The following is a 57,671-nucleotide window of genomic DNA, read 5'->3' as shown; positions in this document are numbered from 1 at the left end:
GGGATAATATCTACCCTTTACCAAAATTTATCCACGATTCACATCTACCCCAGGGCAAATTATCTAATTTTTTTCTATTCAATAGACGTGAGACTGCTCAAAATAATCTTACAGTTATTAAGTAGAGTATGCATCATTACGAATTACGTTAGCGTAGCGGTAGCGAGTCTTCTCCCAAGGGGAGACGCTAAGAGCGAACGAGCGTCATTACGAATTATTTTAATTATGTCCCTAATAGAAACTTCTTGGAAACACGAATATATAACCACCAACGGTGTAAAACTACACTACGTTAACCAAGGTGAAGGTCCCTTAATGTTGATGTTGCATGGGTTTCCTGAGTTTTGGTACTCTTGGCGGCATCAAATACCAGAATTTGCCCAAGATTTTAAAGTCGTCGCTCTTGACTTGCGTGGCTACAACGACAGTGATAAACCACGGGAACAATCAGCTTATGTGATGAATGAATTTATCAAAGATGTTGAGGGGATAATTAAAGCGTTAGGATACCAAGAATGTGTATTAGTTGGACACGATTGGGGAGGTGCGATCGCTTGGGCTTTTGCATACACTTATCCCGAAATGGTAGAACGATTAATTATTCTTAACCTACCTCATCCTGCCAAGTTTGCCCAAGGATTACGCACCCTCCAACAGTTGCAGCGAAGTTACTATATCTTCCTCTTTCAACTACCCTGGATACCAGAAATATTCTTACAATCTTCAGATTATCAAGCAATTGAAACAATTTTTAAAGGTACAGCAGTTAACAAAGGTGCTTTCACTAAAGCGGATATTGATGCGTACAAAAATGCTGCGGCAAAACGCGGTGCGCTTACAGCAATGTTGAACTACTACCGCAATGTTTTTCAACAGAGAATGTTAAATCCAAATTGGGGCATTCTGGAAGTGTCAACACTGATGATTTGGGGAGAAAATGACACCGTACTTGGCAAGGAACTAACCTACGATACCGCCACTTATGTCAGGGATTTTCAAATCAAGTACATTCCTAATTGTGGTCATTGGGTGCAGCAAGAACAGCCAGAATTGGTTAATCAGTATATGCGAGAATTTCTGAAGACTTAAGCTAAACTATCAATTGATAAGTATAAATACTTGTTTAAGTTGCTGCCAGCTTTTACTTTTAAAAAGATTTAATAGTGATTTAACACTGGCAGTTTTTGGGGAATTATTGAGTAAAAATCGCCAGAGATTCGGAATTAATGGCATTTTTGGCATCACCTTTATCGTAAATTAAAGGGTTTAATAACCTGCAATCTATATGTAGCACCAATTTCAGTCGGGGTTTAAATCAAGAGTCTGAAATGTCTTTAATTTTGAATTTTGAATTTTGAATTGTTAACTGTGTTTCAGATCACAACTAACTTGTCACAAGATAGATTGTCACAAGATAGATTGACCTTACGAAATTTAGTGAGATAATAGAGTTGTGAGGGACAGAACGGACGCAACTCGATATATTAAGGGGGAAAATTATGAAACTCCAGCTATTAGCGGCCATGGCCTTAGCAACACCCCTATTTTTCGCTAGCTCGGTTAGAGCCGAGAATCCACAGGATTTACAAAAGCTGCTTTCAACTGGGGAATGTGTTAAGTGCGATCTATCAGGAGCTAACCTCAGTGGCGCTCATTTGATTGGTGCTGACTTGAGAGGCTCGAAGCTCCAAGGAGCCAACCTTGTAGGAGCTAACCTCGAAGGTGCTGACTTAACTGGTGCAAACTTGGCAGGTGCTAACCTAACATCTGCTTATGTAACCAATGTGAATTTGAAGCAAGTTAATCTCAACGGAGTAAATTTTACTCGCGCGACGATTCACGATTCTAATGTGTATCAAGCATCAATGAACGATCTAAATCTTACTGGTGCGGAAATATTTAACACTGGAATCGGGATTGGGGGAGAAGATGCTGAAATTCCCGATTGGAAATAGGCCTAACTGAGTACACAGCTTAAAATCAATTCAACATAGGTTTTGGCGGGTTTTAAATCAAATAAACTAGTTTTTTGCCAGGATTATCCTTAAAACCTGCCTCCACAAAAATATTAAAATAAATGAAACCCCTCTGCGTTGTAATCACTTTACTATGGCAAAAGCAGAGGGGGTTTCTTTTGGCGATCGCACTGATATCGACACAAAAAAGTGCAATCAAAATCTGAAAAGCTTTGTTACTTCCCATCAGAGGACTTTACTTTGTGAAAGACTCGAAACGCGGATATATTCAAGATTATCCCTAGTATGACCTTTAGTACCCGTGGTGGAACAATACCAACAAGCATTCCTCCGATTATGGCTCCAATCACCGAGCCAACTCCCATAGGCGTTACAGCGCTTCCGGCTATTATGCAATACAGTTTTTATCCTTGCCCCCTCCTAGCATAGCTTTCAGTTTTGAGGATGTACCTCATAGCTGCCGGAAGTGCTGTATAGTATTGCCCAAGACTGTACGATCTGCAAATGCACCTTGACTAGCATATTTAATAACCCCTACCAGTACAGTTGGTAAGCGCTAGGTTCAAAGGTACAGCCTGTCGCACTGAATAGTTCTCCGACTTGTGTGTACACCATAGCCTTTTTAAGGGGGATTTAGGGGTATTTAAAAAATCTAACCCCTTTTAATTACGAATTACGAATTACGTAGCTTGCTTTTTGCCTTTGGTGAGTATTACGAATTACAAATTGGTATTATTATCTCAACAATTTGCTAAACTCCAACTTCCTGGAGAGCAAATAAAAACAATTTGAGTATTGGGAATTTGGAGGGGGTTGCAGAGTGGCTAATGATGAACGCATAGTCAATACACAACAGATTTATCCAAAGGATTTTTCCTGGGGATTATGGCCTGTTGTGCCACTCTACCCCTATGGTAGGCGGCAGACAATTCGTCAAGAAGTGCTTAAAGAGACAATCTGGAATTTTGACCAAATTCAGGGCATTTTCTACGTTGTTGTACCAATTCGCATGACTGTTGTGAAGTTAGAAACTAGGGGTCTTCTTGTCTATGCGCCTGTTGCACCAACCCCAGAGTGCATCAGACTTGTGAATGAGTTGGTGGCAGAATATGGCGATATTAAGTACATTATTCTGCCAACTATCTCTGGTATAGAACACAAAGTTTTTGTTGGCCCCTTCGCCAGATACTTTCCGACTGCACAGGTGTTTGTGGCTCCCCATCAGTGGAGTTTCCCGCTAAATCTTCCCCTTAGCTGGCTTGGCTTACCTCCAAAACGCACTCAAGTACTTCCAGAAGATAGCAGCAAAACCCCCTTTGCTGACGAGTTTGATTATGCAATACTTGGCCCTATTGGTCTTGGCCTTGGTAGGTTTGCGGAAGTTGCTTTTTTCCACAAGCGATCGCATACTCTTTTAGTGACAGATTCTGTACTTTCTATCCCAGAAGATCCACCTGCGATCGTTTTATTAGATCCATATCCTTTATTATTTCATGCCAAGGATCGCGCTTCTGATATTGTTGCAGATAGTCAGGTAAATCGCCGTAAGGGTTGGCAGCGCATCTGTCTGTTTGCTTTATACTTTCGACCAAGGGCATTAGATATACCCCAATGGAGTCAGGTTTTACAAGATTCCTTGAAAGCCCCAGAACGATCCAGGAAAGCTTATTTTGGATTGTATCCTTTTAAATGGGAGTCAGATTGGCTGCGATCGTTTGATGCCCTGCGAGGTGATGGGCGTTTATTTGTGGCACCAATTTTACAGACGCTAATTCTCAACCGCGCCCCGAAGGAAACCATTGACTGGGCTGATAAAGTTGCAAGTTGGGACTTCGAGTGGGTTATTTCTTGCCACTTTGATTCACCGATTAAAGCCCAAGGGCATCAGTTTCGCCAAGCTTTCTCTTTTTTGGAAAAGCAGCCGATTGTTAGTGGTGATTTGTTGAGCAGTAGCAGCTATCCTTTACCAGAGGAAGATTTTAAAGCACTTAGGGAAATCGATGCAGGTTTAAATAAGTTTGGGATTGTGCCAGCAGCCAAGGACAAGGTATAGGAGAGCGGTATGTAACCCATGCTTTGGGCGCACAGCTAACTGTGCTACCCTACGAGTTGTTTACAAATGATTAAGTAAAGTTATATCCACCGTAAAATAATAGATAAACTAGCTCAGGTGAACCGTAGAAGCCTATGCCACAGGCAATTCTTAACCAAATCCTCAATCAGCTTGAAATTTTAGAGCCAGAAGAGTTACAGCAGTTGAATCAGGCTATACAAAGATATATTGTTGAGCAAGAACAAGTTACTCAACGGACAACATTTCACAAAGCACTGTTAACTTCTGGGTTGGTAAAACAACTCAAGCAACCAGTTTACATTCAGCAAACTGAACACCAACTTATTCAGGTACAGGGTAAAACTGTTTCTGAAACAATCATTGAGGAACGCTGCTAGATGGCAGCTTATTATTTAGATAGCAGTGCGCTGGTCAAACGCTACGTCAGTGAGATAGGTTCAGCATGGGTTTTGAGTTTATTTGACCCGCGACTAAAAAATGATGTACTAATTGCTGCTATTACTAGTGTTGAAATTGTCGCTGCCATTACACGACGATGCCTACGGCAACCCCTGGGGGGAACGCGTGGTGGAAGTATCATTACTACAGATGCGATCGCAGTATGTAATCAGTTTAAAAGCGATCTCCAGTCTGAATACCAAGTTGTCGAAATCACAGAGAGCATTATCAACTCTGCAATGGTATTAGCTGAAGCATACGGGTTACGAGGCTACGATGCAGTTCAGCTAGGGTCTGGTCGTGCGGTAAATGCCCTCTGCATAGCTAACAGTTTACCTTTGGTGACATTTGTATCTGCTGATTTCGAATTGAATGCAGCCGCAGCAAGTGAAGGTCTAATTGTTGAAAACCCCAATAACTACCCCTAAAGTTTGATTCCTTTAAACCTTTCTTGCGCCGCTTTAAATGCTTCTTGCATTACTAACTGAATTTTCTCTTGATCGGGTTTCTTACCTCCCATTAAATCACCAAAGTAAACACAAGCTGCTTCCCCTAATGCCCAGGTATAGGCGGCTGCCCAAGAAGCGGCGATCGCACTGCCAATACCTGGTATAAATTTAATTAACTCCCGGGCAATTGCCTGTGCTAAAAAACCACCTGCGATCGCACTCACAACGCCTCCTGCCTGAGATGGAGTAACTGTCTGCCCATATAATTTACCCAACAAACCCACCATTGATACTTGCAAAGCAGTGAGTACGGGCATTGTCGCAAATGGCAGAGGGACAGCCGCCAGAGTTGCAGACATAATCGCAAATGGCAAAATATAACGGCGTGCAGCATCTCGATAAAGGTTGCCAATTTGCTTCCCAACTTCTTCTCGATCTAATAACTGATAAATCGCCTGGGCTTCTGCTTGTGGGAGCAGTTCTGCTAAGGAATCTCGCAGTGCTTCTAAGCCATAAAATACCTGAGTGTAGCCATCTTCTTCTAAAGTAAAGTCAATGAGTACAGAGCGATCGCTTATTCCTGCAAAGGCTTGTTGCATTGCGGCAAATGCGCGGTTGACTTCCTGATAATCTGGCGGATAGATGGGATGATCGACGGTATCGCTAGGATAAACTTCGTGCAAGCAGGTAACTACCAGCAGACAGGGAATGTCTGGATATTTCTGGCGCAGTTGTTGAGCAATTTGTCGTAGGGTGTCAGTTGCAAAATCATTGATTTTGACAGTCAAAAGCAGGATTCTGGCGGAACGAGTTTCCTGTTGTAAATCGCCAACTAACTCCTGAATAATTGTTTGAGTATCTTGTTTGACATCACCCAGCCCCACGGTATCAGTAAAAATCAGTAACGGCAAATCATTGGAAGGATAGGCATAGCGCTGGGTGTGTTGTGTGTGTGGGCGAAATCCTTGACCAACAATTTCGGCAGAAACTCCCGTTAATCCTCGGACAATAGAACTTTTTCCGGCTTGGGGTTTACCAATTAGCAGCGCTTCTGTGGTTGGCAGTTCGGCTCGGATTTTCTCTAAAATCTCTGCAACCTGAGTATCGCTCACACTAAACCATTCCACAACTGTCTGTGCCAGTTGTTCTACGGGTAGGAGTTGCGTTAGACGTGTTGTTGCTTTGTTCCAGACACCAGCAATCTGATTTGTCCAGGAATTATCGACCGACTTGGTAATCGTTTTGTCGGTCGGTTCACTCAATTGCTGAGAATCGGTTGATGGTAAGTCAGCATCACCTTGCTCGGTCATTTTCATCCAAACTTAGAAGACCCTTGTTGTCATCTTATAGCGATTTTAAAAGGGATAACTAGTACCTTTAGTAGTGTTAGCGGTTCTCGTTTGGATATAATACACAACTTTTCGGTCTACTGACGTTGTCGCAATAGCCAAAGCAATGCAATGCCTGTAATTGCTCCTGATACAATCCCCGAACCAGTTCCCAGAGTAGCCCCGAAAGCGATTTTTGCCACGGAAGTACTTACATAATTTTCCATGAAGTTTGTAACCCCGTAGGCTACTGGGATAGCTAGACAGCTAACAACATCACTCAAGATGCGCGATAACGTCCATACCCGATACAACGATATAGTCTGGTTCAAGATTCCATCTAAGATCAGCGATTGAATTATTCTGACTCCAGCTAAGATTATGACTCCGGCTAAGATTCCGATTTTGTCTGCGGATAATATTCCAGCTAAAGCTAAGATTCCCGCTCCGGTTAAGATTCCGGCTCCAGCTAAGGCTTCGGCTTTAGCTAAGACTATATCTAAGGCTTCGGCCTTAGCTTTAGCTATATTTAAAACTTGGGCTATGGCTTTGGCTATAGGCCCGGTTATGGCTAAGACTATTACTCCGGCTATAGCTATACCTCCGGCTACAGCTACGATTAAGGCTAAATTTAAGGCTCCAACTAAGCCTAAGACTATGGCTAAGACTGCGGCTAAGACTGCGGCAAAGGCTACGGCAGTAGATCCAGCTAAGGCTACCCCTAAGGCTAAGACTACGGCTCCAGTTATAGTTAAGGCCAAGGCTACAGATCCTTCTCCAGCGAAGGTTCCGGCTTTTGCGAAAACTACAATTGCGGCAAATAATAAGCCGATACTTGAGATTGAGTTGGTCAGTATCCAGCTAGCTAATATCCAGCGACTGCTCTTAGCCACATACTCTGGTACATACAAGATCAAGATGTACAGCTGTATAACTCCCGCTATAACTCCACTAAAAGCTAATGATAGAGTCAGCATAATAATTGACTCACCCAACCACCCTACACCCCAACCTAAAGTTTGACTTAAGGTAGTGACCAAGAACCATTGAAGCCAAAACCACGATTCTGTTCTTTTGGAAGAGAGTACATTACGCGAAGCTTTTCGCATCCGAACCGCTAGCTTATTTTTTTTACCAGCCATGAATTCTTGAAAAATGTAGTCTTGCAAAAGACTATCTTCAGGTGCTTTCTTAGCTAGCAAATTAAGCAGAGGTTGAGCCAACATAAGCTTATAAAAGTTATTCTTGACACTTTCTAATTCCGGAAATCCAACAGAGCCTTCAACAGCAGTTACTAACAACGCTTCAATTGCTAAACGGATCTTTTTTTCCTCTGGACGGGGAATTTCGGAAATCAAACGTATCCGCAACCAGTCAGGCATATAACCATCCCGGAACCACGGTAAGCGAGCTAGATCAGTGATCTGAGAATCTTGGAGCAAGGTAGATTTATATTCTGTGCTGAGGTTATAACCCAAGTAGAGCGTGAGATTCCAATGCATTTGTGGGAAGATAGCACAAGCACTCAACCAGCGATAACCAGCTTTACCTAAATAGCCTTGGAGAGATTTTAAAACCTCATCAATTAGCAATGATTCCGGGGGATCTCGTTCAATCCAGCGACGCGATCGCACTCTCAATATTTCTGGAAAAGGTGCCCTAAAATTATCTGAAGGTGTATAAGGCAATTCTTCATACTTAATACTATGTACCAACTTCATTAACCCCTCAGATGTAGCAGGTAGAACAGCGAACTGCCGGGATAATTCCAATTCTTGATATCCCCAATGTTCTGAGGGTTTTGGAGTTAAAATAGCGCGATCGCTCCAATTTGTAAACAAATGATTCCAAGATTCCAGTTCACCAGTACGGGAACTAAACAACCCTTCAGCATCTGAGAATAGAATCAGGCGATACTGACTGTATTTTCTGGCCATTTCGTGCAGTGTGCGGGGAGTTCCTTTACCTGCCACCGGAAAGCAGACGCGTGGATCGCTATCAAAGTAGTATCCTATGAGAAAAACCTGATTTTGGCTTAACCTGTCAATTATTTCCTTAGCAAATCTCGCCTGGTGGTCATTGTAATTAGTGCGATCAATTAGCACCAGATATTCAGGGAGAAGCTGGCGATAACTATATACTGGAGTGAAGTAACCTCCTAACTGCACACTCTTTTCTACCGTTTTTTTAACATTGAGTTCGTAGAATGAAATTGGGATACGCCGTCTAAAACCTTGAGCGATATGTAAAAATAAAACTTTGGGAAACAATTCCTCATCCAAACCAACAATATACACTTGCTCTAATTGAGGCTGTTGATTGGTCGAATGACGCACTAGAAATCGATCCGCTTGGAAAAACCACCAAAGTCGCCAAACGAAAAATATCAAAACTGGTAGAAGTACTACTAATACTATGAGTTGCCATTGCGTAACCTGGCTTTGAGGCGTAGGTTTGCTAGTTTGAAATATTGAAGGTTTAGGCTGAAGAGGTGTAGGTTTGCTAGTTCTAAATATTGAAGGTTTAGGCTGAAGAGGTGTAGGTTTGCTAGTTTTAAATATTGAAAGTTTAGGCTGAAGAGGTGTAGGTTTGCTAGTTCTAAATATTGAAGGTTTAGCTATTATAAGTTTAGGCTGGAACGGCATTGATCTCACAGAAAGCACACCTATAAACGCAAGAAGAGCAATTATCGCAAACCACCACCATTTCCGCTTCTGGTTCTTAAGTTTCCGCAACTCCTGCCGTAGTTTCTCTGCCTTCGTGTCTATTGGTGCAGCATTGTTGACGCTAAAACCCAGGCGTTTCAGCCATTGGTCAAATCGTTGATAGAAATCTTCTTGTTCAGTAGGTGAGTGGCAAAGCAATGGACTAAGAAGAGTTTTGAATCTCTGAGGACGATCTAGATTATCTCCTTGAGCAATAAGCGCAAGCATCAGGTTTTGGACGGCAATATACTGCGATATCCCGATTTGATAGTCTGCCTCCCGCAGTTCATCCATGAACTCGATTAGCGTCTCTAAATTTAGCCGATCTAGATTTACTTCTTGGGGTTGCTTATCCATGTTTTAACTATGATCTGAGCCTTCTCTTGATCTTCTGCTCTTTTGATCAAATTACTAAGTGTTGATAGAGCTAAGTCAGGGTTTTTAAGTGGATTCTCTGGATGGTTGGGAGATATTTCTCGCAGCGCTATCATCCAACCCAAAAGTTCAGCAGTCGTTGGTTTCTTGCGTAAGCCACTTGATGAGTGTCGTAGCTTGTAAAACAGATCCAATGCTGTGGTAAGAAAATCATTGTTACTGTGAGAGTTTAAACCTAATCGATTAGTAACAATTTCTCGTAAACGCTCCTTCTCTGGAAAGGGGACGTTGTAATAGATGCAACGCCGTAAAAAGGCATCTGGAAGGTCTTTCTCAGAATTACTGGTAATGATAATAATGGGTTGTAATTCGGGATTAACTCGAATTGCGTCGTTACCTAGTTCCGGTACTCGAAAATACAGGTGTTCCAATTCGTTGAGAATATCGTTAGAGAAGTCGCGGGGTGCTTTATCTACTTCGTCAATGAGAACTATAGAGCGTCTTTTACCAGGATGCTCAAAATTTGGTGGAAGCAGTTCCGCAATGTCTGACTTTTCTTTAGTCAGCAAAATTGCTTTGCCCAAAGCATGATATGTTAAATAGTTGAGAGAGCTTCTATCTTTTATACCATTCTGTACATCTTGAAATTGTCTCAAAGTATCATAAGTGTAAAATAGATCGCGGGCAGTACTTGTAGATTTAGTTTCAAATTTGAGTGGTATTTCAAAACCAAGTTGCCAAGCAACGCTATAAGCAAATTGGGTTTTACCAGTACCTGGTTCTCCAGTCAGTAAGAGGGGTTGTCCTAGAAGCAGAGCAATATTACAAGCATCAACCAGTCCAGGATCTGCAATATAGTTTTCTGGCTGCATTATCTGGGAACGCCGTGATACAGGCAAAGTTGCCGGTACATCACTTCGCTTTTTGCCATCACTAAGATAAAAGGGAAACTTCATGTGCTTTCGCTCCTTCTAATGTATTCATCCAAAATACTTCTCAATTGAGAAGCTAAATTTTCCATAGGAATTCTTTTAGGTAAATCATTTGATTTGTACTGCTCAAAAATTTCTCGAATTTTCGGCTCAATATATTGGTTGAAATCGACTTTTTCAAAGAAATAGTTTCTGCACTGAGCTTGTACCCATTCTTCTACTTCATGTCTAGTAATTCCTTCAAGTTTTGGCAAAACTATGCCAATCAATCTCTTACAACTAGATAATTGAGTAGGTAAATGTTCTTCAATAATCATTGAAATATCATTTCTGTCGGACATGAAATTAATTAAACGCTTTTTTTTCTGATAATATTTAATAGATAAAAACACGATTAATTGCTGCTTTTCAGCAAGAGTAGGCCATCTATTCCAAAAGTCTATAAAACTATTGAGAGTCGATTTTAAACTAGATTTTGGTAAATCATTAGCTAAAAGATGTATATATAATATTACAGGCCCGGGATATTTAGCTAAACAATCATTGATTGTTTGATTGGATACATTTCGACTAACTTCACTTATGTTTTTAGCTAAACTTTGTTGAAGCATATAATCAAAATTATCTCTATCTTTAAAATTTATAGGAAAGCTTGGATAATAGCATTTAATGCTGGTTTTTTCAGAATCTTTAATTTCAAGTAATTCAGGAATAGAACTTTTTATTAAACGTTCATAAAATGGATTGTGACATTGATATTCATCACCATGAAAAATACAAAGCAGTGGTTTAGTTTTTCTCTTATCAAGATTATTTATTGCAGCACTAAGCGCGGACTCTTGTCCGCTCCGATTAAGGTAATCAGGTAGTAGATAAAGATAATCAGGTAAGGCTACTGAACTAGGCGCAACAGTTATGAGTCGTGCAAGTTCGTCACGTAGCTTTTGCAATTGTTTTTCAAATTGGCGTTTATTTTTTGTTAAACTTAATGGAATTTTTTCTTTTTCTGGGTGTTGGGATTCATTTTCATTAATTAAAAGCAAATTATCTTCAATTTCGGCTATCTGTTTCTCAATAGATTTTATTTCTTCCTGAGTCATTACTTTAGCATTATGTTTAAAGTCTCATTCCTAGTTTTTGTTCCAGTTCTGCAATCTTGCTTTCTGTAGAGCGTCGATTATTCTCTAGTTGTAGTGGAATAGTAGTGAAATCAATATACTCACTCATCCGCTCATCAATCAGTTGTAGGTTTTTACGATAATTAATTAACATTCGTTTCCAGGTAGCCACTTGAGTGGTATCCAACCCTGGTGTAATTGATGGAATATTAGCTGTCCAATTTGGTAGCGCATAAGGTCTTTTTTCACCCGCAGCATACCAAGCTAAAGCAAAATTATCTTCTAAATTCCTAACTTTAATAATGGGGTGTTGTTTGTCATCTGTCCGTTCTGGAACTTTGCGTCCTACCCACATTGCCAAATCCAATACACGGGAGTAGCCGTCTTGCTCAAATGCTCCATAGCCAGCTAGCCCTTCTAATAAAGCTGCTGTGTACTTACTATAGGGATCGCCTGTCCAAGAAACTTCATCTTTCCGTGACGAAGCTAGTATAACTCGACCACTGCTGCTTCCTAACTGCGCGATCGCTGATGGTGGTAAAGGTGATTTGATTGCTCCCTTAGCTTCAGCTTGTCCACCAGCATGGCAGCAATCAAGGAGTACCAGTAATTTCTTTGCCTGAATAGCTTGCAAACGTTCGGTGAATATTGACCCAAGAATCGCTGTATGCTGCAAATTTTCCAGATTGTATCCGTAAGGTAATAAATAATAATCTGGTGTTTCCATTCCGTGACCAGAAAAGTAAACGATAGCTGTATCATCTTTTCCAGTTACATCAGCCAGCCAACTTAAAGCAGATAAGATATTTGTAACAGTTGCTTCTTCACCAGTTAGCAAACGTACTTGCTCACTAGGATAGGCACAACGAGATGAATCGCGTAGTAGATTCGCAACGGCAGTAGCATCATCAATTGTGATAGGCAAGTCGTAACCTACTCCGATAATAACAGCATACCCTTGCCTGAAGGTTTGGGTCATATTTATATTGGCTCCGATAAAATACGTTAATGTTTGAGCTTTTGATACAAATTGAGCATACTATCTTTCGCAAGATTGCGAAAGGTGTCACTCAGTAACGCTTGCTCCCTCATCCGTAAAAAATCGCCTATTAGGGTGGTAGCCGAGATATGTGTAATTTGGGATGGAACAGGTTGTAAACAAATATTGCAGAGTACGCTTTATTGATTTACTAACTTCCCCAAAAATGATGTAGGACAAATCCGAATTTTACACTGTAAAACTAAGCTTTCACTCCTTTTCGCCCTTTACACTTGCCCATTAATTAATGACCTTTTTTGGGAATGTTCGCTTACTTTTATCAGCTTGCTTCAATCAAATCAGCGATCGCTTTCATCAATACATCTGGATCTACTGGTTTGGAAATATGCATTTGAAATCCTGCGGCTAATGCTTGCTGCTGATTCATTTCCCCTGCATAAGCTGTCAGAGCGATCGCTGGTACGTTTCCTCCTTGTTGAGGCGATCGCGATCGCACTTCACGTATCAGCATATAACCGTCTGTTTTTGGCATTCCAATATCGCTAATTAAAACATCTGGTATCGACTCAGACAGTGCTTGTAGTGCTTCTTGTGCTGATGATACGGCAGTTACTTGTACGCCGTAGTCTTGTAAAATAAAGGTGATTAAGTCGCGGATATCTGGTTCATCATCCACTATCAAAATTTGAGTGTCCGCAAGAAGCAAGGATTCTGGCTCAGAATATGAAGACTGATTTTCTTCACCCCGAATCTGTTCATTTCTGACTAAAAGCGGTAACTCGACACTGAAGGTTGCACCCAATCCTTCTCCAAGACTTTCGGTTTGAACTTTTCCCCCATGCATTTCTACAACTTTACGCACGATCGCTAATCCTAAGCCTAGTCCACCAAATGTCCGTGTAGTTGTACCATCAGCTTGGCGAAAGTAATCAAACACATAAGGCAAAAAGTCTAAGCTAATTCCCTTACCTGTATCGCTGACTTGAATTTGAGCCTGATTACCAGCTTCCATGAGTCGAATTTCTACCCGTCCTCCTGCTGGTGTAAATTTTACCGCATTAGAAAGTAAGTTCCACACGACTTGTTGCAACCGATTTTGGTCGCCCATCACTTGTCCTAAACTAGCATCAAATACGGTCTGAATTTGAATTGATTTAGCTTGTGCTGCTAGTCGTACCGTTTTTAATGCTGCTTCAACTACCATTACCAAGCTGACTGGACAGATATTCAAATTTAATTTTCCTTCAAGGATGCGAGACACATCCAACAAATCTTCAATTAGGTGAGTTTGTAACTTGGCGTTGCGTTCAATGGTTTCTAAGGCGTGGTTAGTAGTTTTTTGATCGAACTTGCGAGTTTGCAGCATTTTCGACCATCCCAAAATCGGGTTGAGTGGGGTTCGCAGTTCATGGGAGAGAACCGCCAGAAATTCATCTTTAATTTTGTTGGCGATTTCTGTTTGTTGTCGTGCTGTTCTTTCGCAGTCGAGTAGGCGATTGCATTCTTTTTCAGTCAATTTGCCTAAGCGATCGCGTAGCGTTTCTAAGAGTTGTTCTTCGTAGACATCGGTAATATCCATACAAACGCCAATCATCCGCACCGCTTGTCCTTGAGCGTCATAGATAAACTTTCCTTTGGCAGAAATCCAATGTGTACTTTGGTTTGAGCGAACTATGCGAAATTCATCATTGTAGTCAGTTTTTTCTGCCAAAGCGCTGGCGATCGCTTGCATTACAGATTGGCTATCTTCAGGATGAACGCACTTTTTAAATGTCTCGTAAGGGCTATCAAAAATACTTGGAACTAGACCAAAAAGCAATTCATAATTTTCCGACCAGATGACTTGATTGCTAACAATATTCCAATCCCACAAGACCATTTGGGATACATCTAAAGCTAGCCTCAGCCGTTCTTCACTTTCTTTGAGAATTACTTCTACCTGCTGTCGCTGTGCAATTTCTTGTTGGAGTTGCTCTAAAATTACTGCTTCATCTGTTGGCAGATTAAAATGTCCAACTTTATTATGAAGATTTTCTGCTTCTACTGGCAGCTTTCTTTTTAGTTCTGTTAATTGCTCCTCAAGCGCTGTTTGCCTTTGTTGATAAAATATCTCTGATTGCTCTAACTCAGCTACACGCTGCCGCAAAACTGCCAATTCATCAGTGAGTTCAAAGTTAATTTTATCAACATCTTGCATATTGTACACCGCTAATTTTTAATAATATCGACAATATCGACTTGAAGAGTAGGTATCACTAGTTCGATCTATGAATTTTTCAGCTATCAAATGTAATCTATCAAAAGGTACATAATTAATTCGTAATTCGTAATTTATGTTACAGATTTTAATTACTTATAGCTCAATACAGTTCAGTTAAGCAATTTTTTCCTTCTCTTTCTTCTCTCTGCGTCCTCTGCGCCTTGGCGGTTCGTTAAAAAATTGACTTGGATAACAGAGTTTTAGCCTTAACTGAACCGTATTGACTTATAGCTAACTAGTAGTCTGTCAAGAAATAATTGACGAATAAGTTTTCTGTAGAGACGGCGATTTATCGCATCTCTCCAACCGTCAAAATGGATTTGATAAACCACTAGCTAAAGAAAGGTTATTTTTTAAATTTTATGAAAGCTGCACCAATAAATAATGCCACAACCTGCCCTAAGAAGACAACACCCGATTGATTTACGCCAACAGGAGGAATATTTAAACTCCCGATACCATAAAATAGTTGTTGCACAAACCACCAAAATATATAGAAAAAGGCTGGCATTTGGATAGGGATATACAAAATTATTAGCGGTAAAATCGTGTCAATTTTAGCTTTAGGGAACTTCGTAATGTATGCTCCTAAAATCGCTGCGATCGCACCATTTGCCCCAATCAATGGAACTGTCAAACTCGGTTCAGCCAAAATTTGTATTACCCCTGCGATCGCGCCAGATGCCAGATAAAATTCTAGATAGCGTCTGTGTCCCAGAATATTTTCTACAGTCTTCCCAAAAACCCACAAAAATAGCAGATTTCCTAATATTTGACTAAAACTACCGTGCAGAAACATTCCAAAAACTAGTGAAAATGCCCGCCAAATTACAACTATCCAAGCAGCAGAATTGTTGAACAAGAATGCATTTGTAATTGCCCCACTAATCTGGGCTGGAATCACACCCCAACTATTGACAAAATAGCCCAACGTATCACTAAATTCTAGTTGGAGTTCCCATAAGAATACGGCGATATTAATACCAATTAGCCAATAATTAATAATCGGCTTATTCCAACAACGAATGTTATCACTAATAGGAATCATATTAATTCGTAATTCGTAATTCGTAATTCGTAATTTGTAATTTTTGGGTTTATTTGGGGATTGGGCATTGGGAAAGAGAAGGTAGGAGGCAGAAGTTCTTTAATTTTGAATTTTGAATTTTGAATTGATTGCTCCCTCACTCTCCCCTAACCTGTGGCAAGATTGAAATCAGATCGCATCGCACTTAACTAGGCAAACGAGATGCTAGGAAACACACTTGTAGGAAGATACCAAATTATTAGCAACTTGGGAGGTGGGGGTTTTGGTGAAACTTTTGTGGCTTGTGATACCCAATTACCTGGTTCACCTCTATGTGTCGTCAAGAAACTCAAACTCCAGGCAAGCGATCCGGTAACTTTGGAAACAGCTAGGCGTTTATTTGATACGGAAGCGCAAGTTCTGTATAAATTAGGAACTCACGATCGCATTCCCCAACTTTTAGCTTATTTTGAAGAAAATGCCGAATTCTATCTTGTACAAGAATTGATCGAAGGTCACGATTTGAGTCAAGAATTAACTTCAGGTAAAATCCTCACTCAAGAAGAAGTAATTTCACTTTTACAAGAACTTTTAGCAATCTTAGAATTTGTCCACCAACAAAATGTAATTCATCGTGATGTCAATCCCCGAAATATCCTCAGACGACAACCAGATGGCAAATTAATTTTAATTGATTTTGGTGCAGTCAAACAAATTGCTACTCAAGTTATTACTCCTCAAGGTCAAACTATCGCAACAGTCGCTATCGGTACTCCTGGATATATCCCTGGCGAACAAGCTCATGGTACGCCCAAATTGAGCAGTGATATCTATGCTGCGGGAATAATTGCTATTCAAGCTTTGACTGGATTATCACCAGAGGAAATAGTCAAAGATGCTGATACTAATGAAATTATCTGGCATGATAAAGCTACGGTAACACCAGAATTTGCTCAATTCTTAGATAGAATGGTGTGCTACGACTTTCGACAACGCTATCCTTCGGCAACTGTGGCATTACGAGCGCTGAAAGAGTTAACCCAACCACCTGTTGAAACAATAGCGTTAATTCCTCCTTCTCCACCAAAAAATATCTACAAACCTCAACCCAAAAAAGGTATATTGGGTAAAATTTTACTAACAATATTTTTCCTGGCTGTTGGCACAGTAGCATCAATATTTATTTGGAATCACATTAATTCAAAGAATGCTATAGAATTATCTAAACAAGGAAATACGCTTTTTGATTTGCAACGCTATCAAGACGCACTAGAAGTATATGAAAAAGCAGTTGATATTAGACCAGATTATGCTCAAGGCTGGAATGGTCAAGGCAAAACGCTAAATAAATTAAAAAAATACAAAGACGCATTAGCAGCCTATGACAAAGCAATTCAAATTCAGCCAGATTATTTAGATGCTTGGATTGGACGTGGTTCTGTATTGGGAAATTTACAGCGATATCAAGAAGCGATCGCCTCTTTTGACAAAGCCTTAGAATTAAATAATGACAACTCAGATGTCTGGAATGCTAAGGGTGAAGCTTTCAGTAATTTAAACCAATATGACCAAGCAATTAAATCTTATGAAAAGGCGATTGAACTCAAACCAGATAATTACGAAGCTTGGTATAAAAAAGGATTAGCTTTGCAGAATTCTAAACGATATGAAGAAGCGATCGCAGCCTATCAAAAAGTCGTTGATTTAAAACCAGATTATGAGCAAGCCTGGTATAATTTAGGGAATGCACTAGTCAATTTAAAACGCTATCAAGATGCGTTTACAGCTTATGATAAATCGGTGCAATATCAACCAACTTATTATCAAGCTTGGTTATCTAGAGGTAATATATTGCTGAATTTGCAACGTTATCCAGAAGCGATTGAATCTTTTAATCAAGTAATTAAATACAATCCCAGAAGCTATCAAGCCTGGTATAATTTGGGTTGGTCGCTGCATCAAAATAAACGCTATGAAGAAGCAATAGAATCTTATAATAAGGCGGCAACTATTAAGCAAAACGACTATCAACTCTGGTACAATTTAGGAAATTCACAATACATATTGCAGAAATACGAAGATGCGATCGCGTCTTATAATAAGGCAGTTCGTTATAAACCAGACCATTCCGAAAGCTGGTTTAGCAGAGGTAACGCTCTATTAAATTTGAAACGATATCAAGATGCGATCGCTTCTTACGATCGTGCCATAAAATACAAGCCTAATTACCAACAAGCAATAGACGCTCGCAATCAAGCCCAAATTCAACTACAAGGCCAACTGCAAGACGAAAAACCAAAGCCTATAATCGTACCAACTCTGCCATTTCCTAATTCCACCAATCCACCGCCAACCAAACCCTAAGCAACCCTGAAATTGACGCTTTAGGATTGATATCATGTCCGCCGAATTTATTATTGTAGAAACGGCGATTCATCGCGTCTCTTGTCTTAACCGAACAGTATTGAAAGTCGAACCACAGAGGCGCAGAGGACACAGAGAGTTAAGAAAAACTGTAGGTTGCGTTAGCAAAGCGCAACCCAACAAAGCCCCGGATAGTTAGGCTTTTACTTTGGTGTTCTATCTATACAACGGATTGTAAGTTAATGAAGTACAAAAATACCCCTCCCTAACCCTCCCCGTATGTATTGGGGCTACCGTATATACACAAGTCAAACTACCCCCCTTAATCCCCCCGATATATTGGGGGGAAATAATAAATCTAGTTCCCTCCCCTTTGCAAGGGGAGGGTTAGGGTGGGGTAAAACCTTGGTTAATCAGCTATTTCAGACTTGTGTATACACCGTAGATGTATTGGGGAGGGAACTAGATTGACAATTTCCCCCTTATAAAGGGGGGATTAAGGGGTGTGAAGAATGTACTTCATTTAAATGCAAAATGCTATATATTAACAACCACCGGCGACAGCTGGGACAATACTTACTTCATCGCCATCTTTAAGAGTTGTGTTAATACCATCTAAATGGCGGATATCTTCGCTATCGACGTAAAAATTTACAAACCGGCGTAGCTTACCTTGTTCATCGCACAACCGAGATTTAATACCAGGAAAGCTTTGTTCTAAGGAATCTAGTAATTCAGCAATAGTGCTACCGCTAGATTCTAAAGTAGCTTGATTATTAGTAAAACTCTGAAGAGTCGTCGGAACTAAAACTTTTACAGCCATAGAAGTAAAAAGTGAAGAGTTAGGAGTGAGAAGTTAGGAGTTAGGAGTTAGGAGTTAGGAATAAAAAAACTCGTAACTTATAACTCCTAACTCATAATTAAACGAGAACTTGTTGCCATTCCAAGCGATCGAGAGTACGCGATCGCTCTAATGCGCGTTCAAAACTATCTAGTTTAGCATCAATAGTCAAGGGTTCACCAACGTAGCCTTGGATTGCTTCTTGGGTTTTTAGACCATTGCCGGTGATGTAAATCACGGTAGTTTCATCTGGATCGATTTTGCCAGCTTCTACCAGTTTTTTCAGCACGGCCACAGTTGTACCACCAGCCGTTTCTGTGAAGATGCCTTCGGTTTCTGCCAGCAACTTGATGCCATCAATAATTTCGGCATCATTGACTGATTCAATATTACCACCAGTCTTCTGAGCTAACTCCACAGCATAAATACCGTCTGCTGGGTTGCCGATCGCTAGGGATTTAGCAATTGTATTCGGTTTGACTGGCTTAATAAAGTCGCGTCCTTCTTTAAAGGCTTGGGCGATGGGCGAACAACCTTCAGCTTGAGCGCCACTGAAACGCACGCTCTTGTTTTTTACTAAACCAACTTCGACAAATTCTTGGAAGCCTTTATAAATTTTTGTAAAGAGCGAACCAGATGCCAAAGGAGCAACTACATGATCGGGTAGTTCCCAGCCTAGTTGTTCTGCAACTTCAAAGCCTAGCGTCTTAGAACCTTCAGAGTAATAAGGGCGGAGATTAATGTTGACAAAACCCCAGCCGTATGTATTCGCAACTTCCGAACAGAGACGATTGACTTGATCGTAGTTACCCTTAACGGCCATCAGCGTGGGACTATATATCAAACTACCAAGAATTTTACCGGCTTCTAAATCTGCGGGGATAAACACACAGCAATCTAAACCGGCGTGAGCTGCGATCGCAGCTGTAGAATTTGCCAAGTTACCCGTGCTAGCGCAAGAAACAGTAGTAAAACCCAACTCCCGCGCCCTCGATAGAGCGACTGACACCACCCGATCCTTAAAGCTCAGGGTGGGCATATTAACGGCATCATTTTTTATATAAAGTTTATTTAGACCCAGGCGACGGGCAAGACGGTGAGAACGAACCAAGGGAGTCATCCCCGTTCCCACATCTATAACATTGTCAGTGGCGACGGGCAAAAAGGGACGATAGCGCCAAATTGAATTGGGGCCAGCTTGAATTGTTTCACGAGTGACAGTCAGACGTAGGGCGTTGTAGTCATACTTTACTTCTAACGGCCCAAAACATAACTCACAAACATTACTGGCCTTGAGTTCGTATTCTGCACCACATTCCTTACATTTCAAGGCTTGAAAGTAGGCAGTGCTGGTTGTAGTTTGGGTTGTGATTGCCTGAGTCATAAACTAGCTTTCCCTGTTTGTCTGTCACTGTCGCTTGATAGTAACACGAGCAAAAATACCAGTCAAACATACCCGACAAATTTTGTCGGGTATGTTTGGTAATCAAAGGAATGATTTTTATAAACCTTTTATACTCAGTAATCACCAAATTTAGTAGTTACGCTGAACTGTTTTATTTTACAAATCAAGGCAGTAGCTCGTGCTACTCAGTTTTAACACTGATATCTGTTATGACTAAATTGCATTTTATATATGACAAAATTGCATAGAATTAACTTATCATCACTTTCTAGTGATCTCAATCACTTAATTAATTTTATTTATTCGATTTAAAAGAACTGTGCTGAGTAGTCTGAATATATAGCAATAAAGAGCCAAAAGCATTGTTGTCTATAGGTTGTAGTCTTTTTTGCTTATAATTAAAGTTATTTATATTGCAAAATTAAAGTTAATTTTTCAGCTTTGATGCAATTATTGACAGCTATCGAAGTTACTTATATACACTGAAGACTATTTTTGCTATAAAAGTTACATTTATACTTGTATCAAGAAAATCAGCAGGGACACAATCAGAAGTTAAAGATACTTGCGATCGCTAGCCTGGTTCTTAAAGGTCAGCATCAAAAAAGTTGGTAAATATTTCTGCCTATTGCCTCAAGATAATTTTTAAGGAGTGTAAATAACTTAACTCCTTAAAGATGTATTTCCAAAGTGAAACGTCAAAGCTTTGGGTAGATGTAATCGGTCATTCTTAAAGGAATTGCCGAACCTTATCCTGTCTTAAAGTCCAAGATACAAGTTCAGCAAATAAACAAACTACTTCTATGGTAAACCGAAACAGATCAGTTAACAAGAAACGCCAGCGCTATCAATCTGTAGTAGCAACAGCATTATTAACTAGTAGCCTTTTCCAATTTATTGCACCTGTATTAGCTGACGGTACAGCTGCGGGTCAATCCATCAGCAACACGGCGACAGCGACCTACGAAGATCCTAACGATCCAGGGACAACCATAAATACCGCCTCAAACACTGTTGTTGTAACTGTGGCAGAAGTTGCTGGTATCACTCTCAACGCTTCTGGAGTTACAGATAGCAATGGTGGTACTGTTGCGGTTGGTGATTTACTCATCTACACCTACACTTTGACAAACGTAGGTAACGACGCAACCCAATTCCGGGTTCCTAACTTAGCTAAAACAACTGGGCCTGGAACAGTTTCCGGCACATTACCAAATGGTGGTACACCCAATAACCTCCAATACAGCACTGATGGCGGCACAACTTGGCAAAATATCACTGGCACAGAGGCAATCATACCCTCCATCGCCCCTGGTGGTAGTGTATTAGTGCGTGTACCAGTTACCGTCCAAGCTGGCGCTCAAGCCAATGACATCATTACCGTTACCCTTGGTGAAACCCCTGGGGATGCTCAAAACCAATTGCGGAGTCCAGATGGTGGTGACGTTTACACCGTAGATAACCCCGATAATACTCCTGGTGAAGTAAATGGCGTACCAGTTAACGGTACTCGTGAAGCTAGTTCTACCGAGCAAATCAAAGTTGGTACAACTGTTAAAACCTTCTCTTTAGCCACTGTTCTTAAGACTCGCAGTGCTTACAACAATGCTGGCACAACAGCGATTACAGATGACAAACTTACCTACGATTTAAGTTTGCGAGTTGAGTCTAACGATCCTACAGGACAAGGAATTACCCCAGCCGCTTTGACAGGTACAAGCATTACAGTTGATGGTAATCCTGGCAACTATATCTTAGTTTCTGATGCCATTCCTGCGGGTACTGATTTGGCAGTTGCACCAACTCCCCCTCTTGGTTGGGAAGCTGTCTATTCTGTCGATCCAGTTACAACTGATGCGAATACAGCTAGTTGGACTAGAACAGCACCAGCCTCTCTAGCCTCAGTCACTCGCGTTGGTTTTATCAATAAGCCAGGAACCGTTACTTCCGTCGCTCCTGGTACAACAGTCAATGGCTTCTCAATTCAACTAGCAATTGAATCAGGTGCAACTTCACCTTTAACCGTTGCTAACATCGCTCAATTATTTGGTCAAACACCCGGCACTAACGCCCCGGTATACGATGAATCTGGCGACCAAAATCCCAGCAACTACGACGGCGCTCCAGGTGCTATGACTCCTCCTCCTGGTACAGATACCAATGCTGATGGTGTTCCTGATACTCTGCCACTTACCAGTGTTGATGATGGCTATATTGATACGCCAGCATCTCCTGAAACTGGTGTTGACACAGCTAACAACAACACTGGCGATGGTTCAACGGGTGGTGAAGCAAACACCTTTACAATTCAAGCACCTGTAGCCTCAGCAGTACTTAACGGGCCACAGAATAAGCCAGATGCTACTGGGCCTTCAGGTCTGACTAACGATGACTTCACTAACAAATCTTCACTTGTTCCTGCTAATACCTTACCTGGTTCCAAATTAGACCCCTCAGCAGTTGCTTTCACCAACACCATTAGTAATAGTGGTACTAACCCTGGGACTATTACACTAGCTCCAACGCAACCAACAAATAAACTAGATTTACCAAATGGCACTCAGGTAACTATTACCTATGCTAGTAGTTCTGCTGTCTATACCTACGATCAAGCAACAGGAATCTTTACAACAGCTAGTACACCAATTACAATTCCTAACGTTGCTCCTGGTGCAACTGTCAACTATGGTGTAGAAGTTAATCTACCAGCTAACACGTCTCTATCAACTGATACGATCGCTGACTACGCTGGCGATACAGAATTTGGCTTCCCTGTACCCATTATTGCTTCCATTAATGTCAGCGGGGCTATTAGCACAAACACCACTATCGATCGCGTCTACACTGGTTTCTTAAAACTGGTGAAAGTGTCACGAGTTCTGCCAGGAACCGGTCCATCTGTTGGTACAGGTCAAGATGACTTTGAATCTACACCAGCTTTTAACGGTATCGATCCGAATTCAGGAGTTGCTGATGTACCCAGAAATCCTGCTCCAGGCAACATTATTGAGTACCAAATCAGATACAAAAATATTTCTGATGCTCAAGCTGGAACCGGTAACGTGATTTTGAATGCTAACAAAGTCGTGATTAGTGAAGATGGTACACAAGCCCCCAACAACTGGGCGAAAGACAACGATACCAACACTCAAATTGATACTAGCAACGTTGTTGGTTCAGCTCAAGATTCTGGTGCTTCGACTATTCAGTTCTTCAGTGGTAATCCAGCTACTAGCTCTGGCATCGACCAAACTGGAACTACCGTTACTACCGATGTCACCAAGTATGTAGATACTGCAACCGGACAAGTTGCGCCTGGTGTTCAAAGAACGTTTACCTTCCAACGCAAGGTTAACTAGATAGTTTGACTTCACCCCTCTTTGCCAATAAAGAGGGGTGTAATAAGTGCATTTGTATTTGTAGTTGGCGATTTAGCCATAAACCGCTAACTACAAACTGATTATTCCCTAGCAAAACGGGGAAAGATAAGTCAGTAATCAATATTGTGAAAGTTTTTTGAGGTTATTAATTATGAAGCGTCTTTCTATTGCAGGTTTAGGAGCGATCGCACTCATTGCTACAGTACCATTTGTTAGTCAAGTTCCCGGAGTGGCTAATATTTGGCATTCTACAAGTGCCGTTGCTCAAAATGTCCAAACTAAAGGGCAAATTCAATTGCGCTTAGAAGCAGAAAAGCAAGTGGTTGCACAGGATCAACAAGGTAAGCAAAGCAAAACATGGCAACCTTTAAAAGGTCAAGCTGTGGTACAACCCGGTGATGTGTTGCGATATACCTTAACTGGCGAAAATAAGAGCGATCGCCCAGTCACTAATTTGACTCTCAATCAACCAATTCCCAAAGGAATGGTATACGTACTTAAGTCTGCTAGTGTAACCAATAGTGCAAAAATTAGTTACAGCATTGATGGTGGGCGCAGCTTTGTCGAAAATCCCACTGTTAAAGTTACTCTTCCTGACGGCAAAGTGGAAACTAAACCAGCACCAGCCATTGCTTACACCCACATCCGTTTACAGATTCCGTCAGTTGCAGCCAAAACAGCAGTCAAGGCGACTTATCAAACCCAAGTCCGGTAATTGAAATTAGGCTTGTTTTTTGTCCTTCGTCATTTGTAATTATAAATGACCAAGAACAAGTTTCACCGAATGTTTTACATAATCAAATCGGATTACTGTGGCAGTTTACTTGCAGTAAGTCCCATTTCATAATTTAGATTTTCCTAAATAAAGCAGTGTTTTTATTAATAACAAGCTTGGCATCCCAGAGGAGATATGTTCCGTGAGCCGTCCTCAATACCAAAAGCAAATTACTTCTAGCAAGAACTGGTGGCGACGGTTAACAACAACTGTTCTCCTGGGAAGTTTTTTGCATACTACTATAGTTTTACCAGCGATCGCACAACAGACTAAGAATCTGGCTGCGTCTGTGCCATTCATCAATCAAGCTGCTTATACTTATACAGATTCGGCTACTAATTATCAATATCAAGGAAATTCTAGTCAGCTTAGTGTTACTCCTGCACCATTAATCGATCCATTAGGACGGATTTTAGGTTGCGCTGGCTCAATTTTACCTGACTATACAAATTTTTCAGTTGGCTTATATGAACCTAATCCTAGCGACCCAACGGGGACAGAATTGGGTAGCTTGCTTGCTTTAACTCGAACAGAGTTCCCAGATATTCCTAACAACAAAATTCCTGGCGGTAAATCGCCAAATACCGAGAATAGTAACCCCTACTTTCTTAACAATGACCCTGCGGGTGTCTACAATTTCCTACTCGATCCGAATAGAGGTCAAACCGATCCGGGTAGAATCTACATTTTTGTAGTCAATGCACCACCAAATTCTATCTACAAACAGCGACGGATCAAGATTGAAATTCTTACTAGCACTAGCACACAAAGTAATAATGTGGTGCGATATGTAGCTAGTTCTCTAGATGGTCAACCAATCAATCTTACAGGCGAAACCAGAGTAGAGCAAACAGTTGTTGTAGTTCCTAATGCAGAAACAGTAGGACTAGACTTATCAGCCTTTGAATTCACTACAAATATGTGCCAAGCCAATCAGTTGCAGATTATCAAAACAGGCGATCGCGCTGCTGCTGAACCTGGAGATACGGTAATCTATCGCCTGTCGCTAAAAAATCTTGCTGATGCTGGTTTGAATAATATATTTGTCACCGACAGCCTCCCTTTAGGATTCGATTTTTTGCCGAAAGTTTTGCGGGGAGAGGTGGATGGTCAACCAGTGGCGATTACCTCAGAGCGCAATGGTAACACAGTGACATTCCGCACAAACGTCACGATTCCTAGCGAGAAAGTCTTGAATATTGCCTATGCTGCTCAACTAACACCCGATTCGTTGCGTGGTGATGGTCGTAATAGTGCGATCGCAAATGCCCAACGAGATGATAACAATTTTAGCGTCAAGGATGGCCCAGCAACCCATCAATTGAAAATTAGTCCTGGAATTGTTTCTGACTGTGGCACGATTATCGGTCGCGTGTTTGTTGATAAAAACTTTGACGGTGAACAGCAACCCGGTGAACCTGGAATCCCAAATGCAGTGATTTTTCTGGAGGACGGAAACCGCATCACTACAGATCCCAATGGTTTGTTCTCCTTAGCTAATGCCTTACCTGGATACCACACAGGTGTATTAGACCTCAGCAGTCTCCCTGGTTATACCTTAGCTCCTAACCAAAAATTCCGCGAACGGAATAGTCAATCTCGTTTGGTGCGTTTAGAGCCTGGTGGCTTGGTACGCATGAACTTCGCTGTCACCCCCACATTTCAGGAGCCAGTCAAGAAATGAAACCCAGACTGCACCATAGTATATTTAATCTGAAATTGATGGGGGCGATGCCAGTAGTAGCTCTCAGCCTCGTTTTGTATCCTGCAATAGTCAAAGCAGAACTCAGCGAAAACTCCGATCGCCAGAAGCCCATGTTGGCGCAGCCTAACCCAGCTATGAAAACGTTTGAAGACAAAGGTGCAAAGCTAAGGAGAAGAATTCAGCAACGCCTAAATTCTGCCGATCTTTTGGGAAGTTCTCAGCAGCAGTTTGCACCTCTAGAAATTGCCTCCACTCCTCCAGCACCAGCTACTAATCCTTCAATTGCAGATATCCAGCCAACTGAAACGGAAATACAACCATTTCAACCAGCAACTTCGGTTAATTTGCCTAGAGGCTTACGCAAAATTGCCGGAGTAGAGGATAATAACGACGAAGCCAAAGACACTGAGCAACAGTTTCAAGCTTCTCCAACAGAAATACAACCATTTCAGCCAGCAACTTCTGTCGATTTACCTAAAGGTTTACGCAAAATTGCCGGAGTAGCCGAAACTACCCCACCTCCCCCACCTCCCCCATCTCCCCCATCCCCCCCCATCTCTACAGGAATCAAAATCCTGACTCCAACGCCTGACAGTGTTGTAGATGTACAAGCTACCACCGTCGTTTTGCAATTTCCTGTTGGTAGTAAAGTGGAATTGCGGGTGAATGGCAACTTAGCAGACTCTTCCTTAATTGGACGAACGGAAACTGATGCCACTACTAACTTAATGACGCAGACATGGTATGGTGTCTCGTTAAAAGAAGGTATAAACACCATATCTGCACAAGTTGTTGGTGCAACAGAACCCCCTGTAACGGTGCAAGTTGCAGTCCGGGGAGCGCCAGGAAAACTAACTTTAGAAACAGTTGAGTCTCGTATTCCCGCAGATGGACGTTCGACGGCTACAATCAAGGGTCAACTGATTGATGCTAATGGTAATCGCTCTAACCGCGATGCTGTTATCACTTTGATACCCAGTGCTGGAGAGTTTGTGGGAACAGACTTCAAACCCGATCAACCTGGATTTCAAGTGGAGGCGAAAGGAGGACAATTTACAGCGAGTTTGCGATCGCAACTCAAAGCTGAAACTGTCACAATTCGCGCCACAGCTAATGATTTAGAAGCTTTTACTCAACTACAATTTGAAACCGCACTCCGTCCAAGTTTGGTGACAGGGGTAGTAGATTTACGTTTGGGCGCTAGAGGGACAAATTATTACGGCAGTTTCCGTGATTTTCTTCCTCCTGACAAAAACAACGGAACGCAATTAGATTTTCACTCAGCAGTATTTGCGACTGGTGCGATCGGCGAATGGTTGTTTACAGGTGCATATAACAGTTCTCGTAGTCTGAATGAAGATTGCGACTGCAATAATCGCCTGTTTAGAACTTACCAATCTAGCGAGCAAAACTATCCTGTCTACGGCGATAGCTCGAAAGTTGATGTTGTCACTCCTTCTATTGACAGTGTATTTCTGCGTCTTGAGCGATCGACTAGTATCCCTGGCTCCAGTCCTGATTATGCCATGTGGGGTGACTACAACACAGAAGAATTTGCGCGGCGATCGCAGCAATTTACTTCTATCACCCGTCAACTCCACGGCTTTAAAGCCAACTACAACTTAGGAGACTTACAAATTACAGGTTTGTATGGCAACCATTTAGAAGGCTTTCAACGAGATACTATTGCTCCCGATGGTACTAGTGGTTATTACTTCCTCTCTCGCCGAATATTACAACCAGGTAGTGAAAATGTCTTTATTGAGTTAGAAGAACTCAATCGTCCTGGTACTGTACTAAAACGGAAGCAGCTAAACCGAGGACCAGACTACGAAATCGACTATGATCGCGGTACCTTAATATTCCGCGAACCGATTCTTCGTACTGATATTGATGAAGCTGGACAAGTATTGGTACGTCGGATTGTTGTTACCTATCAATACGACAGCCAAGACTCTGACGGCAGTATCTATGCTGGTCGTTTGCAATATAATCTTTCCCGCAAGTTGAACCAGGAAAGTTGGATTGGAGCAACTTACGTCCAAGAACATCAGGGAGTGCGTGACTTTCAACTCTACGGTGCAGATGCACTGATTTCTTTGGGTGAAAAGGGTAGATTAATCGCAGAATATGCCCATTCTAGTAATGATTCTGATGTGGTAGGAAAAGTCAGAGGTGATGCGTATCGGTTAGAAGCTGAGGGACAAATTGCGAATGGGATTCAAGGCCGCGCCTATTATCGTTTTGCTGATACCGGTTTTGCCAATAATGCCACCATCAGCTTTGTCCCCGGACAAACTCGTTATGGAGCGCAGGTTACAGCTAAAGTTACCCCAAGCACTAACGTCAGGGTGCAATATGACCACGAAGACAATTTTGGTATTGCTCCCCAACCACTAGATACCTTAGAAGAACTCTTTGCTCCGCGTTCTGAGGCCATACCTGGAAGTAAGGTTGATAATTCCCTGACAACGATTTCCGCCGGTATTCAACAACGTTTAGGTAAAGCTACTCTCGATGTGGATTGGATTCATCGTCAACGAGAAGACCGCATCCCCGACGCTGCTTTAAGTGGTAATTCCGATCAATTGCGATCGCGTTTTTCAGTTCCTCTAGCTAAAAACCTGACTTTCCAAGCCCAAAATGAACTCAGCTTATCTTCCCAAAAAGATAGTGTTTATCCAGATCGGACTATTTTAGGGTTGAATTGGGCGGTAATTCCTGGTGTCAATGTCAGTCTAGCTCAACAGTTTTACACTAGTGGTCAATATTCGGGTAATGCCATCACCAGCTTGAGTGTCAACGGTGAACACAAACTCGGATCAGATACTACCTTGACCGGTCGTTACTCAATATTGGGTGGTGCCAATGAAATGACTACCCAAGGGGCGATCGGTCTAAATAACCGTTGGACTATTGCTCCAGGATTGCGGTTAAACACAGCTTACGAACACGTATTTGGGAACTTCTTCGGACGGACTGGAGCAGGTCAACAATTTGCTCAACCCTTTGCTGTTGGTCAATCTGCATCAGCGATCGGATTTGAGGGTGGTGATAGTTATAGCGTCGGGTTGGAATACACTGATAATCCGCAATTTCAAGCTAGCGCCCGCTATGAACATCGCTCATCTTCTAGTGGTAGTAATACAGTAATTACCGCCGGGGCTACAGGTAAAATTTCTCCGGCTCTCACGGCTTTAGTACGTTATCAACAAGCCGGTTCTTCCAATCAAAAGCTTTCAGGATTGGGAGATACCGCTAACTTGAAGTTGGGTTTAGCTTACCGTGACCCAAACAACGATAACTTTAATGCTTTATTGCGTTATGAATATCGTCAAAATCCTTCAACCATCCCTGACACCATTTTGTTAGGAAGTGGTACGGGTTCCCAAGACCATACCTTCGCATTAGAAACTATCTATGCTCCTAACTGGCAATGGGAATTCTATGGTAAGTATGCTCTACGTAATAGTACTTCTTACATAGCCAACGATTTAGCTGGTACTAGCACAGTTAATCTGGCTCAATTGCGAGCAACTTATCGTTTGGGATATAGCTGGGATTTAGTCGGTGAGGCTCGTTGGATTGGTCAATCTAACTATTCTGAGACAGGCTTTGTTTTGGAAACAGGTTACTATCTGACTCCTAATCTGCGCCTTTCGGCTGGATACGTGTTTGGTAAAGTTGATGACCGAGATTTTTCTGGCGCACGTTCTGCGGGAGGTGCGTATTTAGGTTTAACAGTCAAACTCAACGAATTGTTTGATGGCTTTGGACAACAAAAGATTGCTCCCCGTCAGCACAAAGAGTCCACAGTGCAAACCCTGATCCAAAAAATCCGCCAGCAAAGGGGCAAGGTAACAGAGGTAGGGAAAATATGAAACTTCAAATTAGTCTAGCTGTTTTTTTGTTTCTGGTGACACTACCAGATATTGCTGTTAGTCAGACTCAAAACTTGTCTGTGCGAGTTGTGGTGAATAGTAATCAAGATGGCGCTATCAAAGCTGATGATGTCGTGACTTTACGTGAGGCGATCGCCATTGTCAATGGTACTTTGTCTATTGATAAGTTGAGCGATCGCGAAAAAACTCAAGTGCAATCTCTCGCTGCTAAAGGTACGTCCCGCATTGAGTTTAATTTGCCTTCCGAACAAAATACTATCCAACTCAGAGAAATCTTACCACCTCTGACTAATCCAGGCTTAGTAATTGAAGGCACATCAACACCATCTGTTACCAATGGCACTAAAAAAAGCTCAAAAGCTTGTGTCACCTCGTTAACCTCGTTCCCAGCCTCTAGGCTGGGAATGTATTTCGAGAGGCTCTGCCTCTCGTCAACAAAGAGGAGGCGGAGCCTCCCAGAATGGGTTCCCAGCCTACAGACTGGGAACCAGTTAGGGCAGTTAGGGCCGTTGGGGCAAGGGCAGTATCTTAACTCAGTGCCAACACCAACTGTCACCATAACTCCCGCATATAATTCTGTAATTTTTCGCGGTTTGACGGTAGCAGCAAGTAATATCACGATTCGGGGTTTGAGCCTCTATGGTTTCACTTCTCGCCACGGTGATACGGCGAGTCTTCCCCCTGCGGATATTTTCATTAGCCCAATCGATATTAAACAACCACCACCAACGAATGTCGTCATCGAAAATAACTGGTTGGGTATATCACCAAATATTATCATTGAAACTAGACCTCCAAGCAATTCTGCCTTTGGAGTTTCTGTTTTTAATGGTGTAAATACAGTTATCCAAAATAACCGCATTGCTAATCATGATGGTAGCGCCATTATTACCTCAGTTAGAGCAGAAAATTTGCTAGTTAAAAACAATATTATTACTGGCAATGGTTTTGCTGGAATGCCTGATGCTATTCGTTTAGAAGGGCTAATTAATAATTCTCAAATTATCGGCAACCAAATCGATAAAAATGCTGGTAGTGCAGTATATCTTTTTAAGCCAGAAGGTTCAGTAAAAATTGATTCTAATACGATCGCAAATAATGGTCAGATGTTGCGACGGGCGGCGATTTATTTGATGGGTAATAACCATGAAGTAATCAATAACCAGATTAGCGATCAGTCTGGGCCAGGTGTGGTAGTAGCGGCTTATCCCCCAAGCCAGGGAAACCGGATTCAAAATAATCAGTTTGCTGATTTAAAAGGATTGAGCATTGACTTGGTGACTCAATACCATGTTGGTGTGCAAGACTATCAGCAAGGTGATGGGGCGAATCCGGTAAATGACACATATCAGCGTCATCGCAAAACAGGTAATTTTGGCATTGATGCCCCACGCTTTTTGAGTCCAGAATTTTTCATTAGTACCCAGGATGGAACAGTGGTTTTAGATGGGTTTGCTAGCCCTGGTTCTGTAGTAGAAATTTATCGAGTTAGTGAAGATACGGAAAATCCGGGGACGCTAAATAAAGTAATTGCAAAGGTGAATGTGAATTCTGATGGTAGATTCTCGTATAAATCGGGAAACCTAAAAGCGGGCGATCGCTTCAGTGCGATCGCTACTCATCCCCAATATGGTACTTCTGAACCTGCTATCAACGTGATAGTCCGGTCAATTGATCTATCTAAGAACAATCACTAGGATAAATCTTGATATGCTGTTATTTTTTTTACACGTTGCTAAACCTAAAAATAAGCGATCGCACTGTCCGAATTGCAACAATTTAGAGACTTGAAATTTGTTATCTCTCCAGGAAAAATTTTGTGCTGAAAATAAAACATTTGCCAAATGCATTATTCAGCATCTTTTAAAGGTAATTTTATGGTGATTTACTAATGAAGAATTTATGGCAAAATTTTAATACTTTTGGCTGGGGGCTGATTGGTGCGACATTAGTACTTCAACCTACACAAGCGCAAGCTCAATATATCCAGCGATCGTTTATAAATCCCAGTTTTGAGTCACCTGTTTTCGGTTCTGCTGGTCAAAAATGTTACGTTCAAGTGTCGCCAGGTATTATCCCTGGTTGGGAAACAACTCATGGCTCAGTCAAGGCGGGAGGAGGTAACTGTAATGGTTATGCATCTCCAGGAACAGTACCACTGATTGAGATTTGGACAACAGGATTTAATAGTGTTAGCACAGCAACGACACCAACTAGTGCAGGAAATCAATTTGCTGAGTTAAATGCTGAACAAAATTCTGAGTTGTATCAGAATATGTGCTTAATTAAAAATGAGACGATTACATTCTCTTTTTTACATCGTGGGCGTTCAAGTTCAACTATTGCTGATGTAGCCAATTTTTTAATTGGACTAAATACCGATCCAGCACCAACTGTTTTTGGCACATTTTCAACAACTAGCAATGGAAAAGTTACGGCACAACCAGTCGCCCAAAATGGTGCAACTATTCCTACTGTAAGTAACAATAACGCCGGAAATGGCTGGGTACGATACACTGGCACTGTTCCTTACACTGGTGCTTCTGGGAATAAACCTGTAGGATTTGCAGCTGTTTCTACAGCCGGTGCGAACAATACTATAGGTAACTTCCTTGATGAAGTCCAATTTGCTGGTAAAGCTGTGGTCGAGTTTACAGCGAGTTCTGGTGGTGCAGCAGAATCAGAAACTAATCCTACCAGCAACCCCCCAAAACTCAGGATTGTTGGTTTAGTGCCAACTGGGGGAATCACTGTTCCGATTTCCGTCTCTGGTACAGCGGTTCTGGGTACAGACTACAATACAACATCCGGCACATCTACTTTTAATGTCACTATCCCTGCGGGCAACTATGACGGTAGTAACGCCACTAGTGTCTTTACCATTCCCTTTACTGTTATTAATAACAACATTCCTCAAGGTGTGAGGACAATTGTATTCACAATCCAACCTTCATCTAGTTTTTTTAACAGTTCGACAACGACTTGTGGCGGTACCCCAACAAGTGTTTCTGACTACACCATCTATGATGATGATTTCCTCAGTGGTAAGGTTTGGAATGATGTAGACAATAGTGCTAATAATACTTTTACTAATATTAATACTGGCTCGGAAACTGGCACTAATGCAGGTGGATTGTTAAATGCCATTCTCGTAGATTCTAATAATAAGGTCTTAAAAACAACACCTGTCGCCGCAGATGGTACTTACACCTTTCTTGATGTCCCCCTGAATCAAAATAACGTCAAAATTATCTTAAGTACGACTGCTGGCACAGTCGGTAATACTGCCCCTACAGCATCGCTCCCTTCTAGCTGGGTCAATACTAGCCCACTAACGACGGCTGCTTTTAATACCGGCACAAACATCTCTAGTAAGGACTTTGGGATTAAGCAGCCCATCAGCATTTCTGGGACGCTTTACCAGGATAGCGATCGCAGTAGTACAAATAATGGTGAGCCGGGAATTGGTAATATTCGTGTGATTCTCTACAAAGATAACGATAACAATGATGAACTTAATACGACGAGTGAAATCATCCAGCAAGTAACAACTCTAGCTGACGGCACTTATCAATTTACTAACGTAGTTGCTGGAACTTACAAAATTAAAGTAGACATTGCTGATACAGATGTGCCTCTGGGCTACACACTGGGTACTTCTGATAATTTGCCAGTCACAGTTAGCACTACCAATATCACCGGACAAGATTTTGGTTTCTATCCCCCTTTAACCTGTGAATGGGACGCTCAACTCTATACTGGTCATTTTCCGATTCCTGGGGCAGCTGCTAGCGAAACTGTTGCGAATGGCTACTATGGTACAACTGGATTACCAACGCTGCGTGGGACTGCGAAATTTGGCGCAGGAATTCCCACCTTTACTTTTAACGATCAAACAATTAGCGTAAATCCTGCTGTTAATCCGCTACGAACAGTTATCAACGGCAGCTTTCCATCTCAGGGCTACGTTCCGATTAACGGAGACTATCCACTTAGAACTTACGGAAGCACTGGTGATGAGCCTAACTGGGCGATCGTGTTTAAGCGGCAAGTAACCACTAAAGGCCGAATTACCCTTGGACAACCAGGGGCTTATATTGACGATGCGATGGAAATTTATGTCAATGGAGTGCGGGTTGGAAATCCAACTCTAACTTATACTACTAACTTACCAGCAAGCAGCGTATCCACAATTTCGGTGAACGCTGGCGATATCGTTGAGATTCGCCTCTCGAACTATGGTTCTATTGGTGGGTTTTTCGTCAAGACTGAGTTTGTATCTGACTTTGGTGATGCACCGAACAGTTATGGTGAAGTTTCCCACGCACCCAGTTGTAGTAATCCCACCCTCGGCGCGACTGTAACGGGAGAATATAGCCAATTCTACAGTGCAAATGCCAATGGCGATGCTGGGGATGATGGCGTGACCTTGCCCTCAAGTCTTGCTCCCGGCAAAACTGCAACAATTACTGTTAACGCTTCAACAGCGGGCTTTCTCAATAGCTGGATCGATTTTAATAAAAATGGGGTCTTTGATACTGGCGAACAGCTCAATTTGACCAACGTCACCAATGGAACGGCTGCAACAGTTAATAATGTTCCGCTCAATGCCGGAAACAATACTTTAACCTTTACCGTACCCAGCAATGCAACCCTTGGTAGTAGCTTTGCTCATTTCCGGTTTACGACTAGTACAGTTACAACACCCAGCCCAACAGGTGCTGGGAGTGCTGGTGAAGTGGAAGATTATGCAGTAGCGATCGCAGCAGTGGTCAATAACCCGAATGTTCTCTTAGTCAAACGAATCACAGCGATTAATGGCGGCACTACCACCGTTGGCGGGGATTCTTTGATCGGGTATATTGATGCCCCAAGTAATGCCTACGATGATAATACCATTACCATTCCCACCCAACCCACGCCAACAGATCCGCCCAAGGACAGCGACAAATGGCCATCCTTAAATAGCTTCATGCTCGGTGGCATCAATGGCGGTAATGTCAAGCCCAGTGATGAAATCGAATATACTATCTATTTCCTCTCCGCAGGTGATGGAACAGCAAATAATGTTTTGATCTGCGATCGCGTTCCTGATAATATGACTTTTATCCCGACTGCATTCAATAGTTTCCCCACCAAAAACAGCAGTGGTCTTCCAGGTGGCGATCGGGGTATCATTTGGCAAAATAATGGTGCAACTGAATCCTTAACTAATACCAGCGATGGAGATTCAGCAGAATATTTCTCCCCAGGTGTTGACCCTAAGATTAAGTACCCTGGTATTCAATGTGATGGTAGTAATACTAACGGTGTAGTAATTGTGAATTTGGGAAATGTGCCAAATGCAACTGCACCAGGTACACCAGTTAATTCTTATGGCTTTATCCGTTTCCGGGGTAAGGTGAAATAGATATCTAGTAGTCTGTCAAGTTTAAATTGATGGATAAGTAAGTTCGTAGTAAGCACTTTAGTCCTGATTATTTTAAGCACTAAAGTGCTTACTACAAACCTTCAAAACTAATGGTCTATCGCAAAAAATTTGATAGGCGAATCAGTTTTAAATTTCTCTTCTTTACCTCTTCATAGCTTAGAGCTTTTCTTAGTGTCTTCAAAATCATTCGGGTGTGGTTGTGGCTACGTTTGGTAGACCTCCAGCTTGAAAAATCTGTTCAGCCGTTAAGTTCAATTGTAAAACCACTGGAGGAGTCAAATACAATACCTAAATTTGTGCGATCGTTCCAGTTCCATAGTTGAGCATTTAAACCAGAGTTTTTCTTACCTGTCCACGGATACGTCGGAGGCATAATTATAACTTCTCCACTTGCAGCACGTTCTAACTGCAAATTTTGATTAGCTTGACAAAGTTCATAAAACCCCTTGATACCCAGGTTGGGGATATTCAAAGTGATGGCGTTCATAAGCTTTAAGAGTGAGGTTTTGTCCTTATATAGGAATCATATTTGATTTCTGAAAAAATCTCAGTCAGTAGTCTTGTAGTGGCGAGCTACTGGAGGCGGAGCCTCTGGGAATGGGTTCCCAGCCTCTAGGCTGGGAACCAGTTGGGACAAGGGCTGTATCTTAACTTAGTGCCATTACTTAATCTGAGCCTTTTATAACAATCCCAACTCTTCTGGAAAACCCAGCATGATGTTTAGGTTTTGGATTGCGGCTCCTGATGCACCTTTACCCAGGTTGTCAAGACGAGCAACTAGTAACACTTCTTTGGTAGTGTCATTGGCAAATACAAAAACCTGAACAATATTAGTGCCGTTGATTGCAATCGCATCTAGAAATATTCCGTCTCGCAACAGAGTAGAATCTTGGTATGGTGTAACTTGTACGAACTTTTCACTTTGGTAGTAGTTTGCGATCGCTTCATAGATAACCTTACCTGATGGTGGATTATCTAAACTTCCCAGTGGCAAAGGTATCTGTACTAGCATTCCCTGCTCAAAATCTCCTACTGCTGGTACGAAAAGTGGCGGTGATGCTAACCCTGAATAATGATGCATTTCTTTGACGTGCTTATGCCCAAACTGCAAACCGTAGATACCATAAGGGTAGAGTGATTCTGCCCCGGCTTGCTGTTCGTGTAAGGTATCATATTGTTTAATGAGATTTTTTCCGCCACCAGAGTAACCTGATACTGCATTAACTGTGATGGGAAAGTTACTGTTCAGGAGTCCTTTAGCAATCAACGGACGGATACAAGCTAAAAATCCTGTGGGATAACAGCCGGGATTGCTGACAAACTGGGCGCTGGCGATTTTCTCTCGCTGTCCTGGATTTAGTTCAGGGAAGCCATATACCCAGTCATTAGCTGTGCGATGGGCAGTACTAGCATCAAGGATCTTAACCCTAGTATTACTGACTAAGCTAACAGCTTCGCGTGCAGCATCATCAGGCAGACAGAGAATGATCACATCAACAGCATTAATTAGTTTGGTTCGCTCAGTTGCATCCCTACGTTTAGATGCTTCAATGCTAACTAACTCGATATCATCACGCTGGTTGAGACGTGAATATATTTGTAAGCCTGTGGTTCCCGATTCCCCATCAATAAAAATCTTTGGTTTAGTAGTCATGCGCTTTTTATATGTGAGTGATATTTTGGCTGATTAATACTTACTTTACTTCTGCTAAATAGATAGAACTTACGCACTGTACAAATTAATCATGGTATAATTTTAATAAAACTCGAATGTCTTTACGGTGATGCAGGTTGTAATTACCTGTACTCCAAAAGTATGCTGTTAAAACCCATGCCTTGGACACAAAAGCTTGGGGAATTAAGCGGAAAAACCCAAAAAATCAGAAGGATTTTGAGCATTTACCCCTAGAGCAAGAGGATAATTAAGGTATTGAGCGCGATGACCCCTACCAGAGCGAACCTGCGGATATTGTTATATCCTGCATGGTGATACCAAAAGCTTCCTCGCGGCACAGAAAGGCTGCGATCGCTCCAATCTCTTCGGGTTGGATCATTCTCTTCTGAGGATTAATCTGTTTTATTTCTTGGATATATTCATCTTTGTTTTGCCCCTCCGCTGTTTCGGCAATGTGCACCATCCAGATTTTACCAAAGTTAGTTTGCACCCAACCAGGACTAATGGCATTGCAGGATACGCCGTGCGGTGCTCCCTCTAATGCTACGCAACGGGTTAAGCCCACTACTGCTGCTTTGGAAGCACAGTAAGCAGCAGAAGCGGGGGCACCTACTGATGCTGCGGTCGAGGCAATATTGATAATTCGCCCCCACTTACGTTCAATCATTCCCGGTAGACAAAGCTTGATAGTGCGATAAACACCATTGACGTTGACATCTACGACTTTATGCCAAAGCTGATCAGGATGACCGCAGATTGTCTGTTCAGCGCTAATTCCAGCAGCATTAGCAAGGATATCTACTTTTCCGAATGCCTTAATTGTTGCATCGTAAAAAGCTTGTACAGAGTCCATTGAGCAAACATCAAGATTGGTAGCGATCGCCCTCACCCCCCGCGCCTCAATTTCCTTTTTTATCCTGTCCAGTTCCGCAGCACCAGGCAGATAAACGAGTTCTCCAGGAGCTTTACTCCCGCCACCTGTCAGCAGAGAACCAACGACAACATCAGCTCCAGCCTCAGCAAAAGCCAGAGCCATAGCGCGACCCATACCAGAGGCTCCCCCTGTAACTAGAGCAACACGATTTTTGAGATATTTTTCTTGACTCATGTTGAATTTTTAACTCATGTTGAATTTTTAATCGCTTTATTTCCCGGAATTCAAGCCAATTACTCCCATAATGATCATGGCTATAGATAAAAATTTTATAGTAGTAACAGATTCTTGAAACCACCCGATGCCAATGCTAACAATCAGGACAGTTCCCATACCTGACCAGACAGAATAAGCAACGCTTACTTCAATTTTTTTGAGAGCCATTGTTAAAAAACTAAAACAAAGCCCATAGAAGATAAACATGAATATAGAAGGCACTATTCGGGTGAAACCTTGAGATAACTTCATGCAGGTTGTTCCTGCTACTTCCAAGAGAATTGCTGATATTAGGTAAACCCAAGCCATTGAATAACTCCTACTATTGCTCAGTAATACCAATTCAAAATTTAAAATTCATTCATTAGAAAGTCAAACCTTACCTCCAGCCCCTCTCATTACTAATACCAATTTGGAACATGATTGCGACAGATGCTTTCACAAAGTCTAGACGCAGAAGGCAATTCCCAATCCAAAATCCAAAATGGTATAAGAAGAGGGGAGCCGAAGGCAGGCATTGTCTTCTACTCAAATGAAAATTGCTGCTTAGGGAGTACCGACAAAACCGCTAGATTGAAAATAAGAAAAGTAAGTCCTAAGTAATTGAACATCTACTGTCGGGCAAATAATAGAAGTTTTCGCCAATCCATTCAGAGTATTCTGAGTATCAAACGATTGAGATGTCATTGAAGATGTTTCTAAATAAGTTAGTTCCTTTCCAGGCATCTTTTCAGTTACGATTGGTAACAGAGAACTGAGGGAATTATCAATATAATTCTTTACTACTTCTTGGAATTGTTTTTGCCAATCAGGATAGGGAATTTGTCGGATAGAATAGCCCAGTGAGTTAATTTCCTGAATTAGTTGGCTCAAGTGCAAAGACTGAGTATTCACCAAGTGAAAAGCTTTGCCGATAGATTCTTTCTGCCTTGATAAATGAACAATGCTACTGCTTACGTAGTCAACAGGTGTCATATCCATTATCCAATCCAACGCAGGCGCATTTCCGAGTTGGATAAAAGCTTTCAGCAAGCGGCACATAATATCATTGGTGTTGCTGACACCAGTTTGGCTATGCCCTGAGATCATACCAGGTCTATAGATACTAATCGGAATTCCTCGCAGAGAAGCAGCTTTTAAAAGCTTACACGCTACCCATTTACTTTGAGCATAGCCATTATCAAGACCTTCAGTTTTTTCCAACTCGTCATCTTCTTTGATCCCCTTCATCCCAGAATAAGTATCTGACTCAAATACGGCAAGTGTAGAGATATAATGAACTGGTTTGAGTTTGATTTGACTGGCTAATCTCAAAACTTCTTGAGTTCCTAATACATTGGTTGCTTTCAGCGCCGAATAGGGATAGATTAAATTGGTCAAAGCCCCATTGTGATAGATAACATCAACTTCGGTAGCCAACTGACGAAAATCATACTCAGACAGTCCTAAAAGCGGCTGTGATAAATTTCCTAAAACGGGAATAATTCTCGGATTTAAAGATTCATTCTCTAGGAAATAATGTTCCAGATTTTTTTGGATTTTCCGTTGAGCTTCCTGAATATTAGTAGCCCGAACCAAGCAGTAAATATTGGCTTGGGTTTGCTGCAAGAGTTCTTGCAGTAAAAAAGCTCCTAAAAATCCGGTTGCCCCGGTTAAGAAAATTTGAGCAGGTTCCGTTACTAGCTGTTTTGAATCATCCGGTGGATAAATACGGTCATCTAAAACTACTTCTGCTTGCAAATCTATGGCTTTGATTGTGTGGTTTACACCTGACTGTTCACGATTATTAATCGCTGCCGCAAGTCCACTGACAGTGGGATTTTCAAAAAAGTTAAGTAGAGATAACTCTAGTTGGAAAAATTCTCGAATCTGATTAAATATCTGAGTAGTTAGCAACGAATGTCCACCCAGTTCAAAGAAGTTGTCATAAATCCCTACTGGCTCAATTTCTAGTGCCTCCGCCCAAATTTCAGCCAATTTATCCTCAATTTCATCTCGAGGGGGAACAAATAATGATTCTAAAACTGGTCTGGTTTGATTAGGGGCAGGAAGTGATTGTCTATCTACTTTACCGCTTGGTGTTAGTGGCAATTTATCCATAACTACAAAAGCAGAGGGCATCATGTAGTCAGCCAGCTTTTCTTTCAGGAAACTGCGTAGCTGAGGCACTAACTGCTCTGTACTATTTTCTTGTACAGGGTTATTGGCATAGGCAATCCAAGGTTTGAAAAAGCCAGCAGATTCCATCTTGCCATTTGATTCCCTTGCTAATACTACTTTTTGGCGTTGGAAGACTACATCAAAGCAGCCATCGCCATGATTCTGCGACCAAGTAATGTTAATGAAATAAGGTAATTCTTGGCTTAATGCCCAAATATCCTCTGGTTCTATAACCCATTGAGTCAGTTGTTGTAATAGATTGCGTACTTCTCCGACAGTGGGAGGGATATCTTTCCTAGCCAGTAATTCTTGAGCCTTCACATCTGTGAAAATCCGTGCATTAGGGATACCGCGTATTCCTAATATTGGCGGTTCGGTTTCGACTAGTATTTCCCGCAGTGCTTTTAATGTCAACTGCTTTTGCTGCCAATCTAACCAAGGATGCTCTATTGTAGATTTGTTCTCAATTCCTACTCGCAGAACTACATCATAACGGAAGCGAACCAATTCATTATGATAGCGTCCCCGCTTTAGCTGAATCTCTACATCACTAATCTGTGGTAAGTGCTGCTTGAGAGCAAGAAAAAAAGCTGGGTCGATGACCAACCTCTTTTCTTGGCTGATACGTTTCTGGATACGCTGCCGCAACTGAACTGTAGATAATGATGCGGGAGCTTGATACAACTGTACAGAGGTGTGGAAAGCTTGTAACAGAGGCAGACTCAGAACATCACCAACAAAGATACAGCCTCCCGGCTCTACGTGCCGTACAATACCTTCTAAAACTTGAACAAGGTAACTAATACTGGGAAAATACTGAATTACGGAGTTGATAACTACAGTATCGAAAGCTTCATTTTCTAACCCTTCTAGGTTATCTGCGGCTTTTTGAGCCAGGCTTACTTGTAACCCATTCTGCTCCTGTTGGCTCAGTTGCTCTTCAATATAACGCACAGATGCTTCAGCGATGTCTGTGCCAAAATAATGAGCGCAGTGAGGAGCAATCCGAAACAGTAGCATACCCGTACCACAACCAATCTCCAGTAGGCGTTTGGGTTGAAGGGAGAGAATGCGTGCCACCGTATGCTCAACCCACTCCTTTACTTCTGGGGGTGGAACAGGCAGACCTGTATAACTGTTATTCCAGCCGTTGATATTGAATGTGGGGTCGTCTTCTAGTGTCGGCTGGCTATAAGCTTCGTCCCATATCTGTTGCCACTGTGCAGTCTGTTCCGCTTGAAATTCGCTGACCTGATTGAGATCATCAGATCCATCCTGGGCTTTTGTAGAAGGAACCACATAAGCTACCAAGCGTTTGTCGCCGTTCGTTTCATTGTGGGCAATAACTACAGTTTCTAACACATTAGGGTGTTGACTAAGTGTCGCTTCGATTTCTCCAGTCTCTATACGGAAGCCGCGAATCTTAACTTGGTGATCTATGCGTCCAATATATTCAATGTTGCCATCTGGCAGGTAGCGAACTAAATCTCCTGTTTTATAGAGGCGAGAGTCAGGGGAATTACTAAAGGGGTCAAGAATAAATTTCTGCTCAGTTAGTTTTGATTGGTTGAGATAGCCTCTAGCTAAACCATCTCCACCAATGTACAATTCTCCTACCTCGCCAATAGGAACAAGCTGGTATGAGTCTGTTTGGCTCTCCAACTGATGATCTAGGATATAAATTTGAGTATTGGCAATCGGGTGTCCGATGGAGATTTTCTCATCTTTGGACTTGACTTGGTAAATAGTTGACCAAATCGTAGTTTCGGTGGGACCGTACATATTCCACAAAGAAGCACTCTTTTCTTGCAATTGAGCCGCGAGTTTTTGTGAAAGTGCTTCACCACCACAAAGAATTTTTAGTTGTTTGTTGCCCTGCCATCCAGCAGCCAGAAGCATTTGCCAAGTAGAGGGAGTTGCTTGCATGAGCGTGGCATCTGCTTGCTCTATTTGCTTGATCAATTTTGCTCCGTCAATCACAACTTCCCGACTGACCAAAATCAGACTTGCCCCCACAATTAGGGGCAAGTAAATTTCTAATCCAGCAATATCAAAAGATATAGTAGTAACTGCCAAAAGTACATCTGCTGCTGTTATCCCTGGCTCTCGGGTCATAGAAATTAAAAGGTTAATTACAGATTGATGCTCAATCTGTACTCCTTTGGGTTTACCAGTAGAGCCTGAAGTGTAGATGGTATAGGCCAAATTTTTAGCCGTTACTTCGCTGATTAGGTCTTCTTTGTTATATTGGGCAATTTTCTCCCAATCACTATCAATGCTGATTATTATCGGACTTTTGACTTCAGAATTTGACTGTTCGTGGGGTAGAAAATTAGCACAAATTTCCAGCATTTTTTTTTGAGTTAATAGCACTGGTAATTTGGCATCTTTTACCATATAGGCTAGGCGCTCTTGTGGATAAGTTGGATCTAATGGCACGTAAGACCCACCAGCTTTGAGAATACCTAGTAGTCCAATGACTGTATCGAGCGAGCGTTCTAAACAAATCCCAACCAGAACTTCGGCTCCAACACCCAGACTCCGCAGATAGTGCGCTAGCTGATTGGAACGGGAATTTAATTCTCGGTAGGTCAGTTGCTGTTTTTCAAAAATTACTGCAACATTTAACGGTGTTCGTTCTACCTGAAGCTCAAACAGGTCATGAATACAGACATGAGGATACTCTCGCTTAACCTCTAAATTAGCAGGCTGTTTTTCCAATAACTCAATTTTATGGTTTTCCATTTTCACTCCTGGGAAAATGCACGTAATTTTTGAACTATTCCACAATGGTTAATATCTTCAGGGCAAAGGCAGGGCTATTTCCTTCTAAAAAGCTGCTTAAGTGTGTCTAATTCAAAGGAATATAATCGTCGAGCTTATGCCATATTTTCAAACATATTGTTTGTCACGATATAAATTAAATGGTATTTAGTGAACTAAATATACCATTTATAATTCATTAATAAATTAATAAACGATTTAACTCTGTTTAAGCTTGTTTAATTAAAGATTAAATTTATTTCATTGCCTCAGATGTCCTCACCATGAATAGTTCGATTCCACACACTTGCTTGATGGCTCGATGATAATATTCAATTCCTCAATGAATCGAATGCAACTCCTTATACTTGGCGAGAGTAATTAACGCTCTTTTATGACTCTGGAGAGAGAATAATCCAAGCGATTAGAAATCGCGGCTACACAAACAAAGCCAAAATAGGGTTTCAAATTTAATCTGACGAGAGTAATAAAAGAGCGCATCTTTGTTAGGCACATACATGATGTAATATCTGTGGATTTCGTTGTTTAAATTTCTCCGAAATACTTTCACTTGTCCAAAATTTTTTAGAAGGTAAATTATCCAACTTTCCACTCACTTACCGACTAGCGATCGCATATTTTTTCTTCTTTTTCCTATTACACTTGTTGTCTAATCTGTCATGAGTAAGTCCTGATAGATAATCTCCAAAAATTAAATATCTGTTATCCAGAACCCTTGTAGAGATGTAGCATTGCTACGTCTCTATTTTTTCACTAGATAGTTATTTTAACGATCAATTTGTGAATGAAATTAACCTGTTTTCACCATCCATACCAAAAAGCTTAGAATTGGTTCGATAGGAGGAAGAGAATAATCCATTAAATCAATTGTGACTGTTTGCCCTTCTAGTTTCAGAAATTGTTAAATTGACTGTAGGGCATGATAAATCAATACTCCATCCATTTGCTTGATTGTAATAGTGTTTGTTCCTTCGCCTTCCCCCTTTCAGGAGATGAATTCAATGCGTAAGTCCTGTATACCATGCCCATTTTTTATCGAGGAAGACTGTCTGCCCTCTGCCTCCTTCAACTTTCTATTTCATCTACAGCTTTGGGAACCCCCGCAGTTAACACCTCATGTCCGCCAGGTGTAACTAACACATCATCCTCAATCCGAATACCAATACCAACCCATCGAGAATCAGTCTCTGGTTGGTCTTCTGCTAATTTGGTATCTGGCACAATATATAGTCCCGGTTCCACTGTCAAAATTTGACCTGGTTGTAAAATCTGTGGTTTGTCTTCACCATGCTGATAAACACCGACATCATGGACATCCAAACCTAACCAATGACTCGTGCGATGCATATAATATGGCTTGTATTTTTCTTCTTCAATTAACTTATCAATTTCACCTTTGAGGATGCCAAGTTCTACTAAACCTTCTGTGAGGACGCGGACTGCTGTATCATGAATTAACTTGAAGGGATTACCTGGTTGTACTTGAGCGATCGCTTGTTTTTGTGCCTCCAAAACAAGCTCATACAGCGTCTTTTGTTCTGCCGTAAACTTACCTCCAACAGGAAATGTCCGCGTAATATCAGAGTTGTAATAACCATAAGCACAACCGGCATCAATTAGCAATAATTCTCCATCCTGCATTTGACGATTATTTTCAATGTAGTGCAGCACGCAAGCATTTACACCGGAAGCCACAATGGAAGGATAAGCCGGCCCTAACCCACCCCGGACTCGAAAGATCCGTTCCATCTCCGCCTGTATTTCATACTCATAACGTCCGGGTGCGGCGATTTCTTGGGCATAATTGTGTGCAACAGTAGCGATCGCCGCCGCTTGACGCATCAATTGCAACTCAGCTTCACTTTTGATCAATCTCATGCTGTTGAGGACAGGGCCAGTATCTTCAATAGCGATCGGTCCTGTACCGCGTTTCGGATAAGTCCGCAGTAAACTTTGGTAATGTTTGAGGATTTGATCGTTAAAATTGCGATCGCGTCCTAAGTGATAGTAAATCCGGCTGGCTTTTTCTAAATACTGCGGCAACTTTTCATCTAACTCGCTAATGGGGTATGCTTCATCAGCACCATAAATTTCCTTGGCTGCATCTACCCCACAAAGATAACCAGTCCATACTTCCTTTTCGCGATCCTTCGGTTGCACAAATAGCACAAACCGATGTTCTGAATGATGCGGTGCTAACACTGCGACTGCTTGTGGTTCATTAAAACCAGTTAAGTAAAAAAAATCACTATCTTGGCGATAAACATACTCGACATCGTTGTGCATCACTGCCATTGGCGCACTGCGAAAAATGGCTGTACCATCACCAATTTTTGCCATTAACTGCTCACGACGCTGCCGATATTCTGCTTGCATAATTGATGTACTTCTAAAAGTATTGTGTTATTTTACGCTTCTTGCAACTAGTAGATGCACAGATGATGCCTCTTAATAGTTGCGAATCTCAGTTATTCTAACCAATATTTGTTTCCACTCAAGTTATACAGCAGAATACAGAATTCAGCAGTAAAACACGCTTTATACCTGGTAGGACTTACGCACACTCTACGAATTCTTCTCTTATCTAAATTCTGGTATTTTTTCATAAATCTAACAACGCACAGTAAAAAATATGTCCACTCAACCCAACCTACGTCGGAAGTAGACAGTCTACTACGTGCATTTCAAAAATCAAATACTAGTCTTATATGCAATACAAAAAATATTTTGTAATTGCTTATCTAGAACTTGAAAATTTACGAGTTATAGTTTAAAACAAACAGATAATTATCTTCAAAAAGTGATATTAATAAAGAAAAAATAGTTATAAAGAAATATTGAAACTCTGGCAAATGTTATTTCGTTACAGAAAGAGATTGCCAAAGAAAGTTAAAAGAATATAACAACCAATCATAAAAATACACCATGTCTGGAAATCAAAATTCCTCACCCTTATCTTTGAATACATCTCGATTGTTATCAGATTCTTTGGCAAAATCACAAATATTGACAACTTCTCTTAATAGTTCAAATTATGATTTGGGGTTTGGAAATAAGAGTTCCTCACTAGCAATAGAAAGTGAACCAGCGACTACACCTGTTAAAATTTCAGCAAATCCCAATCCTAATCCTTACTTAACTAGTGCGGCGATTACTCCTGACTTTAACGGTGATGGCAAAACGGACAAAGTTTGGGTCAATTCTTCAACTGGTGAGATTATCATTCGGTTGATGGATGGCACAAAAGTTTTGGAACAGGGTTCTCTAGGTCAATTTGACCTATCCGCTTATGATTATAAAATTGCTGACTTTAATGCTGATGGCAAAACCGACTTCTTATTACGCAATAAGACAACCGGTGAGAATAGTATTGTGCTGATGGATGGAACCAAAGTTGGTAGTGCAGCTTCTCTAACTAGCGTCGATCCAGCTTGGACTCCTCAGATTGGAGATTTCAATGGCGATCGCAAAACCGATATTTTCTGGCATAATACCACAACTGGCGAGAACGCTATTTGGGAGATGGATGGCACCACAGTTCTGAATGCAACTGTTTTAGATAAAACAGATCCAACGTATACTCCTACCATTGTTGATTTCGACGGCAATGGCAAGAGTGATATCTTCTGGCGCAATCAGACAAGTGGCGATAACGTCGCTTGGTTTATGGATGGTACGCAAAAGACCGAATTTACTCTACAATCACAAGATGCCGCCTGGACTGCTAGCCTTGGTGATTTCAACGGCGACTATAAGACTGACATTCTGTGGAGAAACGCCCAAACAGGTGAGAACAAGGTTTGGACAATGAATGGCATCTTAGTTACAGAAGGTGCTTTGGGAACACTTGACTCAGCCTGGACTTCTAAAATTGGTGACTTCAACGGCGATGGCAAGACCGATATCTTCTGGCACAATGGTACCACAGGTGAGAACACCGCTTGGTTGATGGATGGTACAACAGTTGCTACTGAAGCTTTCTTACCGGCTAATAACGCGGCATTGACACCATCCCTTGGCGATTTCAACGGCGATGGTAAGACCGATATCTACTGGCGCGATCAGACAGCAGGTGCAGACACCATTTGGACTATAGATGGAACGACAGCCGTTGATAACCCCATCAGCGACGCAGATAAGCTGACCGGAGAGTGGTATACTTTCTAAAATAAGAATTCAGAATTCAGAATTCAGAAGGTGGAGGCAGGAGTGATTATTGTATCCCTGCTTCCCCTGCTTTTTTCCCAGTCCCCTTTATTCAAAACTTGTAACTCAAAACCTGAATTTCTCCCTTTTCCGGCAATTTACCAGGGCTAATGGAAATACTATCTCCATTGCTACGCCGCACTGTAATACCTTGCATCAAGGTCAAAAAATTATCCAGTGGCGCAATATCGCACTTAGCAGGATCAGCAGCTTGTGTGCGGTAATGAGTCGGAATCACCAACTTGGGATTTAATATTTGAACAGCTTGCTTTGCTTCCTCAGCATTGTAGGCTTTTGCACTGCCTCCCACTGGGATAAACGCTACATCGGGACGACCCATCAAGATTTTTTGCTCAATGGAAATGGGTGCAGCAGCTCCGCCTAAGTGTAAGATATTAATTCCGCCTTGCTTCCAACTCCAAGCAGTATTGGAACCAAACTGCTTACCACCTTTGCGATCGTGGTCTATAGCAATTCCTTGGAACTTAATGCCTTTAAACTCGTAAACTCCTGGTTCGTAGATGAGTTTTGCATTTCCCGGTAGTACATCCACCGCACCTTCATCTAGGAGTTGGCTGCTAATCAGTACCAAATCTGCTGCAACTTTTGGGGTACGATACCCAGCAGTACAGCCGATCGCTCGAAATGGATTGACGATAATTTTCGCACCACCACCAGTAAAAAGAAAGCAAGTATGACCCAACCACTGAACTGATAAACCGCTAGATTGTGCGTCAGCTTGAGATTCAGAACCCAAGGTAGTAACCAAAGCTGTTACCAACCCCGCCCCAGCATAGCCCATCAACTGTCGTCGTTTCATTAATTATGCTCTTGACTGTAACTGTTCCAGAAAATTTCGCAATAACTGTTTTCCTGAAGATGTCAGGACACTCTCTGGGTGAAATTGAACGCCCTGAATGTGAGGATAGTTCCGGTGTCGCACTCCCATAATGGTGTTATCTTCAACCCAAGCGGTGATTTCTAACACATCTGGGCAAGTCTCACGTTCGATTACCAAACTATGATACCTGGTGGCGGTTAGAGGATTTTCTAATCCCCGGAAAACCCCCACTCCAGTGTGAGAAACCTGAGAGGTTTTGCCATGCATCAACTCTGGAGCAGGAATTATTTTACCACCGAATACTTGACCAATGCTTTGATGTCCCAAACAGACACCCAAAATTGGTAACTCTTGTCCTAGTTTTTCAATCAATTCTAAAGAAATGCCAGCATCTTCCGGGCGACCTGGCCCAGGAGAAATAACTACGGCTTCCGGCTTTAACGCCCGAATCTCATCTATGGATATCTTGTCGTTACGAAAAACTTTAATCTCGTCTGCCACTGGGAACTCTGATGCCAATTCTCCCAGATACTGCACTAAGTTATATGTAAAACTGTCGTAATTGTCGATAACTATAATCAAAGCTGATCACTCCTGGTTTTTACCACTCATCAGTTGCAAAAAGCATAGATTAAGTATCTCATGCTATTTTTTCGTTAGGTGTAAAAATAACGCTGACGTAGACGCATAAGTGTAAAGCAAAGCGGCTATTTTGCGGCCACTTGCTAAAGATTACGAAGTAATCCTTTAGCCGGGATGCTTGACAAGTAGGCGTAGCCCGTCGTAGACATTGGACTACTTAAATTTTGAATATATTCTGCAAAGGCGATCGCATAGAGCGTGATTCTCTTTGTGAGCAGCACCTAAAAATCACCCCTACAAAGCCGATATAATTAAAGTTACCAGAGGAGGGAGCAATAGAATACCAGCTACTAGCATTGCTACCAAAGCAGAAACAAGCACTGCACCCGCCGCACAATCTTTAGCAATTTTTGCCAAATCGTGGTATGTCTGCTTAACGGTTAAGTCCACAACAGACTCGATCGCTGTATTTAGTAACTCTAATGCCAAAACTAAACCACTAGTTATACCAATTACCGCTATTTCTACCGCTTGCAGATGCAAAAAAACGCTTAAGGCGATCGCTAATGCACAAACACTTACGTGGATGCGAAAATTACGTTGAGTTTGAAAACTATAGCTGATTCCAGCCCAGGCATATTTAAAACTAACAAATAAATTAGAGGCCACTTTCCAGGAGAATTCCCGTTCGTTAGACACCAGTGTTTGTAACGAGGTAGGCGTTGGTGATGGAGAAATTTTTTGGGACATAGACTTAAAAACACAAGAACAGAGTTGCTACAGTGGGAATATTCGCCGATCTTAATGGCAGAATTAACTTTGAGGCAATCTTTCAGCAATTTTCCACAGAAGTATTATAAAAGTATTACCCAAAATTGACATCAAGAGATACATCAGCTACTGCTATTGCATGTCAATAGCAATACCTATTGCATTCAGCAATCTCACTTGCTGTTTTAACATTCGCTCTAAAGTTTTTTCATCAGGATGATCCCAGCCCAACAGGTGTAATAAACCGTGAGCAGCTAACCACGCTAACTCGGTTGGTAAGCTATGTTCCTGTTGTTGGGCTTGGCGTTGTGCTGTATCTACAGACACAATAATATCACCTAAGTATAATGGTACAGAGGCAAGCATTTCTTTGCTTTGCGGAAAATCCACCTCCAAAGCAGCGAAGGCTAAAACGTCTGTCGGCTTATTTTGCTGACGATACTGAGCATTCAGTTCTTGAATTTGCAAGTCATCTGTCAAACGCAGCCCGATTTCATAACTTAGCGCTGCTGGAATCTGAGGCTGAAGTATTTCCAACCACTGATTAAACCAGTTTTCCCAAGTTTCAGGGGTAATTCGGGCATCAGTCTCGTCAATTTTTAGAGAAGTTGTCGGGGACAACTCATAAAAATACTCCTCCACATATAGTTCAACTCTCAGGGGCACACAGTCTCCTTGTCTGAGGTTTACGATTTGTCGTTAATGAGTCAGGTAAGCAAGACCAACAAGTAGAGCTAAAAGCCCTACAGCAGTCAATCCAAAATGCTTTAGAGAAGTTCCACCCTTCCGCACCATGTTTCGCATGGCGAGTTTGACGTAGCTAGGTTGAGGTTCTGTTGAAGGTGAGTTGCTCATAAGTTATTTGTCTACAGACTCTTTTATAACTGTAACAGTTGGTCTGGGCTAGAATTGCGATCGCTTATATATGAAGAAGGCGTTTCTGTGTGAAACGCCTTAACAATTGGGTGTTATGTAATCAGCGCCTCTATGCCAGAGTGTTTTCTACTAGTTTATTTTCTTGGCGCAGATAAGCTTGGATGAATGTATCAAGTTCACCATTCATCACATCGCCAATGGCTGTAGTCTCCGTAGTTGTACGCAAATCTTTCACCATTTGGTAAGGGTGAAACACATAGTTACGGATTTGGTTTCCCCAAGAGGCTTCTACCATATCGCCACGAATTTCGGCAATTTCTTGGGCGCGTTGCTCTTTGGCGATGACCAAGAGCTTGGCTTTCAGACGATTTAGGGCTTTTTCTTTATTTTGCAGCTGCGATCGCTCCTCTGTACAACGCACGGCAAGACCTGTAGGAAGGTGAACAATCCGCACCGCAGTTTCTACTTTGTTGACATTTTGTCCACCTTTACCACCAGAGCGAGTTGTGGTGATTTCCAAATCCTTATCTGGAATATCCAATTGCACAGAGTTATCAATCTGTGGCATCACTTCCACCCCGGCAAAACTGGTTTGTCGCTTACCGTTAGCATTAAAAGGTGAAATCCGCACTAAGCGATGTGTACCCATTTCCGATCGCAAATAACCATAAGCATAGCGACCGGTAATTTCTAAGGTTGCCGATTTAATTCCAGCTTCATCACCCTCCGACTCTTCAGCTAAAGTTACCTTATAGCCGTGAGCTTCGCCCCAACGGGTGTACATCCGCATTAGCATAAATGCCCAGTCTTGAGCATCAGTACCACCAGCACCAGCACTAATTGTCACTACAGCACCTTCCGCATCATAGGGGCCAGAAAGTAATTGTTGTAACTCCCACTGATCCAGGTCACGATTCAGTTTAGTGATGGTAGATTCGGCTTCTTGGAGTAGTGCCTCATCGGTTTCTAACTCCAACAACTCAACAACTGCCTTAGTATCTTCTAAATTGGCGTGCCAGCGATCGTATTGCTCAATGTGGGCTTTCAGGTCGTTGAGTTCTTGTAGGGTTTGTTGGGCCTGGGTTTGGTCATCCCAAAATTCTGGCTGTGCTGATGTTTTTTCGAGGTCTTGAATTTTGGCTGTCAGTGCAGGTACGTCAAAGATAGTCCTGGGTTTTACCCAGGCGGCCAGACAACGTTTCGATTTCGCGTTTGAGTTCTAGGACATCCATAAATGCTTGCTGAATGATAGATAGAGCGCTTTTGATTGGAAAATTGCTCTTTATTCTAGTTATGTTTCTTGATTTTAGCTGTAGTTGGGCAAATTTTTGATCCACTAGTTACAAAAGTTACTTGAAATTCTCAAGTGCTTCTTTACCCACTGAACTTGTCAAGATGCAAGATATATTCCCGAATGAGCTTGCTGGATAGAGATTTTATCTGTCGGGGTTGAATTTCGTCAAGCTGGACATTTTGGGCTAGTGCGTAGGCGTAGCCAGCCGTAGGCATCGCAAATAATTTACTATTAAAACGATGAAAAAACCGTGGCTGCTAAAAATTAAACCACGGTTTTTACTTTATAAAACTTTACTTGTGTTAGTGTCTACAGAGAATTAATCGCGGCCATTGATGGCAATTAGCAACCGCAAGATAAAGACGAACAAGTTGATGTAAGTTAAGTACATCGACAAAGCAGCAGGTAGATATTGATCGTCGCTGTAAGTGCGGGGCAAGATGTAGAAATCAACTACAGAAACCCCAACAAATAGAAACACCCCCAAACCGGAGATGGCAATTTCTAACCAATTGGGCGTGTAAACACCAAACATGGCAAAGCCGAATTGCGCTAAACACACAACCACCAAGGCAATAACGCCAAGATTGATGGTTTTCGTCAAAGCCATCCCATCCTGTTCAGAAAGATTTGAACCAATTTGACGGGCAGCAATAAAGGTGACACCACAACCAAGGGCAGCCAATCCAATACCTTGAATGCCTACACCTTGGGATCTCAAGGCGACAAATATCAAGCCACTGAGAGTATATCCAGACAACAGGCTGTAGGTTGCCAACAGGGGTAATGCAAGACCCTTATTACCTTTTTGGGCAACATTTTGGGCAACAAAGAACAAAATTAACTCCAAAATCACCGCACCAATGAAGGTGGGAAAGAATATTTCGGGGTTAGTACGGATAACTCCCAAACCACCGTAGGTTCCTAATGCCGTTAGCACCAATCCACCACCGACGTAGGGGAGGGCGTTGGCAATCACGTTTGGGCCAACGAGGGCGTGAGATTTAGCCTCACGGATAGCTTCACGAAAATTACTGGTATTGCTCATATTGAAATACTGTTTTTTAGGAAAACGTTCTGCTTATTCCTAATTCTTACCGAAAAATTGGGTTTAAAGCCCCGTCCTTCTAGGACGGCTTTATATTGTATTTGATTTATCTTATACCAAATATGGTAGTATAACATAGGAGTTGACATCCTCACCGGACTGAAGCCACGGTGATTCTGGAGTAATAAGTAATAAGTAATAAGTAATAAGTAATAAGTTAATATTCTTACTCATTACTCATTACTTATTACTTATTACTTTAAAGCCGTGCTAGAAGCACGGGGCTTTAAACCCATTTTTTCGGTAAAAGCGATGCTTGTTTTTGAGTTTAAAGCTTATGGAAAGTCAGCGCAGATAGCGGCAAGAGATGATGCAATTCGGACTGCGAAGTTTGTTCGCAATAGCTGTATTCGCTTGTGGATGGACGTTAAAGGTACGGGTAAAAACGATTTGCAGAAATATTGTGCTGTACTTGCAGCTAACTTTCCCTTTGCTAACGAACTCAATTCAATTCAATGGCTCGTCAAGCCAGCGCAGAACGGGCATGGTCTTCTATCTCTCGGTTTTATGAAAACTGCAAGAAAGGTATTCAAGGTTTGAAAGGATATCCTCAATTTCAGAAAGATTGTCGTTCTGTTGAGTACAAAACATCAGGATGGAAACTTGCAGATAATCGTAAATCCATAACTTTCAGTGATAAAAAGGGGATTGGGAGATTAAAGCTCAAAGGTACTCGTGACCTGCACTTCTACCAAATAAACCAAATTAAACGGGTAAGATTGGTAAAACGTGCGGATGGCGTGTATGTTCAATTTTGTATTGATGTAGACCGTTCTGAAAACATAGAACCTACTCGTAAAACGGTGGGGTTAGACGTTGGTTTAAAGGAATACTACACCGATTCTGATGGGACAATGGTTGATAACCCTAAGTTTCTTCTGAGGAGTGAAAAAGTTCTCAAGCGTTCACAACGTCGCGTTTCTAGAAGGGTGAAAGGTTCAAAAAATAGGGGCAAGGCTAGGCAGATTTTAGGGAAACGCCACCTCAAAATAAGTAGGCAACGTAAAGACCATGCTGTGAAATTAGCACGGTGCGTAGTTCAGTCTAACGACTTGATAGCCTATGAAGATTTGAGGATTAAAAATATGGTGAAAAATCACTGTTTAGCCAAGTCCATTAATGACGCATCTTGGTATCAGTTTCGTATATGGGTTGAGTACTTTGCAAAAGTATTTTCAAGAGTCTCGGTTGCGGTTAAACCGCAATATGCGAGCCAAGAATGCTCTAGTTGTAGTGTCATTGTTAAAAAAACGCTATCTACTAGGACGCACGTTTGTAAGTGTGGTTGTCTGATGGATAGGGACGAAAACGCAGCTAGAAATATCCTTAGTCGAGGATTGGGTACGGTAGGGCATACCGGAACCTTTGCACTAGATGCAAGCAACGCTTGGGGAGATGAGTCCTCTACTCAATAGGAGCGCAAGCCTGATTGAGCAAGTCATGTCTTAGATTCAAGAATCCCCGTCGCTCTTACTCGCGGGGAGTGTCAAAAATCTTTGTGGTTAACAGCCAAGGATTTAATATCGTTGCCAAATCTGAAGGGCGGCTATATTGTTAAAAATTAACGTGAGTTCGACGAAGCTAAAAAGCCCCAAGCTGAAGCTCTATCCATTGATGTACAGTGTATCCTGTGGATAGTCCACGGGGCGATCGCTAATTGTTTAGACTGATTGCTTGTTTCTGCCCCCTCTGGAGTGATGTTGATTAACCACCATATTTTGTCTATATTTAGAATAAGATAGCCCCGGCTTATTCACCTTTATTAAATATGCTGGACTGCTAGATAAATTATCCTCACAATTCCTTGACTTGTTAAAATACATCGTATTTAAATACACAAAAACCCTGTCGTCGGTCAAAGATCGTGTAATTTTGTCACAGTTTTGACATCACCTCTTCATAGTTATGCCAAGACAAAGTGCAATATTCAATCAATACCTTCGCCAATTTACGAGGATTAGGATAGAGCAAATCTAGATAATACACACTTGTTTTTGTCGGATGGCAAAAAGCCTAGTCAAGAAAATACTTGATAGTTTTTGCAATACTTTAGTCAAAAAAGAAGTAGTCTACCTTTTGCCCAAATAGCCCAACACAAGACCATGCTTGGTTATTAGGCAAAAGGTAAAACCCCAGTATACAAGTACCTGACTTTCATTATTACTTCTACACAAACCATAGAGGATTTTATTGGCTCAGTTGTTGCTATCCAACAAAAACTGAGCCAATAAAATCTTAGGTTTGTTCTATATCAAGGCTTATAAATTGTCGAAGGTATTAGTTTTTGTGGAAGTCCTTTATACTTTCCTGTCGCGTTAAATGGGGTTTGACTTTTGCCTATAAATATAGTTAATGCTTGTCTTGGGCTGTTCGTCAAAAGTTAGACTAACTCTCTTTTTGGCAAAGATATTGAATTGTGTAGATGCATTTTATCTAACCGTGTAGTTTGGAGTTTTAGCTTCGTGAATCCTAAAGTCTCAGTCATTATCCCTGCTTACAATACTGAAGCTTATATTGCGAAGGCAATAGAGTCAGCTTTAGAGCAAACGCTCGATGATATTGAAGTTATTGTGGTAGATGATGGTTCAAGTGATAAAACTTTAGAAATCGCTAAGAGTTTTACCGATCGTCGTCTCAAAGTAATGGTTAATAAACAAAACCTTGGGGTTTCTGCTGCGCGTAATCGTGCTTTGAGAGCAGCCAAAGGAGAATGGATTGCGGTGCTTGATTCAGATGATTGGTATCTTCCCGAAAGATTATCCGATCTTGTTTCTCTAGCAGATGAAAGAAATGCAGATATGATTGCTGACGATCTTTATCTTATCAAAGATGGTGCAACATCTCCTTGGAGTACATTGATTCAAGAAAGTGGAGAAAGTATAGATAAAATTATCCAAATTGACATTGTTTATTTTGTGGAAACTGATGTCTACGGAAAACCAGGTTTGCATCTTGGTTTAAGCAAACCTCTATTCAAACGAGAATTTCTGGTTAAGCACGGCATTATATACGATGAAACCCTCAGCATAGCCGAAGACTTTTGGCTTGATATGAAATTTTTAATTAATGGCGCTCGCTTTTTTCTTGTGCCAAAACCCTATTATTTTTACCGTTCGCGTCCTTTTTCTCTTGTACGTCAAAATATATTGTCATCTCTCAATCAATACTTGAGTGCTACTAATTATTTTATGGAACAAGAAGTTGTGAAAAAAAATCCAGCTTTAGTCCGTGCTTTGTCTTATAACCTTGCAGTCTATAATAAAAATCTAGCTTATTATCAAGTGGTAATGCCTATCAAACAAGGGAGATGGTTAACCGTATTAACAGAAGTTAGTAAAAATCCATACTTTGTTTTTGATTTTATTTTGCGATTGAAAAATATTATTGAGCGTCGAATTCAATACTATGTGATGGGTAACAAATCAGCTTTTGACATTTCTTATAACCCACATATAAAACGAAGAACTACTAATTAGTACTATCGAGCTTCCATCACTTTCGTGAGAGGATAATCTAAAATCTCTACAGCATAAGACTGTACCAAAAACCTGGGTTTATTTCAACTATTCTGTTAGGAAATAAACCCTAAAAGGCTTATAAATACTTACAATTGCACAACCTGAAATTTTGGTTCTAGTTGTTCGCGCACAATTCTATATGCACAAAAAGGTTTCACTTTTATCTGAAAAAACTACAAACGTTTCCGTTACATGATGCTGATAAGTACTTAGGCATAAATAAATTAAAGTTTGTAATAAGGACTTTAGTCCTGATAATCCTTGCTCTGAGCGATAAATCGCTCACTACAAACTAAAAGTTTATTTTATATTTAACAAAGTTTGGGAGGTTAAGTAAAGAGCCTCTACAGACAGAACGTTTTGTGACGGAGATTTAATCTTAGGAATAAGAATTAAATAACATACAATTTATGTCCCTGGCTTACCTCACCCTCAATCCCTCTCCTTATAAAGGAGAGGGAAGCTAGATACAAGATGAAGTTTTGCATTTTATTTAATTCACGTTCCTTAGCAATATTGAACGGAAATGCCCGTCATACCAATTCTGCATGAAGATGCGTCAAACTATATGAGGAACGAACCGCAAAGGCGCATACTCCTACGGAGAAGCAAGCTACGCGCAGCGTCTTGTCAGAGAAGGACACAAAGAAAGAAAATTTGGCGCAGCCTCACAAAGAAATGGTATCAATACCTAACTAAGTACAAATCGCCATAAAAATGAGTCGGAATTCTATTTTTTGTAGATTGGGTTTTGTTACTCAACCCAACTTCCAATTTGGATTTTCGACCTTTCTTAATGACAGTGCCTACTAAGAGATAAAATTGCTCAGTTTATTTTGCGATTAATTCAGTACCGATCCACTTGCACTCAGTATGACTGATAGGTATTAGTTCAGTTATGCATTTTTCAGCATAAATAGCTAGTTTTTGTTGCAAAAGCTAAAGATTATTTACTATTCAAGAGTTATGTAAAAAGCGAAAATCACCTGTAACAGAGGGGTTCGCAAAATCATGCGTACAAATACTGAATTATGGAGTTCGACCCCTGATAAGTTCAGTGAAACGACGATGGCTTATTCTGGCTTGACTAAGGAAAATGATGACAGCTTAGAAGAAAATATACGCAGCTCCACTTCTCAGGAATAGGAGTTACAACAAAGGTAATATATATGGCAACAAGTGAGTCCTCTTTACGAACTGATGGTATAGAATTATTACACT

37 protein-coding genes and 4 pseudogenes are annotated in these 57,671 nt (G+C 41.5%); 15 read left to right on the top strand and 26 right to left on the bottom strand.

Annotated elements, in window-relative coordinates; all coding sequences use genetic code 11:
• Nucleotides 1-225 precede the first annotated feature (225 nt).
• The 5 genes from HWQ37_RS24690 (at nt 226) to HWQ37_RS24670 (ending at nt 4,916) form a co-directional block, all read left to right on the top strand.
• Nucleotides 226-1,089, top strand: a complete 864-nt coding sequence (locus HWQ37_RS24690; protein ID WP_292752154.1) for an alpha/beta fold hydrolase — start codon at nt 226-228, stop codon at nt 1,087-1,089.
• Nucleotides 1,090-1,499: 410 nt separating this feature from the next.
• Nucleotides 1,500-1,955, top strand: coding sequence for a pentapeptide repeat-containing protein (locus HWQ37_RS24685; protein WP_292752152.1), 456 nt, complete (start codon nt 1,500-1,502; stop codon nt 1,953-1,955).
• Nucleotides 1,956-2,796: 841 nt separating this feature from the next.
• Nucleotides 2,797-4,029 (top strand): DUF4336 domain-containing protein, encoded by a 1,233-nt coding sequence (locus HWQ37_RS24680; RefSeq protein WP_292752150.1) that lies wholly within the window; start codon nt 2,797-2,799, stop codon nt 4,027-4,029.
• 134 nt (nt 4,030-4,163) lie between these two features.
• Complete coding sequence (locus HWQ37_RS24675; RefSeq protein WP_292752146.1) at nt 4,164-4,427, top strand: hypothetical protein; 264 nt, start codon at nt 4,164-4,166, stop codon at nt 4,425-4,427.
• Nucleotides 4,428-4,916 (top strand): type II toxin-antitoxin system VapC family toxin, encoded by a 489-nt coding sequence (locus HWQ37_RS24670; protein WP_292752144.1) that lies wholly within the window; start codon nt 4,428-4,430, stop codon nt 4,914-4,916. It begins immediately after the preceding gene.
• Here HWQ37_RS24670 and HWQ37_RS24665 read toward each other — a convergent pair.
• The 7 genes from HWQ37_RS24665 to HWQ37_RS24635 form a co-directional block, all read right to left on the bottom strand.
• Nucleotides 4,913-6,247: a GTPase family protein gene (locus HWQ37_RS24665; RefSeq protein ID WP_292752141.1), complete on the bottom strand. Its 1,335-nt coding sequence runs from the start codon at nt 6,245-6,247 to the stop codon at nt 4,913-4,915. The two genes, HWQ37_RS24670 and HWQ37_RS24665, sit on opposite strands and share 4 nt — an antisense overlap.
• Before the next feature lie 116 nt (nt 6,248-6,363).
• On the bottom strand, nt 6,364-9,327 hold the full coding sequence (locus HWQ37_RS24660; protein ID WP_292752138.1) for a hypothetical protein: 2,964 nt from the start codon (nt 9,325-9,327) through the stop codon (nt 6,364-6,366).
• Entirely contained in the window at nt 9,303-10,301 is a 999-nt protein-coding gene (locus HWQ37_RS24655) for an AAA family ATPase (protein WP_292752135.1), read from the bottom strand. Before HWQ37_RS24655 ends, HWQ37_RS24660 begins: the two co-directional genes overlap by 25 nt.
• Nucleotides 10,298-11,377 carry a hypothetical protein gene (locus HWQ37_RS24650; RefSeq protein WP_292752132.1) on the bottom strand — a complete coding sequence of 360 codons (1,080 nt, stop codon included), beginning with the start codon at nt 11,375-11,377 and terminating at the stop codon, nt 10,298-10,300. The genes HWQ37_RS24655 and HWQ37_RS24650 overlap by 4 nt, the downstream gene beginning before the upstream one ends.
• 16 nt (nt 11,378-11,393) lie before the next feature.
• On the bottom strand, nt 11,394-12,374 hold the full coding sequence (locus HWQ37_RS24645; protein WP_292752129.1) for a caspase family protein: 981 nt from the start codon (nt 12,372-12,374) through the stop codon (nt 11,394-11,396).
• Nucleotides 12,375-12,714: 340 nt separating this feature from the next.
• Nucleotides 12,715-14,592, bottom strand: a complete 1,878-nt coding sequence (locus HWQ37_RS24640) for an ATP-binding protein (RefSeq protein ID WP_292752126.1) — start codon at nt 14,590-14,592, stop codon at nt 12,715-12,717.
• Nucleotides 14,593-15,001: 409 nt separating this feature from the next.
• Nucleotides 15,002-15,703, bottom strand: coding sequence for a rhomboid family intramembrane serine protease (locus HWQ37_RS24635; RefSeq protein ID WP_292752123.1), 702 nt, complete (start codon nt 15,701-15,703; stop codon nt 15,002-15,004).
• Between the two features lie 201 nt (nt 15,704-15,904).
• Between HWQ37_RS24635 and HWQ37_RS24630 the strand changes: the two genes are divergently transcribed.
• Nucleotides 15,905-18,046 (top strand): serine/threonine-protein kinase, encoded by a 2,142-nt coding sequence (locus HWQ37_RS24630; protein WP_292752120.1) that lies wholly within the window; start codon nt 15,905-15,907, stop codon nt 18,044-18,046.
• A 544-nt stretch (nt 18,047-18,590) separates the two neighbouring features.
• Here HWQ37_RS24630 and HWQ37_RS24625 read toward each other — a convergent pair.
• Together HWQ37_RS24625 and thrC are read right to left on the bottom strand one after the other, a co-directional pair.
• A complete protein-coding gene (locus HWQ37_RS24625) occupies nt 18,591-18,869 on the bottom strand; it encodes a ubiquitin-like small modifier protein 1 (protein ID WP_292752117.1) in 279 nt (92 codons plus the stop codon).
• A gap of 97 nt (nt 18,870-18,966) precedes the next feature.
• Nucleotides 18,967-20,271: a threonine synthase gene (gene thrC / locus HWQ37_RS24620; RefSeq protein ID WP_292752115.1), complete on the bottom strand. Its 1,305-nt coding sequence runs from the start codon at nt 20,269-20,271 to the stop codon at nt 18,967-18,969.
• Nucleotides 20,272-21,095: 824 nt separating this feature from the next.
• Here thrC and HWQ37_RS24615 point away from each other — a divergent pair.
• From HWQ37_RS24615 to HWQ37_RS24590, 6 genes are all read left to right on the top strand, one after another.
• Complete coding sequence (locus HWQ37_RS24615) at nt 21,096-23,651, top strand: beta strand repeat-containing protein (RefSeq protein ID WP_292752112.1); 2,556 nt, start codon at nt 21,096-21,098, stop codon at nt 23,649-23,651.
• Between the two features lie 172 nt (nt 23,652-23,823).
• Nucleotides 23,824-24,387: a hypothetical protein gene (locus tag HWQ37_RS24610; RefSeq protein WP_292752110.1), complete on the top strand. Its 564-nt coding sequence runs from the start codon at nt 23,824-23,826 to the stop codon at nt 24,385-24,387.
• A gap of 202 nt (nt 24,388-24,589) precedes the next feature.
• Nucleotides 24,590-26,131, top strand: a complete 1,542-nt coding sequence (locus HWQ37_RS24605) for a DUF11 domain-containing protein (protein ID WP_292752107.1) — start codon at nt 24,590-24,592, stop codon at nt 26,129-26,131.
• The gene (locus HWQ37_RS24600) at nt 26,128-30,033 is read left to right on the top strand and encodes a TonB-dependent receptor (RefSeq protein ID WP_292752104.1); all 3,906 of its coding nucleotides are present in this window, start codon (nt 26,128-26,130) and stop codon (nt 30,031-30,033) included. The genes HWQ37_RS24605 and HWQ37_RS24600 overlap by 4 nt, the downstream gene beginning before the upstream one ends.
• Nucleotides 30,030-31,751 carry a right-handed parallel beta-helix repeat-containing protein gene (locus HWQ37_RS24595; protein WP_292752101.1) on the top strand — a complete coding sequence of 574 codons (1,722 nt, stop codon included), beginning with the start codon at nt 30,030-30,032 and terminating at the stop codon, nt 31,749-31,751. The genes HWQ37_RS24600 and HWQ37_RS24595 overlap by 4 nt, the downstream gene beginning before the upstream one ends.
• Before the next feature lie 194 nt (nt 31,752-31,945).
• Complete coding sequence (locus HWQ37_RS24590; protein ID WP_292752098.1) at nt 31,946-35,464, top strand: GEVED domain-containing protein; 3,519 nt, start codon at nt 31,946-31,948, stop codon at nt 35,462-35,464.
• Between the two features lie 259 nt (nt 35,465-35,723).
• On the opposite strand, the gene HWQ37_RS24585 is transcribed toward HWQ37_RS24590, so the two are convergent.
• From HWQ37_RS24585 to HWQ37_RS24560, 8 genes and pseudogenes are all read right to left on the bottom strand, one after another.
• The gene (locus HWQ37_RS24585; protein ID WP_292752094.1) at nt 35,724-35,972 is read right to left on the bottom strand and encodes a Uma2 family endonuclease; all 249 of its coding nucleotides are present in this window, start codon (nt 35,970-35,972) and stop codon (nt 35,724-35,726) included.
• Between the two features lie 192 nt (nt 35,973-36,164).
• Nucleotides 36,165-37,139 carry an N-acetyl-gamma-glutamyl-phosphate reductase gene (argC, locus tag HWQ37_RS24580; RefSeq protein ID WP_292752091.1) on the bottom strand — a complete coding sequence of 325 codons (975 nt, stop codon included), beginning with the start codon at nt 37,137-37,139 and terminating at the stop codon, nt 36,165-36,167.
• 292 nt (nt 37,140-37,431) lie between these two features.
• Nucleotides 37,432-38,268 carry an SDR family NAD(P)-dependent oxidoreductase gene (locus HWQ37_RS24575; protein WP_292752089.1) on the bottom strand — a complete coding sequence of 279 codons (837 nt, stop codon included), beginning with the start codon at nt 38,266-38,268 and terminating at the stop codon, nt 37,432-37,434.
• A gap of 36 nt (nt 38,269-38,304) precedes the next feature.
• Entirely contained in the window at nt 38,305-38,619 is a 315-nt protein-coding gene (locus HWQ37_RS24570; RefSeq protein WP_292752087.1) for a DMT family transporter, read from the bottom strand.
• Nucleotides 38,620-38,856: 237 nt separating this feature from the next.
• A pseudogene (locus HWQ37_RS24565) lies at nt 38,857-43,146 on the bottom strand (amino acid adenylation domain-containing protein); the annotation flags it as partial.
• Between the two features lie 346 nt (nt 43,147-43,492).
• Nucleotides 43,493-43,606, bottom strand: a pseudogene (locus tag HWQ37_RS34905) (IS701 family transposase); the annotation flags it as partial.
• Nucleotides 43,607-43,723: 117 nt separating this feature from the next.
• Nucleotides 43,724-43,831 (bottom strand): annotated as a pseudogene (locus HWQ37_RS34900) (IS701 family transposase); the annotation flags it as partial.
• Between the two features lie 488 nt (nt 43,832-44,319).
• Nucleotides 44,320-45,630, bottom strand: coding sequence for an aminopeptidase P N-terminal domain-containing protein (locus tag HWQ37_RS24560; RefSeq protein WP_292752082.1), 1,311 nt, complete (start codon nt 45,628-45,630; stop codon nt 44,320-44,322).
• 549 nt (nt 45,631-46,179) lie between these two features.
• Here HWQ37_RS24560 and HWQ37_RS24555 point away from each other — a divergent pair.
• On the top strand, nt 46,180-47,421 hold the full coding sequence (locus HWQ37_RS24555; protein ID WP_292752079.1) for an FG-GAP repeat domain-containing protein: 1,242 nt from the start codon (nt 46,180-46,182) through the stop codon (nt 47,419-47,421).
• Between the two features lie 91 nt (nt 47,422-47,512).
• Here the strand turns inward: HWQ37_RS24555 and HWQ37_RS24550 are convergent, their stop codons facing one another.
• The 9 genes from HWQ37_RS24550 to HWQ37_RS24510 form a co-directional block, all read right to left on the bottom strand.
• Nucleotides 47,513-48,280 (bottom strand): MBL fold metallo-hydrolase, encoded by a 768-nt coding sequence (locus HWQ37_RS24550; RefSeq protein WP_292752077.1) that lies wholly within the window; start codon nt 48,278-48,280, stop codon nt 47,513-47,515.
• Nucleotides 48,281-48,283: 3 nt separating this feature from the next.
• Nucleotides 48,284-48,883 (bottom strand): anthranilate synthase component II, encoded by a 600-nt coding sequence (locus HWQ37_RS24545; protein WP_292752075.1) that lies wholly within the window; start codon nt 48,881-48,883, stop codon nt 48,284-48,286.
• Nucleotides 48,884-49,026: 143 nt separating this feature from the next.
• Nucleotides 49,027-49,164, bottom strand: coding sequence for a hypothetical protein (locus HWQ37_RS24540; RefSeq protein WP_292752073.1), 138 nt, complete (start codon nt 49,162-49,164; stop codon nt 49,027-49,029).
• Between the two features lie 13 nt (nt 49,165-49,177).
• The gene (locus tag HWQ37_RS24535) at nt 49,178-49,633 is read right to left on the bottom strand and encodes a diacylglycerol kinase family protein (RefSeq protein ID WP_292752071.1); all 456 of its coding nucleotides are present in this window, start codon (nt 49,631-49,633) and stop codon (nt 49,178-49,180) included.
• 153 nt (nt 49,634-49,786) lie between these two features.
• Nucleotides 49,787-50,275: an rRNA maturation RNase YbeY gene (gene ybeY / locus HWQ37_RS24530; protein WP_465249717.1), complete on the bottom strand. Its 489-nt coding sequence runs from the start codon at nt 50,273-50,275 to the stop codon at nt 49,787-49,789.
• A 78-nt stretch (nt 50,276-50,353) separates the two neighbouring features.
• Nucleotides 50,354-50,509 carry a DUF3285 domain-containing protein gene (locus HWQ37_RS24525; protein WP_094350437.1) on the bottom strand — a complete coding sequence of 52 codons (156 nt, stop codon included), beginning with the start codon at nt 50,507-50,509 and terminating at the stop codon, nt 50,354-50,356.
• Nucleotides 50,510-50,639: 130 nt separating this feature from the next.
• A protein-coding gene (gene prfB / locus HWQ37_RS24520) for a peptide chain release factor 2 (protein WP_292752068.1) occupies nt 50,640-51,762 on the bottom strand; the annotation gives its coding sequence in 2 pieces (ribosomal slippage) (nt 50,640-51,689 and nt 51,691-51,762; 1,122 coding nt in all).
• A gap of 142 nt (nt 51,763-51,904) precedes the next feature.
• Nucleotides 51,905-52,039, bottom strand: a complete 135-nt coding sequence (locus tag HWQ37_RS24515) for a hypothetical protein (RefSeq protein ID WP_292752065.1) — start codon at nt 52,037-52,039, stop codon at nt 51,905-51,907.
• Nucleotides 52,040-52,143: 104 nt separating this feature from the next.
• On the bottom strand, nt 52,144-52,872 hold the full coding sequence (locus HWQ37_RS24510) for a Bax inhibitor-1/YccA family protein (protein ID WP_094340245.1): 729 nt from the start codon (nt 52,870-52,872) through the stop codon (nt 52,144-52,146).
• A 312-nt stretch (nt 52,873-53,184) separates the two neighbouring features.
• On the opposite strand from HWQ37_RS24510, the pseudogene HWQ37_RS24505 reads away from it, so the two are divergent.
• Both HWQ37_RS24505 and HWQ37_RS24500 read left to right on the top strand, forming a co-directional pair.
• Nucleotides 53,185-54,381, top strand: a pseudogene (locus HWQ37_RS24505) (RNA-guided endonuclease InsQ/TnpB family protein).
• 1,013 nt (nt 54,382-55,394) lie between these two features.
• Nucleotides 55,395-56,408, top strand: coding sequence for a glycosyltransferase family 2 protein (locus tag HWQ37_RS24500; protein WP_292752058.1), 1,014 nt, complete (start codon nt 55,395-55,397; stop codon nt 56,406-56,408).
• The last annotated feature ends 1,263 nt before the right edge of the window (nt 56,409-57,671 follow it).

The sequence above is a fragment of the Nostoc sp. NMS4 genome (genome assembly GCF_017115095.1).
In the GTDB taxonomy this organism is placed as follows: Bacteria; Cyanobacteriota; Cyanobacteriia; order Cyanobacteriales; family Nostocaceae; genus Nostoc.
Note: the sequence above shows the minus strand (reverse complement) of the source record. Positions and strands in the feature narration are given on the sequence as shown.

Bases quoted from the DNA above. Each gene is read 5' to 3' on its own strand.
- HWQ37_RS24525 (WP_094350437.1), bottom strand. From the start codon at position 50,509: ATGAGCAACTCACCTTCAACAGAACCTCAACCTAGCTACGTCAAACTC.
- HWQ37_RS24570 (WP_292752087.1), bottom strand. From the start codon at position 38,619: ATGGCTTGGGTTTACCTAATATCAGCAATTCTCTTGGAAGTAGCAGGA.
- HWQ37_RS24575 (WP_292752089.1), bottom strand. From the start codon at position 38,268: ATGAGTCAAGAAAAATATCTCAAAAATCGTGTTGCTCTAGTTACAGGG.
- HWQ37_RS24610 (WP_292752110.1), top strand. From the start codon at position 23,824: ATGAAGCGTCTTTCTATTGCAGGTTTAGGAGCGATCGCACTCATTGCT.
- HWQ37_RS24650 (WP_292752132.1), bottom strand. From the start codon at position 11,377: ATGACTCAGGAAGAAATAAAATCTATTGAGAAACAGATAGCCGAAATT.
- HWQ37_RS24660 (WP_292752138.1), bottom strand. From the start codon at position 9,327: ATGGATAAGCAACCCCAAGAAGTAAATCTAGATCGGCTAAATTTAGAG.
- HWQ37_RS24600 (WP_292752104.1), top strand. From the start codon at position 26,128: ATGAAACCCAGACTGCACCATAGTATATTTAATCTGAAATTGATGGGG.
- HWQ37_RS24635 (WP_292752123.1), bottom strand. From the start codon at position 15,703: ATGATTCCTATTAGTGATAACATTCGTTGTTGGAATAAGCCGATTATT.
- HWQ37_RS24560 (WP_292752082.1), bottom strand. From the start codon at position 45,630: ATGCAAGCAGAATATCGGCAGCGTCGTGAGCAGTTAATGGCAAAAATT.
- HWQ37_RS24630 (WP_292752120.1), top strand. From the start codon at position 15,905: ATGCTAGGAAACACACTTGTAGGAAGATACCAAATTATTAGCAACTTG.
- HWQ37_RS24645 (WP_292752129.1), bottom strand. From the start codon at position 12,374: ATGACCCAAACCTTCAGGCAAGGGTATGCTGTTATTATCGGAGTAGGT.
- HWQ37_RS24550 (WP_292752077.1), bottom strand. From the start codon at position 48,280: ATGAAACGACGACAGTTGATGGGCTATGCTGGGGCGGGGTTGGTAACA.
- HWQ37_RS24625 (WP_292752117.1), bottom strand. From the start codon at position 18,869: ATGGCTGTAAAAGTTTTAGTTCCGACGACTCTTCAGAGTTTTACTAAT.
- HWQ37_RS24690 (WP_292752154.1), top strand. From the start codon at position 226: ATGTCCCTAATAGAAACTTCTTGGAAACACGAATATATAACCACCAAC.
- HWQ37_RS24615 (WP_292752112.1), top strand. From the start codon at position 21,096: ATGGTAAACCGAAACAGATCAGTTAACAAGAAACGCCAGCGCTATCAA.
- HWQ37_RS24655 (WP_292752135.1), bottom strand. From the start codon at position 10,301: ATGAAGTTTCCCTTTTATCTTAGTGATGGCAAAAAGCGAAGTGATGTA.
- HWQ37_RS24665 (WP_292752141.1), bottom strand. From the start codon at position 6,247: ATGACCGAGCAAGGTGATGCTGACTTACCATCAACCGATTCTCAGCAA.
- HWQ37_RS24685 (WP_292752152.1), top strand. From the start codon at position 1,500: ATGAAACTCCAGCTATTAGCGGCCATGGCCTTAGCAACACCCCTATTT.
- HWQ37_RS24675 (WP_292752146.1), top strand. From the start codon at position 4,164: ATGCCACAGGCAATTCTTAACCAAATCCTCAATCAGCTTGAAATTTTA.
- HWQ37_RS24555 (WP_292752079.1), top strand. From the start codon at position 46,180: ATGTCTGGAAATCAAAATTCCTCACCCTTATCTTTGAATACATCTCGA.
- HWQ37_RS24595 (WP_292752101.1), top strand. From the start codon at position 30,030: ATGAAACTTCAAATTAGTCTAGCTGTTTTTTTGTTTCTGGTGACACTA.
- argC (WP_292752091.1), bottom strand. From the start codon at position 37,139: ATGACTACTAAACCAAAGATTTTTATTGATGGGGAATCGGGAACCACA.
- HWQ37_RS24590 (WP_292752098.1), top strand. From the start codon at position 31,946: ATGAAGAATTTATGGCAAAATTTTAATACTTTTGGCTGGGGGCTGATT.
- HWQ37_RS24515 (WP_292752065.1), bottom strand. From the start codon at position 52,039: ATGCCTACGGCTGGCTACGCCTACGCACTAGCCCAAAATGTCCAGCTT.
- HWQ37_RS24670 (WP_292752144.1), top strand. From the start codon at position 4,428: ATGGCAGCTTATTATTTAGATAGCAGTGCGCTGGTCAAACGCTACGTC.
- thrC (WP_292752115.1), bottom strand. From the start codon at position 20,271: ATGACTCAGGCAATCACAACCCAAACTACAACCAGCACTGCCTACTTT.
- HWQ37_RS24510 (WP_094340245.1), bottom strand. From the start codon at position 52,872: ATGAGCAATACCAGTAATTTTCGTGAAGCTATCCGTGAGGCTAAATCT.
- HWQ37_RS24640 (WP_292752126.1), bottom strand. From the start codon at position 14,592: ATGCAAGATGTTGATAAAATTAACTTTGAACTCACTGATGAATTGGCA.
- HWQ37_RS24585 (WP_292752094.1), bottom strand. From the start codon at position 35,972: ATGAACGCCATCACTTTGAATATCCCCAACCTGGGTATCAAGGGGTTT.
- HWQ37_RS24535 (WP_292752071.1), bottom strand. From the start codon at position 49,633: ATGTCCCAAAAAATTTCTCCATCACCAACGCCTACCTCGTTACAAACA.